54 protein-coding genes and 1 tRNA gene (1 of these 55 cut by a window edge) are annotated in these 55,648 nt (G+C 68.9%); 27 read left to right on the top strand and 28 right to left on the bottom strand.

Annotated features, from left to right (window positions below):
- The 4 genes from ACFU7D_RS01170 to ACFU7D_RS01155 all read right to left on the bottom strand — a co-directional run.
- A protein-coding gene (locus ACFU7D_RS01170; RefSeq protein WP_378862190.1) for a putative immunity protein crosses the window boundary here: on the bottom strand, positions 1-287 show its 5' portion. Its footprint begins 253 nt before the window's first position; 287 of the gene's 540 nt are visible here — the first part of the coding sequence; its start codon is at positions 285-287; the stop codon falls past the left edge of the window.
- 10 nt (positions 288-297) lie between these two features.
- Entirely contained in the window at positions 298-1,272 is a 975-nt protein-coding gene (locus ACFU7D_RS01165; RefSeq protein ID WP_378726458.1) for a ribose-phosphate diphosphokinase, read from the bottom strand.
- A gap of 74 nt (positions 1,273-1,346) precedes the next feature.
- Entirely contained in the window at positions 1,347-2,813 is a 1,467-nt protein-coding gene (gene glmU / locus ACFU7D_RS01160) for a bifunctional UDP-N-acetylglucosamine diphosphorylase/glucosamine-1-phosphate N-acetyltransferase GlmU (protein WP_378862185.1), read from the bottom strand.
- A 43-nt stretch (positions 2,814-2,856) separates the two neighbouring features.
- A complete protein-coding gene (locus ACFU7D_RS01155) occupies positions 2,857-3,615 on the bottom strand; it encodes an SDR family oxidoreductase (protein WP_378862182.1) in 759 nt (252 codons plus the stop codon).
- A 102-nt stretch (positions 3,616-3,717) separates the two neighbouring features.
- Between ACFU7D_RS01155 and ACFU7D_RS01150 the strand changes: the two genes are divergently transcribed.
- Positions 3,718-4,560: a helix-turn-helix transcriptional regulator gene (locus ACFU7D_RS01150; protein WP_378726452.1), complete on the top strand. Its 843-nt coding sequence runs from the start codon at positions 3,718-3,720 to the stop codon at positions 4,558-4,560.
- Here ACFU7D_RS01150 and ACFU7D_RS01145 read toward each other — a convergent pair.
- Positions 4,547-6,682, bottom strand: coding sequence for a SpoIIE family protein phosphatase (locus tag ACFU7D_RS01145; protein ID WP_378862178.1), 2,136 nt, complete (start codon positions 6,680-6,682; stop codon positions 4,547-4,549). The two genes, ACFU7D_RS01150 and ACFU7D_RS01145, sit on opposite strands and share 14 nt — an antisense overlap.
- 177 nt (positions 6,683-6,859) lie before the next feature.
- Between ACFU7D_RS01145 and ACFU7D_RS01140 the strand changes: the two genes are divergently transcribed.
- Together ACFU7D_RS01140 and ACFU7D_RS01135 are read left to right on the top strand one after the other, a co-directional pair.
- Positions 6,860-11,641 (top strand): HAMP domain-containing protein, encoded by a 4,782-nt coding sequence (locus ACFU7D_RS01140; protein WP_378862175.1) that lies wholly within the window; start codon positions 6,860-6,862, stop codon positions 11,639-11,641.
- Positions 11,638-12,276 carry a two-component system response regulator gene (locus ACFU7D_RS01135; protein ID WP_378726446.1) on the top strand — a complete coding sequence of 213 codons (639 nt, stop codon included), beginning with the start codon at positions 11,638-11,640 and terminating at the stop codon, positions 12,274-12,276. The genes ACFU7D_RS01140 and ACFU7D_RS01135 overlap by 4 nt, the downstream gene beginning before the upstream one ends.
- Positions 12,277-12,281: 5 nt before the next feature.
- Here ACFU7D_RS01135 and ACFU7D_RS01130 read toward each other — a convergent pair whose 3' ends face one another.
- The 4 genes from ACFU7D_RS01130 to ACFU7D_RS01115 form a co-directional block, all read right to left on the bottom strand.
- Positions 12,282-12,518 (bottom strand): DUF6752 domain-containing protein, encoded by a 237-nt coding sequence (locus ACFU7D_RS01130; protein ID WP_378726444.1) that lies wholly within the window; start codon positions 12,516-12,518, stop codon positions 12,282-12,284.
- 1 nt (position 12,519) lies between these two features.
- A complete protein-coding gene (locus tag ACFU7D_RS01125; protein WP_378862172.1) occupies positions 12,520-14,133 on the bottom strand; it encodes a class I SAM-dependent methyltransferase in 1,614 nt (537 codons plus the stop codon).
- On the bottom strand, positions 14,130-14,561 hold the full coding sequence (locus ACFU7D_RS01120) for an adenylyltransferase/cytidyltransferase family protein (RefSeq protein ID WP_091052540.1): 432 nt from the start codon (positions 14,559-14,561) through the stop codon (positions 14,130-14,132). The genes ACFU7D_RS01125 and ACFU7D_RS01120 overlap by 4 nt, the downstream gene beginning before the upstream one ends.
- Before the next feature lie 199 nt (positions 14,562-14,760).
- The gene (locus ACFU7D_RS01115; RefSeq protein ID WP_378862169.1) at positions 14,761-15,360 is read right to left on the bottom strand and encodes a hypothetical protein; all 600 of its coding nucleotides are present in this window, start codon (positions 15,358-15,360) and stop codon (positions 14,761-14,763) included.
- 108 nt (positions 15,361-15,468) lie between these two features.
- Between ACFU7D_RS01115 and ACFU7D_RS01110 the strand changes: the two genes are divergently transcribed.
- Entirely contained in the window at positions 15,469-16,251 is a 783-nt protein-coding gene (locus ACFU7D_RS01110) for an alpha/beta fold hydrolase (RefSeq protein WP_378862167.1), read from the top strand.
- Between the two features lie 27 nt (positions 16,252-16,278).
- On the opposite strand, the gene ACFU7D_RS01105 is transcribed toward ACFU7D_RS01110, so the two are convergent.
- Positions 16,279-16,566, bottom strand: a complete 288-nt coding sequence (locus ACFU7D_RS01105) for a DUF1330 domain-containing protein (RefSeq protein ID WP_378862164.1) — start codon at positions 16,564-16,566, stop codon at positions 16,279-16,281.
- A 403-nt stretch (positions 16,567-16,969) separates the two neighbouring features.
- Between ACFU7D_RS01105 and ACFU7D_RS01100 the strand changes: the two genes are divergently transcribed.
- Positions 16,970-17,968 (top strand): hypothetical protein, encoded by a 999-nt coding sequence (locus tag ACFU7D_RS01100; RefSeq protein WP_378862161.1) that lies wholly within the window; start codon positions 16,970-16,972, stop codon positions 17,966-17,968.
- A 238-nt stretch (positions 17,969-18,206) separates the two neighbouring features.
- Positions 18,207-18,494: a hypothetical protein gene (locus ACFU7D_RS01095; RefSeq protein WP_378862158.1), complete on the top strand. Its 288-nt coding sequence runs from the start codon at positions 18,207-18,209 to the stop codon at positions 18,492-18,494.
- A 148-nt stretch (positions 18,495-18,642) separates the two neighbouring features.
- Here the strand turns inward: ACFU7D_RS01095 and ACFU7D_RS01090 are convergent.
- Positions 18,643-18,721 (bottom strand) — tRNA-Gln (locus tag ACFU7D_RS01090).
- 181 nt (positions 18,722-18,902) lie between these two features.
- Here ACFU7D_RS01090 and ACFU7D_RS01085 point away from each other — a divergent pair.
- The 3 genes from ACFU7D_RS01085 (at position 18,903) to ACFU7D_RS01075 (ending at position 20,591) form a co-directional block, all read left to right on the top strand.
- A complete protein-coding gene (locus ACFU7D_RS01085) occupies positions 18,903-19,490 on the top strand; it encodes a GNAT family N-acetyltransferase (RefSeq protein ID WP_378726427.1) in 588 nt (195 codons plus the stop codon).
- Positions 19,491-19,661: 171 nt separating this feature from the next.
- Positions 19,662-19,925, top strand: coding sequence for a GlsB/YeaQ/YmgE family stress response membrane protein (locus ACFU7D_RS01080; protein ID WP_378726426.1), 264 nt, complete (start codon positions 19,662-19,664; stop codon positions 19,923-19,925).
- A 105-nt stretch (positions 19,926-20,030) separates the two neighbouring features.
- On the top strand, positions 20,031-20,591 hold the full coding sequence (locus ACFU7D_RS01075; RefSeq protein ID WP_378726424.1) for a DUF1269 domain-containing protein: 561 nt from the start codon (positions 20,031-20,033) through the stop codon (positions 20,589-20,591).
- Between the two features lie 13 nt (positions 20,592-20,604).
- On the opposite strand, the gene ACFU7D_RS01070 is transcribed toward ACFU7D_RS01075, so the two are convergent.
- Positions 20,605-21,735, bottom strand: a complete 1,131-nt coding sequence (locus tag ACFU7D_RS01070) for an aminopeptidase P family protein (protein WP_378862155.1) — start codon at positions 21,733-21,735, stop codon at positions 20,605-20,607.
- A 178-nt stretch (positions 21,736-21,913) separates the two neighbouring features.
- Between ACFU7D_RS01070 and ACFU7D_RS01065 the strand changes: the two genes are divergently transcribed.
- Genes ACFU7D_RS01065 through ACFU7D_RS01055 form a run of 3 tightly spaced genes read left to right on the top strand, consistent with a single transcriptional unit; the run spans position 21,914 to position 25,155 of the window.
- A complete protein-coding gene (locus ACFU7D_RS01065; RefSeq protein ID WP_378862152.1) occupies positions 21,914-23,362 on the top strand; it encodes an APC family permease in 1,449 nt (482 codons plus the stop codon).
- Complete coding sequence (locus tag ACFU7D_RS01060) at positions 23,359-23,805, top strand: hypothetical protein (protein WP_378726418.1); 447 nt, start codon at positions 23,359-23,361, stop codon at positions 23,803-23,805. The genes ACFU7D_RS01065 and ACFU7D_RS01060 overlap by 4 nt, the downstream gene beginning before the upstream one ends.
- Positions 23,806-23,808: 3 nt before the next feature.
- The gene (locus tag ACFU7D_RS01055) at positions 23,809-25,155 is read left to right on the top strand and encodes a dipeptidase (RefSeq protein ID WP_378862149.1); all 1,347 of its coding nucleotides are present in this window, start codon (positions 23,809-23,811) and stop codon (positions 25,153-25,155) included.
- 4 nt (positions 25,156-25,159) lie between these two features.
- On the opposite strand, the gene ACFU7D_RS01050 is transcribed toward ACFU7D_RS01055, so the two are convergent.
- Genes ACFU7D_RS01050 through ACFU7D_RS01040 form a run of 3 tightly spaced genes read right to left on the bottom strand, consistent with a single transcriptional unit; the run spans position 25,160 to position 27,074 of the window.
- Positions 25,160-25,966, bottom strand: a complete 807-nt coding sequence (locus tag ACFU7D_RS01050; protein WP_378862146.1) for an ABC transporter permease — start codon at positions 25,964-25,966, stop codon at positions 25,160-25,162.
- Positions 25,954-26,712 carry an ABC transporter ATP-binding protein gene (locus ACFU7D_RS01045; RefSeq protein ID WP_378862143.1) on the bottom strand — a complete coding sequence of 253 codons (759 nt, stop codon included), beginning with the start codon at positions 26,710-26,712 and terminating at the stop codon, positions 25,954-25,956. Before ACFU7D_RS01045 ends, ACFU7D_RS01050 begins: the two co-directional genes overlap by 13 nt.
- Positions 26,709-27,074 (bottom strand): hypothetical protein, encoded by a 366-nt coding sequence (locus ACFU7D_RS01040; protein WP_378862139.1) that lies wholly within the window; start codon positions 27,072-27,074, stop codon positions 26,709-26,711. Before ACFU7D_RS01040 ends, ACFU7D_RS01045 begins: the two co-directional genes overlap by 4 nt.
- A gap of 50 nt (positions 27,075-27,124) precedes the next feature.
- On the opposite strand from ACFU7D_RS01040, the gene ACFU7D_RS01035 reads away from it, so the two are divergent.
- The 3 genes from ACFU7D_RS01035 to ACFU7D_RS01025 are packed head-to-tail and all read left to right on the top strand — an operon-like array spanning position 27,125 to position 29,362.
- Complete coding sequence (locus tag ACFU7D_RS01035; protein ID WP_378726408.1) at positions 27,125-27,658, top strand: helix-turn-helix domain-containing protein; 534 nt, start codon at positions 27,125-27,127, stop codon at positions 27,656-27,658.
- Between the two features lie 50 nt (positions 27,659-27,708).
- Positions 27,709-28,818 (top strand): ATP-dependent DNA ligase, encoded by a 1,110-nt coding sequence (locus ACFU7D_RS01030; protein WP_378862136.1) that lies wholly within the window; start codon positions 27,709-27,711, stop codon positions 28,816-28,818.
- Between the two features lie 19 nt (positions 28,819-28,837).
- A complete protein-coding gene (locus ACFU7D_RS01025; RefSeq protein ID WP_378726404.1) occupies positions 28,838-29,362 on the top strand; it encodes a hypothetical protein in 525 nt (174 codons plus the stop codon).
- A gap of 208 nt (positions 29,363-29,570) precedes the next feature.
- On the opposite strand, the gene ACFU7D_RS01020 is transcribed toward ACFU7D_RS01025, so the two are convergent.
- The 4 genes from ACFU7D_RS01020 to ACFU7D_RS01005 form a co-directional block, all read right to left on the bottom strand.
- On the bottom strand, positions 29,571-31,199 hold the full coding sequence (locus ACFU7D_RS01020; RefSeq protein ID WP_378862133.1) for a CotH kinase family protein: 1,629 nt from the start codon (positions 31,197-31,199) through the stop codon (positions 29,571-29,573).
- Positions 31,199-31,876: a DUF4956 domain-containing protein gene (locus tag ACFU7D_RS01015; protein WP_355224179.1), complete on the bottom strand. Its 678-nt coding sequence runs from the start codon at positions 31,874-31,876 to the stop codon at positions 31,199-31,201. The genes ACFU7D_RS01020 and ACFU7D_RS01015 overlap by 1 nt, the downstream gene beginning before the upstream one ends.
- 43 nt (positions 31,877-31,919) lie before the next feature.
- Positions 31,920-32,816 (bottom strand): polyphosphate polymerase domain-containing protein, encoded by an 897-nt coding sequence (locus ACFU7D_RS01010; RefSeq protein ID WP_378862130.1) that lies wholly within the window; start codon positions 32,814-32,816, stop codon positions 31,920-31,922.
- A 104-nt stretch (positions 32,817-32,920) separates the two neighbouring features.
- Positions 32,921-34,000: a DNA polymerase domain-containing protein gene (locus ACFU7D_RS01005; protein ID WP_378862127.1), complete on the bottom strand. Its 1,080-nt coding sequence runs from the start codon at positions 33,998-34,000 to the stop codon at positions 32,921-32,923.
- 142 nt (positions 34,001-34,142) lie between these two features.
- Between ACFU7D_RS01005 and ACFU7D_RS01000 the strand changes: the two genes are divergently transcribed.
- The 3 genes from ACFU7D_RS01000 (at position 34,143) to ACFU7D_RS00990 (ending at position 37,777) form a co-directional block, all read left to right on the top strand.
- A complete protein-coding gene (locus tag ACFU7D_RS01000; RefSeq protein WP_378862124.1) occupies positions 34,143-35,414 on the top strand; it encodes a hypothetical protein in 1,272 nt (423 codons plus the stop codon).
- Between the two features lie 124 nt (positions 35,415-35,538).
- Positions 35,539-36,441, top strand: coding sequence for a DUF4349 domain-containing protein (locus ACFU7D_RS00995; RefSeq protein ID WP_378862121.1), 903 nt, complete (start codon positions 35,539-35,541; stop codon positions 36,439-36,441).
- Positions 36,442-36,481: 40 nt separating this feature from the next.
- Positions 36,482-37,777, top strand: coding sequence for a GNAT family N-acetyltransferase (locus ACFU7D_RS00990; RefSeq protein WP_378862118.1), 1,296 nt, complete (start codon positions 36,482-36,484; stop codon positions 37,775-37,777).
- Positions 37,778-37,798: 21 nt separating this feature from the next.
- On the opposite strand, the gene ACFU7D_RS00985 is transcribed toward ACFU7D_RS00990, so the two are convergent.
- Positions 37,799-38,239, bottom strand: coding sequence for a cysteine dioxygenase (locus ACFU7D_RS00985; RefSeq protein ID WP_378726392.1), 441 nt, complete (start codon positions 38,237-38,239; stop codon positions 37,799-37,801).
- A 98-nt stretch (positions 38,240-38,337) separates the two neighbouring features.
- On the opposite strand from ACFU7D_RS00985, the gene msrB reads away from it, so the two are divergent.
- Positions 38,338-38,742 (top strand): peptide-methionine (R)-S-oxide reductase MsrB, encoded by a 405-nt coding sequence (msrB, locus tag ACFU7D_RS00980; protein WP_378726390.1) that lies wholly within the window; start codon positions 38,338-38,340, stop codon positions 38,740-38,742.
- A 3-nt stretch (positions 38,743-38,745) separates the two neighbouring features.
- On the opposite strand, the gene ACFU7D_RS00975 is transcribed toward msrB, so the two are convergent.
- Positions 38,746-39,372 (bottom strand): nitroreductase family protein, encoded by a 627-nt coding sequence (locus tag ACFU7D_RS00975; RefSeq protein WP_378862115.1) that lies wholly within the window; start codon positions 39,370-39,372, stop codon positions 38,746-38,748.
- 78 nt (positions 39,373-39,450) lie between these two features.
- Here ACFU7D_RS00975 and ACFU7D_RS00970 point away from each other — a divergent pair, with 78 nt between their 5' ends.
- The gene (locus ACFU7D_RS00970) at positions 39,451-40,161 is read left to right on the top strand and encodes an HAD family hydrolase (protein ID WP_378862112.1); all 711 of its coding nucleotides are present in this window, start codon (positions 39,451-39,453) and stop codon (positions 40,159-40,161) included.
- Between the two features lie 17 nt (positions 40,162-40,178).
- A complete protein-coding gene (locus ACFU7D_RS00965; protein ID WP_378862110.1) occupies positions 40,179-41,069 on the top strand; it encodes an aminotransferase class IV in 891 nt (296 codons plus the stop codon).
- Positions 41,070-41,218: 149 nt separating this feature from the next.
- On the opposite strand, the gene ACFU7D_RS00960 is transcribed toward ACFU7D_RS00965, so the two are convergent.
- A complete protein-coding gene (locus tag ACFU7D_RS00960; RefSeq protein WP_378862107.1) occupies positions 41,219-41,983 on the bottom strand; it encodes an LLM class F420-dependent oxidoreductase in 765 nt (254 codons plus the stop codon).
- A gap of 103 nt (positions 41,984-42,086) precedes the next feature.
- Here ACFU7D_RS00960 and ACFU7D_RS00955 point away from each other — a divergent pair, with 103 nt between their 5' ends.
- Positions 42,087-43,367 carry a uracil-xanthine permease family protein gene (locus ACFU7D_RS00955; protein WP_378726381.1) on the top strand — a complete coding sequence of 427 codons (1,281 nt, stop codon included), beginning with the start codon at positions 42,087-42,089 and terminating at the stop codon, positions 43,365-43,367.
- On the opposite strand, the gene ACFU7D_RS00950 is transcribed toward ACFU7D_RS00955, so the two are convergent.
- The 5 genes from ACFU7D_RS00950 to hemQ form a co-directional block, all read right to left on the bottom strand.
- Complete coding sequence (locus tag ACFU7D_RS00950) at positions 43,368-43,961, bottom strand: hypothetical protein (RefSeq protein ID WP_378862104.1); 594 nt, start codon at positions 43,959-43,961, stop codon at positions 43,368-43,370. It lies immediately after the preceding gene.
- A gap of 3 nt (positions 43,962-43,964) precedes the next feature.
- Positions 43,965-44,906: a pentapeptide repeat-containing protein gene (locus ACFU7D_RS00945; RefSeq protein WP_378862101.1), complete on the bottom strand. Its 942-nt coding sequence runs from the start codon at positions 44,904-44,906 to the stop codon at positions 43,965-43,967.
- 104 nt (positions 44,907-45,010) lie between these two features.
- Positions 45,011-48,691: an RHS repeat-associated core domain-containing protein gene (locus ACFU7D_RS00940; protein ID WP_378862098.1), complete on the bottom strand. Its 3,681-nt coding sequence runs from the start codon at positions 48,689-48,691 to the stop codon at positions 45,011-45,013.
- 11 nt (positions 48,692-48,702) lie between these two features.
- The gene (locus ACFU7D_RS00935; RefSeq protein WP_378862095.1) at positions 48,703-49,410 is read right to left on the bottom strand and encodes a hypothetical protein; all 708 of its coding nucleotides are present in this window, start codon (positions 49,408-49,410) and stop codon (positions 48,703-48,705) included.
- Between the two features lie 145 nt (positions 49,411-49,555).
- Positions 49,556-50,275, bottom strand: coding sequence for a hydrogen peroxide-dependent heme synthase (gene hemQ / locus ACFU7D_RS00930; protein ID WP_091052485.1), 720 nt, complete (start codon positions 50,273-50,275; stop codon positions 49,556-49,558).
- A 58-nt stretch (positions 50,276-50,333) separates the two neighbouring features.
- Here hemQ and ACFU7D_RS00925 point away from each other — a divergent pair, with 58 nt between their 5' ends.
- From ACFU7D_RS00925 to ACFU7D_RS00905, 5 genes are all read left to right on the top strand, one after another.
- Positions 50,334-51,254, top strand: a complete 921-nt coding sequence (locus ACFU7D_RS00925) for an alpha/beta hydrolase (protein ID WP_378862092.1) — start codon at positions 50,334-50,336, stop codon at positions 51,252-51,254.
- 198 nt (positions 51,255-51,452) lie between these two features.
- Positions 51,453-51,749 (top strand): flagellar protein FlgN, encoded by a 297-nt coding sequence (locus tag ACFU7D_RS00920; RefSeq protein ID WP_378862089.1) that lies wholly within the window; start codon positions 51,453-51,455, stop codon positions 51,747-51,749.
- 16 nt (positions 51,750-51,765) lie between these two features.
- Positions 51,766-52,974: a hypothetical protein gene (locus tag ACFU7D_RS00915; RefSeq protein WP_378862086.1), complete on the top strand. Its 1,209-nt coding sequence runs from the start codon at positions 51,766-51,768 to the stop codon at positions 52,972-52,974.
- A complete protein-coding gene (locus ACFU7D_RS00910) occupies positions 52,974-53,615 on the top strand; it encodes a hypothetical protein (RefSeq protein WP_378726363.1) in 642 nt (213 codons plus the stop codon). The genes ACFU7D_RS00915 and ACFU7D_RS00910 overlap by 1 nt, the downstream gene beginning before the upstream one ends.
- Positions 53,608-54,243 carry a protein TPRXL gene (locus ACFU7D_RS00905; protein ID WP_378726361.1) on the top strand — a complete coding sequence of 212 codons (636 nt, stop codon included), beginning with the start codon at positions 53,608-53,610 and terminating at the stop codon, positions 54,241-54,243. Before ACFU7D_RS00910 ends, ACFU7D_RS00905 begins: the two co-directional genes overlap by 8 nt.
- A 3-nt stretch (positions 54,244-54,246) precedes the next feature.
- Here ACFU7D_RS00905 and hemG read toward each other — a convergent pair whose 3' ends face one another.
- Positions 54,247-55,563, bottom strand: coding sequence for a protoporphyrinogen oxidase (hemG, locus tag ACFU7D_RS00900; RefSeq protein WP_378862083.1), 1,317 nt, complete (start codon positions 55,561-55,563; stop codon positions 54,247-54,249).
- Positions 55,564-55,648: the final 85 nt, after the last annotated feature.

The following is a 55,648-nucleotide window of genomic DNA, read 5'->3' as shown; positions in this document are numbered from 1 at the left end:
TGGAGATAGGCGGCTGCAGCGGCGTCGCCGGCGCTCCGGGCAGCCAGCCGAGCCGCCTCGGACGGCGCCTCGGCGGCGGCCCGATGGGCGTCCAAGGAGGTGACGCGCTGCAGCTTCGTACGCCTCGCACCACCGACGAACTCCCAGGCCGCGTCGATCGCGAGCCGTGGGCGCGGGTCACCGGGGACGGCCGTCTCGAACAACGGCAGGACCTCGGCAGCGGTCTCCGCGACGTAGCGGGCGACGACGCGCAGCTCGTCGGTCGTCAGCTCGAAGTCGCCCGGCACGGGGAGAGGCTCAGGCGTGACCGTCGAACATCGAGGTCACCGAGCCGTCCTCGAAGACCTCACGGATCGCGCGGGCGAGCATGGGGGCGATGGAGAGCGTGGTGAGCTTGTCGAACTGCTTCTCCTCCGGCACCGGGAGGGTGTTCGTGATGACGACCTCGGTGGCGGTGGAGTTCTTCAGCCGGTCGACGGCGGGGTCGGAGAGGATCGCGTGGGTGGCACAGATAATCACGCCGGCGGCGCCGTCGGCCATGAGCGCGTCGGCGGCCTTCACGATCGTGCCACCGGTGTCGATCATGTCGTCGGTGAGGATGCAGATGCGGTCCTTGACCTCGCCCACGACGCGGTTGGCGACGGTCTCGTTGGGCCGGTTGATGTCGCGGGTCTTGTGGATGAACGCCAGCGGCGCCCCACCGAGCCGCGCAGCCCAGCGCTCGGCGACCTTGATCCGGCCGGCGTCGGGAGAGACGACGGCGAGCGGCTGGTTGCCGTACTTGTCCTTGATGTAGTCGGTCAGCAGCGGCAGCGCCATCAGGTGGTCGACGGGACCGTCGAAGTAGCCCTGGAGCTGGTCGGCGTGGAGGTCGACGGAGATGATCCGGTCGGCGCCCGCGGTCTTGAACATGTCGGCGACCAGGCGGGCCGAGATCGGCTCGCGACCGCGGTGCTTCTTGTCCTGGCGGGAGTAGCCCCAGAACGGCATCACGACCGTGATCCGCTTGGCCGAGGCGCGCTTCAGCGCGTCGACCATGATCAGGTGCTCCATGAGCCACTGGTTGATCGGCGCGGTGTGCGACTGGATCACGAACGCGTCCGAGCCGCGCACCGACTCCTCGTAGCGTACGTAGATCTCGGAGTTGGCGAAGTCGTAGGCCGCGGTCGGCGTCAGCTTCGTGCCGAGCAGGTCGGCGACCTCCTCGGCGAGGACCGGGTGAGCCCGGCCGCTGAAGAGCATCATCTGCTTCTCGGTGGTGCGCTTGGTCATGTGCTGGCTCCTACCCCCGGGGTCACTGCACTTGGATTCTCCATCAACTTCGCTGCCGGACCCAACCCCGGGGGTCACTCGCCGGTCGCCGGGGGTTCACCGAGGATGGGTACGCCCGACTCGAGTGCCTCCTCGGCCGCGGCGGCCTGCGGTGTGCCTGCCCGCTTCGCCAGTGCCCACCCCTCGATGATCCGCTGCTGACCTGCGGAGACGGCCAGCGCACCGGGCGGAACGTCCTCCCGGATGAGGGCCTCGCCACCGGTCGTCGCACCGTCTCCGACGACCACCGGGGCGACAAAGGTCACACCCGATCCCGACTTCACGTGCCGCCCGATCCGGGTCTTGTGCTTGTTGACCCCGTCGTAGTTGGCGAAGATCGTGCCGGCCCCGATGTTGGTGCCCTCGCCGATCGTCGCGTCGCCGACGTAGGACAGGTGCGGCACCTTGGCGCCCGGTCCGATGGTCGAGTTCTTGACCTCGACGAAGCCGCCGATCTTGCCCTCCTCGCCGAGCACCGTGCCCGGGCGCAGGTAGGAGAACGGCCCCACGTTGGCACCGGGTCCGACGACCGCGAGCTCTGCCTGCGTACGCACCACCCGGGCGCCGTGGCCGACCTCGGTGTCCTTCAGCGTGCAGTCGGGGCCGACCACCGCGTCCTCGTCGATTCGGGTGGCACCGATCAGCTGGGTGCCAGGCAGGATGGTGACGTCGGGCGCGAGCTCGACGTCAGCGTCGATCCAGGTCGTGGCCGGGTCCATCACGGTCACCCCGTCCTTCATCCACCGGGTCACGATCCGCTCATTGAGGATCTTCCCGAGCGCCGCGAGCTGGGCCCGGTCGTTGGCGCCCTCGGCCTCGCTGACGTCGTCGAGGACGAACGCGTCCACCCCGAGCCCGTCGGCGACCGCCAGCGCGATCGCGTCGGTGAGGTAGAACTCCTTCTTGGCGTTGTCGTTGCCGATCCGCGGAAGCACCCCGGCCAGGAACGCCCCGTCGAAGGCGATGATCCCCGAGTTGATCTCGGTGATCGCCCGCTCCTCGTCGGTCGCGTCCTTCTCCTCGACGATCCCGCTGACCCCGGCGCTGGGCCCACCACTGGCACGCAGGATCCGGCCGTAGCCGAACGGCTCGGCCACGATCCCGCTCAGGATCGTCGCGGCCCGCCCGGCGCTCTCGTGGTCGGACACCAGCGCGCGCAGCGACTCACCGCGCAGCAGGGGCGTGTCGCCGTACGTCACCACGACGGTCCCGCCGGAGACCGCGCCCGCCTCGACCGCCACCCGCACCGCGTGGGCGGTGCCGAGCTGCTCGGTCTGGACCGCGATCACGGCCTCGGGGAGGATCTCGGCGATGTGCGGCTCGACCAGCTCTCGCTGGTGGCCCACGACCGCGACGACACGGGACGCGCCGGCCTCCGAGACCGCGGCCAGGACATGGCCCACGAGACTCCGGCCCGCGATCTGGTGGAGCATCTTGGGAGTCTTGGACTTCATCCGGGTGCCGCCGCCGGCGGCCAGCACGATCACGGTGAGCTCGCTCATGTTGCCTCAGTCTAGGACCCCCGGATCGAGCGAGGACCCGGGGTCAGCGGACCCGTTCCTCGGCCGCGTTGAGGAGCCCGATGATCTGGTCGTAGTCGCCGCGCACCTCGGCGTAGCGCAGCAGCTTGACCTGCTCCACGAGCACCTCATGCGCTTCGGGAGACGCCTCCAACAGGGCCATCACCTCGTCGATGTAGGTCTCCAGCGGCATCGCGTGCTCGGAGCTCTCGTGGCCCGGCATCAGGGCGGTCCGGACGGCCGGCGGCACGAGCTCGGTGACCTGGATCCCGATCGGCTCCAGCTGCATCCGGATCGACTCGGAGAACTGGTGGATCGCCGCCTTGGTGGCGTTGTAGGTGGGCGTGAACCGCAGCGGCGTGTGGGCCAGACCCGAGGAGACGGTGAGGATCGTGGCGCCGGGACGCTCCCGCAGATGCGGCACCAGCGCGTCGATGAGCCGGATCGGACCGAGCAGGTTGGTCACCACGGTCGCCTCGGCATCGGCGAGGAAGCCCGGCGTGGTCCAGTCCTCGGGGCGCATGATCCCGGCCATCGCGACGAGCACGTTCAGCTCCGGGAAGCGGGTGACCACGTCGGCGGTCGCCTCGGCGATCGAGGCGGCGTCGGCGGTGTCGATGCGGACGGTCTCGAAGCCGTGCACCTGCGCCAGCTCGGAGAGCAGCGACGTACGCCTGCCACCGATGATGACCGTGTTGCCGCGCTCCTTCAGGCGCAGCGCGAGAGCGAGACCGATCCCGGAGGTCGCTCCGGGGACGAAGATGGTGTTTCCGGTGATGTTCATGCCTCCACCCTGCGGCGGCGTCCGCGCCGGCGGGAGAGACCTGGTGATCGTGGGAGCGGCGGTCCCTGGATACGCACCGACCGGAGCCGCATGATGGTCGACATGGACCGCGCCTCCCTCGCCGACTTCCTCCGACGCCGCCGTGAGGCGCTCCGCCCCCAGGACGTCGGCCTGGTCGCCGGGCCCCGTCGGCGCACGCCGGGACTGCGCCGCGAGGAGGTGGCCGCGCTGACCGGGATGTCGACCGACTACTACGTACGCCTCGAGCAGCAGCGCGGGCCGCAGCCCTCCGACCAGATGCTCTCCGCGCTCGCCCGGGCGCTACGCCTGACCATCGACGAGCGCGACCACCTCTACCGGCTGGCCGGACACAACGCCCCGCGGCGTACGTTCGAGGACGGCCATGTCGCGCCGGCGTTGCTGCGCGTGCTCGACCGGCTCGAGGACACTCCGGCGATGATCATGTCCGCACTCGGCGAGACGCTGGTCGCCAACCGGCTCGCGACCACGATCTTCGGGGACCGGGCGGCGCTGACCGGCTGGGACCGCTGCGAGGCCTACCGCTGGTTCACCGACCCCTCGACGCGCGACGTCTACCCGCCGGACTACCACGTCACGCACGGCCGTGGCCTGGTGGCGAGCCTGCGGATGGCCTACGGAGCACTCGGCGAGAGCTCCCGCGCCGGCGAACTCGTACGCCTCCTGCTCCCCAGGTCCGAAGAGTTCCGCGAGCTGTGGGAGCGGCACGAGGTCACCCACCGGTTCGAGGACCACAAGACGCTGCTGCACCCGCAGGTCGGGCGCATCGACGTCGACTGCCAGGTGCTGTCCGCCCAGGACCAGGGCCAGGCCCTGCTGGTGCTGACGCCGGTGCCCGGGAGCGAGGCGGAGCAGAAGATCCGGCTGCTCGCGGTGCTCGGCCACGAGGAGTTCAGCGCGACCTAGGAGACTGCGCCCGTGCCAGGTCGAGGACGAGAACAGCCATGTCGTCGGACGGCGGCGAGGAGGAGAAGTCGCTGACCGCCCGCAGCAGCCGGTCGGCGACGGCCTGCGCTCCCACGTCGATCCCCGTGGCGAGAACGGCCTCGACCCCTGCCTCCTCGAACATCGTGTCCCCGGAACGCCGCTCGAGGACTCCGTCGGTGACGACGACGAGCCGGTCGCCGCGCGCCACCGTCACCTCCTCCTCGATGTAGTCGACCGAGTCGAGCACCCCGAGGAGCGCCTGCGGCCGGCCGACCCGGCGGGCCGGGACACCGGGCTCGGTCCGAGTCACCAGGAACGGCGGCGGATGGCCGGCGCAGACGAGCCGCATCCGGAAGCGGGACGCGGCGGTGACCTCGAGCGTGCCGCACACGAGCGTGATGAACCGGCCCCGCAGGCCCTCGTCGCTGATCGCGGCGTTGAGCCGCTCCAGGGTCGGCGCGATCGGGATGCCGGCTCGCATCAGCGCCCGCACCGTGTGGCGCGACATCCCGGCGATGGCGGCCGCCTCCGGCCCGACACCGCACACGTCGCCCACCATGAAGCCCCAGCGCCCCGCACCGAGCGCGAAGATGTCGTAGAAGTCGCCGCCGGCGTCGTTGAACTCCCCCGTCGGCTCGTAGCCCACCCCGATGTCGACGCCGGGGATCTCCGGCAGCACCGCCGGCAGCAGGCTGCGCTGCAGCGACTGGCCGATCTCCTGCAGCTCGGTGTGGGCGCGGGCGTTGTCGATGGCCAGGGCCGCCCGGCGAGACACCGCCTCCGCCACCATCAGGCGCTCGCGACGCAACGGCTCACCGGCCGGCCGCCCCAGGGTGAGCCAGCCGATGATCCGGTTGCGTGCCTCCAGCGGAAGGATCGCGACCTCACCCTCGACGTCGGGAGCGGCCGGCGCCTCCGGACCGTCCGGCTCCGCGTCCTCCAACGCGTCCCGCACCGCATCGAGCTGGTGCTCGTCGGCATGCCACGCGAACTGGAGCCGCGGATGGTCACGGGCATCGTTGAGGTAGATGCCGCACCACGTCGCCAGCCGCGGAACCACGATCTGCCCGGTCATCGCCGTCGTCGTCTCCAGATCCAGCGACGCGGCCAGCATCACGCTGGCCTCGCTCTGGAACGCCAGCCACGCGCGCCGCTCGCTGTCCGCGGCCCGGGTCGAGGCGCGGTCGACGCTGGGCGCGGCCCAGTCCGCGACCCGCTGCAGCTGCGCACCGTCCTCCGTGGTGAAGCTGCCCGGCTCGGCCCGGGCGACCGCCAGCATCCCGATCACCCGGCCGTCGAAGGCCACCGGCGCGGTCACCAGCGAGCCCAGCTCGAGGCTCCGGAGCAGCTCGACCGGGGTCGCGCGCAGGTCGGCGATCGACAGCGGCCGGAACGACGCCTTGAGGCTCGGCGCACCGGCCTCGCCGCGGCGTACGCTCCGCCCCTGGATCGCGGCCGCCGCCCCGCTCGTGGCAGCCACCACGAACCGGTCCTCCATCTCGTCCTCGAGCAGGAGGTACGCGGCATCGGCACCGAACAGGTCCCGGGTCTGCTCCACCACCAGCTCGAGCATGTCCGCGAGCGGCAGCTGGTTGAGCGTCAGCCCGGCGAGTCCCAGCGGATCCTGGCCGGCGGAGGCGGGCTCCCGGCGGCGTACGTCCCGGTCCTCCGGCCCGTCACCGGCGGGCGCCTCGGCGCCGAGGGTCTCCTCCACCAGCGCGAACGCGGCCCAGACCCGCTTGTGGTCCTTGCGGTACTCCACACCCCAGGACGTGGCCAGCGCCGAGGTGATGAGCAGCCCGCGGCCGTGCTCGCCGGTGCCGGGGTGGGCGTTGACACCGAGCGGGAGCACCCGGGTCGGGTGCTGGTCGACGACGTCGATCCGGAGCCGGTCCACCTCGCGTACGACCACGACGGTCATTGGCGTGCCGGCGTGGGTGACGGCGTTGGTGACCAGCTCGCTGGTCAGCAGGATGGCGTCGTCGACGAGGTCCTCGAGGCCCCATTCGGCCAGCACCTTGCGCGCGAAACGGCGCGCTTCGGAGACCGACGTAGGTGCCGGTTCGAAGGTGCGCGAGAGCGTCTTGACTCCGGTGCTCATGGCCACCGACGATTCTGCACCCGTTTGCCGCCGGAAACGCACTGATCAGGCGAAGGAAAATCCCAGGTAGGTCAAGGAATGACCAGAATCGGTGGGGAACGATCATTTTGTCAGCCCCAGGGAGCCGATGGGTGCGACACTTCAGAAGACGCGCGACTCCGCGCGATAGGAGGCGAAATGCCGTCAGCGTCGGGCACATCGGCCGATATGCCGGCCGACTCCGCACGTCCTGAGCAGGTGGCGGTCGATCCGATCGCGTTGCGCCGGCTCAAGGACGCGATGACCGCGATGCGCGACGGGATCTTCAGCGGCAGACTCGAGCCTGTCGACGGGCCGCTGGGTGACCTCGCCTCCGTCCACAACGAGATCGCCGAGCGGCTGAGCCACCTGACCGACGAGCTCGCGCGCGTGCGTCGTGAGGCCGGCCGCGACGGCCACCACGACGAGCGGCTCCGGCCGAGCATCGGCGGCGGCACCTGGGCCGGTGCCGTCGAGGACGCCAACAACCTGGTCGCCGACCTGGCCCGCCCGACCGCCGAGGTCGCCCGGGTCGTCGCCGCGGTCTCCGCCGGTGACCTGACCCAGACGATGGCCGTACGCCATGGCAGCCGCGCCCTCAAGGGCGACCCGCTGCTGGTCGCCAAGAGCGTGAACGGCCTGGTCACCCAGCTCGCCACGATCACCGAGGAGATCGCCCGGGTCACCCGCGAGGTCGGCACCGAGGGCAAGCTCGGCGGCCGTGCCCGCGTGCGCAACGCGTCGGGCACCTGGCGCGACCTCGTCGACGCGGTCAACACCATGTCGTCGAAGCTGACCGCCCAGGTCCGCGACATCGCCGAGGTGACCACGGCGGTCGCCAACGGCGACCTGTCCCGCACGGTCACGATCGAGGTCTCCGGCGAGATGGCGCAGCTCAAGGACACCGTCGACCGGATGGTCAGCCAGCTGTCCTCGTTCGCCGCAGAGGTCACCCGTGTCGCCCGCGAGGTCGGCACCGAGGGCCGCCTCGGCGGCCAGGCAGACGTCCGCGGCGTATCCGGCACCTGGCGTGACCTGACCGACTCGGTCAACACGATGGCCTCCAACCTGACCTCTCAGGTGCGCGGGATCTCCTCGGTCGCCAAGGCCGTCGCCCTCGGCGACCTGTCGCAGCAGATCACGGTCACCGCGCGCGGCGAGGTCGCCGAGCTGGCCGAGACGCTCAACTCGATGACGGCCACCCTGCAGACCTTCGCCGACGAGGTCACCCGTGTCGCCCGCGAGGTCGGCACCGAGGGCATCCTCGGAGGTCAGGCCGAGGTTCCCGGCGTGGCCGGCCGGTGGAAGGACCTCACCGACTCGGTGAACTCGATGGCCTCCAACCTGACCAACCAGGTCCGCGACATCGCCCAGGTCACCACCGCGGTGGCCGGCGGCGACCTCTCCCAGAAGATCACCGTCGACGTACGTGGCGAGCTCGCCGAGCTCAAGACCACCGTCAACACCATGGTCGACCAGCTCTCCGCCTTCGCCGACGAGGTCACCCGCGTCGCCCGCGAGGTCGGCACCGACGGCAAGCTGGGCGGCCAGGCCGAGGTGCCGGGCGTCGGCGGCCGGTGGAAGGACCTCACCGACTCCGTCAACTCCATGGCGACCAACCTGACCAACCAGGTCCGGAACATCGCCCAGGTCACCACCGCCGTCGCAGGCGGCGACCTCTCCCAGAAGATCACCGTCGACGTACGCGGCGAGCTCGCCGAGCTCAAGACCACCGTCAACACCATGGTCGACCAGCTCTCCTCCTTCGCCGACGAGGTCACCCGCGTCGCCCGCGAGGTCGGTGGCGAGGGTCAGCTCGGCGGCCAGGCTGCGGTGCCCGGCGTCTCCGGAACCTGGCGTGACCTGACCGACTCGGTGAACTTCATGGCCGGCACGCTGACCGCCCAGGTCCGCAACATCGCCCAGGTCACCACCGCGGTGGCCCGCGGCGACCTGAGCCGGCAGATCACCGTCGACGCCCGCGGCGAGATCCTCGAGCTCAAGTCGACCATCAACACCATGGTCGACCAGCTCTCCTCCTTCGCCGCCGAGGTCACCCGCGTCGCCCGCGAGGTCGGCACCGAGGGCCGCCTCGGCGGCCAGGCCGACGTGCACGACGTCTCGGGCACCTGGAAGGACCTGACCGACTCGGTCAACTCGATGGCCTCCAACCTGACCTCCCAGGTCCGCAACATCGCCCAGGTCACCACCGCGGTCGCCCGCGGCGACCTCACCCAGAAGATCACCGTCGACGCCCGCGGCGAGATCCTCGAGCTCAAGTCGACCATCAACACCATGGTCGACCAGCTCGGGTCGTTCGCCGACGAGGTCACCCGTGTCGCCCGCGAGGTCGGCACCGAGGGCAAGCTCGGTGGCCAGGCCGAGGTCGCCGACGTCTCCGGCACCTGGCGCGGGCTGACGGAGAACGTCAACCAGCTCGCCCTCACGCTGACCACCCAGCTCCGCGCGATCGCCGAGGTCTCCGCCGCGGTGACCCAGGGCGACCTGAGCCGGCAGATCACCGTCGGCGCCGCCGGCGAGGTGGCCGACCTGAAGGACAACCTCAACGAGATGATCGACTCGCTCCGCGAGACGACCAGGGCCAACGAGGACCAGGACTGGCTCAAGACCAACCTGGCCCGGTTCACCGGCCACATGCAGGGCGGGCGCGACCTGCTCGAGGTCGCCCGGCTGATCGTCTCCGAGCTCACCCCGCTGGTCGGCGCGCAGCAGGGCTCGATCTTCCTCACCGACCAGACCTCCGAGTACGGCGGCCCCAAGGTCCTGCGCCGCATCGCCTCCTACGGCTACCAGCCCGGCCCCGACGTCCCCGACGTCTTCGCCGTCGGCGAGGGCCTGGTCGGGCAGGCCGCCTACGACCGGCAGCCGATCATCGTCCGCGACGTGCCTGCCGACTTCCTGCGGATCTCCTCCGGCCACGGGTCGGCCGCCCCGACCTCGATCGTGGTGCTCCCGGTGGTCTTCGAGGAGAAGGTGATCGGCGTCGTCGAGCTCGCCTCGTTCCGGCCGTTCAGCACCGTCCACATGCAGTTCCTCGAGCAGCTCGCCGAGTCGATCGGGGTCTCGCTCAACGCGATCATGGCCAGCTCGCGCACCGAGGAGCTGCTGGTCGAGTCGCAGCGGCTCGCCGCCGAGCTGCAGGACAAGCAGGACGAGGGCGAGCGTCAGCAGGTGGAGCTGCAGCAGTCCAACGCCGCCCTCGAGGAGAAGGCGCGCCAGCTGGCCGACCAGAACCAGGCGATCGAGATCAAGAACCTCGAGATCGAGGACGCCCGGCGTGGCCTGGAGGAGCGCGCCGAGCAGCTCGCCCTCTCGTCCCGCTACAAGTCCGAGTTCCTGGCCAACATGTCGCACGAGCTGCGTACGCCGCTCAACTCGCTGCTCATCCTGGCCCGGCTGCTCTCCGACAACGTCGACGGCAACCTCAACTCCCGCCAGGTCGAATACTCCCGCACCATCCACGGTGCCGGCACCGACCTGCTCCAGCTGATCAACGACATCCTCGACCTGTCCAAGGTCGAGGCGGGGAAGATGGACGTCCATGTCACCGACGTCGCGGTGACCTCGGTGGTCGAGTACGTCGAGGCGACCTTCCGACCGCTGACCGCGGAGAAGGACCTCGACTTCATCGTCAGCGTCGACCCCGACGTGCCCCGCGTGCTCCGCTCGGACCAGCACCGTCTGCAGCAGGTGCTGCGCAACCTGCTCTCCAACGCGGTGAAGTTCACCGACGGCGGCGGTGTCCGGCTGCTGATCCGCAACGCCTCCGGCGAACGCTTCTCGACATCGCGCCTGCAGCAGGCCGACTCGGTGCTGGCGTTCTCGGTGGTCGACACCGGCATCGGCATCCCCCCGGAGAAGCTGAGAGTCATCTTCGAGGCGTTCCAGCAGGCCGACGGCACGATCAGCCGCAAGTTCGGCGGCACCGGCCTCGGCCTGTCGATCAGCCGCGAGGTCGCCCACCTGATCGGCGGCGAGATCCAGGTCAAGAGCGAGCCCGGCCACGGCAGCTCCTTCACCCTGTACGTCCCCAGGATCAGCTTCGAGACGGTCGACGCCCAGCCCGCCACCCCTGCTGTCGACGAGCAGAGTGCGACCGACAGGAGAGCCGACCAGGTCCTGCTGGTCCTCAGCGGCGGCAGCGACGAGTCCGGCCCCGGCACCAGCGCCGTCGTGGAGGCCCTGTTCGGCTCGGTCGACGAGGTCGAGACGGTCTTCGGCACATCGCCCGAGGAGGCTCAGGCGGTCCTGGCCGACCGCGACGTCGACTGTGTGGTCCTGGACCTTCCGCCGGCGGAAGGAGGCTTCGACGTACTCCGCTGGATGCGCACCCACAAGCGCACCAAGAACATCCCCGTCGTGCTGAGCAGGGTCGGCGAGGTGACCAAGGCCGAGCAGAGCCGGCTGGACAGGTACACCCAGGCGATGACCCTCAGGACACCGGCCACCACCGAGGAGGCGATCGACGACGTGAGCGTGCTGCTGGGCAGACCTGGGCCCCAGCCCTCCAGATCGTACGTCCCCGAGCCGGCCGACCCGAACGGCCAGTTCGTGGGTCGAAGGATCCTGATCGTCGACGACGACGTACGCAACGTCTTCGCGCTCACCAGCGCGCTCGAGCAGCACGGCATCGACGTCATCTACGCGGAGTCCGGGGAGGCCGGGATCGAGGCGCTCCAGCGGGAGCCGGGTGTCGACCTCGTGCTGATGGACATCATGATGCCGGGCATGGACGGCCTGACCGCGATGCGCCTGATCCGGGACATCCCGCAGTTCAAGAGCCTGCCGATGATCGCGCTGACCGCGAAGGCGATGACCGGTGACCGCGAGGACAGCCTCGCCGCCGGGGCCTCGGAGTACATCACCAAACCGGTCGACGTCGCCGACCTGCTCTCGCTGTTCCGGTTGTGGCTCTCATGAGTGATCGCCATCTGGAGGGGACGGCCAAGATCCTGCTCGTCGACGACCGTGCCGCCAATCTGGTCGCGCTTGAGGCCATCCTCGGCTCGCTCAACCAGACCCTCGTACGCGCGGGATCCGGCGAGGACGCGCTGCGCGCCCTGCTCCACGACGACTTCGCGCTGATCCTGCTCGACGCCCAGATGCCCGGGATGGACGGCTTCGAGACGGCCTCGCGGATCAAGGCGCGGGAGCGCACCAAGGACGTCCCGATCATCTTCCTGACCGCGAACGACTTCGACACCCATCTGGCCTATCGCGGCTACTCGACCGGTGCCGCCGACTTCCTCGCCAAGCCGTTCGACCCGTGGCTGCTGCGCGCGAAGGTGCAGGTCTTCGTCGACCTGTGGCACGCCAGCCGCAAGCTCAGCACCCAGGCGGACCTGCTGCGCCGGTCCCTGGACGAGCGCCGCGCAACGGTGCCCGGCCGGGTCGATGTCGACGTCGTCGCCGACCTCCGCTCCCGCCTCTCCGGCGTCGAGGAGGCTGTGGCCGACCTGGACGTCGGTGCCGACATGGGCCCCGGTGGCGATGCCCGCCGTCGGCTCAGCCAGCGGATCGATGACCTCAGGCAGGCCCTCGAAGCGCTGGGCTGATCAGATCAGATCTTCGCGCGGTACGCCGCGAGGACCTTCTCCGCCTTCTCCTTGTCGGCGTCCTGCAGCGGGATGAGCAGCTCGGCGACCACGTCGGTCAGCTCGGCGACGCGCCGGTTCAGCTGGCGCTGCTCCTGCACCTCGGCCTCGAGAGCCTCGATGCGGCGCACCAGCGAGGCACGCGTACGGGCCGCGTCACGGGCGCCGCGAGCGATGTTCTTGATGCCGGAATCGTCGGACATGTCAGTTTCCTTCTGCAGACTGCTGTGCCAGATTTTGGGGAGAAGGCCAGGACGCGCGCAGCCGCGCGACCCGCGGCAGCGGATCGTCGAGCATGTCCCGGCCGTCGACGATCTCGAGGTGCTCGACCACACCGCCGGCCGCCTCGATCTCGGCCTGGACGAGCGCGGGGTCCACGCGGCGTACGAGGCCTTCGGGCTTCGGCTCGGGCAGGTTCTCACCGGTCGCCGCGAACTCGAGGTAGAGCTTGCCGCCACCGGGCCGCAGCGCCATCTTCGACAGGGTCCAGAGCTGGTGCCGGGCCGCCTTGTCGAGGCAGCCGACCAGGTCGCGGGCGTAGAGATGGTGCGGATCGCGGGCCAGCCGCGCGCCCAGCGTCAGCGTCGAACGGAGCTCGCCGAGGATGAGCTGGTCGGAGACCAGCGGAAGCTTGTGGCGCTCGGCCCGGCGGCGTACGGCGGCCACCGCGGCCCGGGAGAAGTCCACCGAGTGCACCTGGTGTCCCTTGCGGGCGAAGAAGCGACCGTCGCGCCCGACCGCGCCGGAGCCGAGGTCGACCACCTTGGCGCCCTCGGGAAGCTGCTTGGCGACCTGCGTCGCGAAGTAGGACTGCTTGCTCTCCAGCTCGCTGCCGTGGGTGTTGTGGAACTCGGTCCAGAACCCCATGTCGGTGCGGAAACCGCGCAGCCAGCCGTCCAGACGGCGTACGCCCGCGGGCGGGTCCGCGTACTTGAACGACGGGTCCGGCGTGCGCCACTTCGGGCCGTAGATGAAGGCCAGCATCTCCTCGGGCTCGGCGGGAGCCGGGAAGTCATAGCCGTGCAGGTTGATCGTCGAGACCGGCACGATCGCCTCGCGGCGCAGCCGGCCGGAGCGGTTGCCGAGCTGGTAGAAGACCGGCTCGCCGTCCTTGTCGGGCACGTAGAACGCCACGAAGATGTCGATGTGCACCTTGCGGCCGTCCGAGACCTCGAGCAGCACCTTGATGTCGCCGCCGGACATCCGCAGGATGCTCCAGCCGCGCTCGCGCATCGTGCGCTCGATGGCGTACGACTCGGAGATGATCTCGGCGGGGAAGGTGTGCTTGGAGAGGTAGCAGACGTCGGTGTCGGAGTCGTGGCCGAGCATCCGGCCCTCGCGGATCGCGCCGAGGAGCGCGCCGTAGTTGAGGTAGGCCTCGACGCCGACCACGTCGCGGAGGTCGGCGAGGACGCGCTGGGTGCCGTCGAGGATCTCCGCGCGGATGCTTTCGTCGGTGGCCTCGAAGGAGCGGGTCAGGTGGCCGACCTTGTCGACGCTGAGCGGGTTGCCGCTGCCGTCGACGATCGAGATGTTGCCCTCACCGGACCCGAGAACGACCTTGTCCTCGAAGAGCACCTCGCCGTCGTAGTCGGCGATGGTGACCGTCGCGGAGCCGTCCAGGAAGCGGGTGAGCACGGTCGGCCACGGCACCATGGTGCCTGAGTCGACCCGGTGGCCGTCGCGGTCGGGGGTGAGGGACCAGACGTACTGGCCGTCGACGGAGAGGATCAGGACCGGCGTCGAGGAGTCCCGGACAAGGACCCCATCGTCGGAGATCTCGAACTGTCCGCCAGGTGTGGGGGCACTGCCGGTCACGAGACCTGGGCATCCTCTCGCGCGATGGCTTTCCGCAGGGCGGTGCTGCTGGTCTGGAGCGTGTAGGGGAAGTAGACGACCTCGACACCGACCGACGCCATCTTCTTCTCGAGCGCGTCGCCCTTCTCGGTGCCCTTCCAGTCATCGCCCTTGAAGAGGTGGGTGAACCCGACCTCGCGCCAGGAGTCGACCTTGTCGGTGGTGCGCTCGGCGTAGACCGCGTCCACGATCCCGATCGCCTCGACGATCTCCAGCCTCTCGACGAGCGGGACGGTCGGGATGATCCCCTTGGTCGTCTCGCAGACCTCGTCGGAGACCACACCCGCGATCAACGTGTCGCAGCGCTCTCGCGCCTGGCGCAGCATGTTGAGGTGACCGATGTGGAAGAGATCGAACACGCCAGGTACGTAACCGATGATCGGCTCCATGCCCACGCTTCCTCCAAGTGTTTGTCGATTAGTTTGGGCGACTTTACACCCTGCTCCCCCACGACCTTGATACAGGCCAGTATCCATACCACCCTGCGCGTCCCCGCAATCACCAACGCGACACGCGGACGTACGCAGGAAGCCCGGCGACCTTACACGAAGATGAACGGCGCGTGGCCATCAATGACGACGGCCGGGGTCAGCCGGGCGGCATGACCCCGAGAAGGACGAGCAGTCCGGGAAGGCCCAGGAACAGTATTCCGAGGAGTACCGGGCCACCGAGCACGCCCAGGATGACCGTGACCTTCGAGACGGCGTACCTCCGCAGGTAGGACACGGCGAGCACCCCGAATCCCGCCGCCGAGACGACCGATCCGAGGAGGTACGCCACCGACCGTGGGCCGAGGTCGGCCGGGTCGCCGCTCGCTCCCAGCAGGATCGCACCGGCCTCGACCGTGCTGCCGACCGCGTCGAGCGCGAGCGTCGCGAAGGCACCCCAGAGAAGCACCGACATGACCCATGGCGTCACGAACCGGACCGGGCGTGCGGCCACCGACAGCAGTGCGACCGCGGCACCCAGCACCTTCAGGCTCGTGACTGTCCAGTTCATCACCGAGAGCCCGGCGGCGTACTCGGCATAGCGGCCCTCGGCGAAGCGATCGGTGGCCTCGAAGAACACGTTCGCCCCGGCGAATGCCAGGCAGCCCAACGCCATCAGCACCGCGACGGCGACGACGGTCGGGCCGGCGGCCCGCGCCGGGGGCGCCACCGGCCCCTTCTGGCTCGCGAGGATCGACATGCTCCCGACGCTACGAACATCGGCGCGGCGAGCGCATCAGGGGATCCCCCGCCCGGACCCGGGTTCGGGCAGGGCGTACGACGTCGTCGAGCGCGCTAACGTCGGATCATGGATGTCGTCGAGATCGACGGGTTGCGCCTCGCCTTCCGGCGGGCCGGAAACGGTCCGGCGGTCGTGTTCGTCCACGGCGGCGCCGAGGACGGCCGGGCCTGGACACCCCAGCTCGACGCCCTCGCCGACGAGTTCACCGTCATCGCCTGGGACGAGCCGGGCGCCGGCGGCTCGTCCGACGTCCCGGCGGACTTCGCACTGAGCGACTACGGCGACTCCCTGGCCGGGCTCATCCGCGCCCTGGACGTCGCCCCATGCACCCTCGTCGGGATCTCCTGGGGAGTGACCGTCATCCTCGAGCTCTACCGACGCCACCCTGCGGTGGCGCGAAGCCTGGTTCTCGCCGACGGCTACGCCGGCTGGCGCGGCTCCCTCGGCCCCGACGAGGCCGACGCCCGCCTCGCCGGCCTGCGCGACCAGCCAGCGGACAGCTTCGACCCAACCCTCCCAGGACTCTTCGCCGGCCCTCCCCCGCCGGCGTTCGTACCGTTGCTGGAGGCGATGTCCGCCGACGTACGCCGCCACAGCATGCTCACCGCCCTCACCGCGATGGCTCACGCCGACCTGACCGACGTCCTCGCCACGATCCAGGTGCCCACCCAGCTCGTCTGGGGCGCCCTCGACGCCCGCTCACCACTGTCCGTCGCCCACGAGTTCGAGCGCCGGATTCCCGGCGCGGACCTCGCCGTCATCCCCGACTGCGGCCACGTCAGCAGCCTCGAGGCCCCGGAGGCGTTCAACGACATCCTCCGCGGCTTCCTCCGCCGCCACGCCGCGTGAACCGTGCCGTGGGGCTCTCGGCGTGGGCTACACCCCGGGAACGATGCGGATCTCCCGCTCGACGCCGTCGCCGAGCGCCGCGAGGGCCTCTTGGTACGCGGGGCTGTCGTGCGCGGCGGTCGCGGCCTCGACGGAGTCGAACTCGATGATGACCACGCGCTGTTCGATGCCGGCCTCATAGACCTTCGCCGGGAGATCGCGCGCGATGATCCTGCCTCCCGCCGCCTTCAACGCAGGTCCAGCAAGTGCCGAGTAGGCGGCCATCTTCTGCTCGTCGCGGATCTCCTGATAGACGCTCACCCAGTACGCGGTCATGGCCGGTACTCTGCCATGCTGCGGCGGACCAGCCGCGGCCGCTTCTGCTCCCCGGGTAGGAGTCGAACCTACGTCGCTAGTCCTGATTCAAAGGCACGCTCTCACCTGCCTCCGAGCGGGAACGAGTGCCACTGAGTAGCGGCGACTGCGTCTAGGTCGGTGTGCCGCTTGTGTGCCGTCCAGGTTGGCGACTCCTAGATCACCAGCGTGGTGATTCGAACCCCTGGCCTTCTCGGGCCGTATGGACGTTCCGAACGACCTACCCCCCGAGCGAGTAGCCCAGTTCGCCGCGTGCCGGACGCACTCTCATGCCGATGAGCGGATCCTTTCCTTCCGAGCCCGTGCAGGCAGTCGACCCATCTGCCGAGGTGTCTTCTGCGAGCGGCGTGGGTACCTCGGCAGAATGACGCCACTTCAAGTCGGCCTCGTAGCCGACCCCGCCAAGCCCACTCAGATCGCGCGCGCGTTCGGCGACCGCTATCGGCCGAACCGCGAGGATCGGCGCGACTGGGACATCGAGGTAGTCAGTGAGCCGTTCACGGTCGCTTGCGAGGACGTGGAGGCCGCGCTGTCACGGCTGACGGATCGGGCTCAGGAACGTCACTGGGACGTGGTCGTCGGGCTCACCGAGCTCCCCCTTCGCGGCGGCGACGGCCGATACCTGCTGGTCGACACCGACCCGCAGCAACGGACGGCGGTGCTGTCGCTGCCCGCGCTCGGCGGCCTTCGCATGCACAAGCGCAGTAGACACGCACTGCGCGACGTCGTCAGCGGGATGGCCGACCCCACCTCCGAGAACGGGCACCGAGTGCCGCTGCCTCGGCGCAGTGGCCGCTGGCGGCTGCTCCTGGGCATGGTTCTCGCCAACCGGCCGTGGCTGCTTGTGCCCGGGCTCAAGACAGCGCTGGTCGCGGCACTCACGACAGGGGCCATCGCCACCATCAACTCCACCGTGTGGCTGTTGGCCGGGTCGCTGTCCTGGTGGCGCCTCGTCATCGCATCGATCGCCTCGATCGCCCTCGTCGTCGGTTGGCTCGTCCTCGACGGTGGACTGTGGGACAGGCCGGACGACAACTCCGCTCAAGCCCGGGAGAGGTCGCGTCTCTACAACACCTCGACGCTGGTGACCCTGACCGCCGGGGTGATCATCTGCTATATCGCGCTCTACGTCCTGAACCTGGTGTGGGCGCTGTTCGTCCTCGACCCCGCCATCATGGGCGGCTACCTCCGCATGTCGCTTGGCTACGGGGACCTGTTCGTCCTGAGTTGGTTCGTCGCGTCGGCGGCCACTGTCGGCGGCGCGCTGGGCAGCGGGCTGGAGTCGGACGAAGCGATCCGCGCGGCCGCCTACTCCAAGCGAGAAGAGGACCGTCGCAACCGGCTCGCCCGCGAGTGGAACTAGCCGGACGGCCGCGCCCGCGGCGTTTTTCGATGCCCGTGTACGCGACTTAGGCGGTTACCTGCCAACAGGAGACAGTACGTAAAGGGAGCCGAAGAGCGGATGCGGGCACTGTTCGCCGGCGTCGCCAAGTGGCTTGTCCTCGGACGCACGCCCCCGCCCGGAGTCGGCGTCCCCAAATTTGGGTACCCCCAGTCGGACCGCGACGGGCTCAATCAACCGCCCTTCTACGTTCGCGGGCGTGGAGCCGAACATGGGCAACCCGGCAGGGCGCCTTCGGCGCTGGCTGGACGCGCTCGATGACGTGCGCTCGCGTGGTGACAAGGGGATTATGGAGGCCGCCGCTCCGCTGGTCGGCGCTGATCCCAACACGATGGCCGGACGGACTGCGGTGATGCGCCTCGGAGTTACCCTCGCCGATCTTTGCGCTGAAACCCGCCTCGAGGTGCACGCTCTCCCGTCCACAGTCTCTGCGGAACTACTTCTCTCCGACTTCGATCAAATCGAGCGCGCCGTGGATTACTTCTGACCTTGGACCGCTCGGCTTCACCGGTTGGTGTCGACCAGGGCGAGCAACCGGGACCGAATCTGATCCGTCGTGTGCCATCCTCGTGTGCCATCCGGAACGAGAAGGCCCGCCTGGCTCTGCAAAGGCGCAGTTCAGAGCGGGATTTCTGCTCCCCGGGTAGGAGTCGAACCTACGTCGCTAGTCCTGATTCAAAGTCAGGCGGGCCCTGCCGGCAGACCAACCGGGGAACGTACGCCGAAACGCACGGGACAACTGTAGACGGCAAAGGCTGTGCACACCGCACTGACTCAGCATGATCCATCGCCGGGCTGGGCGGAGCGCGCTATCGTCGAGTCCACCGTCCGTGTCGCACCCCGTCTCCTCGACGCGATGTCGGCGGGCGCGGCACACCGTTTCGAGGAGCTCACGTTGGCTGATGACGTCACGATCGATGGATCGACCATTCGTACGGCGCGGGTGCGGCTTCGGCCTTGGCGCGAGGACGACGCTCCCGCGGCACTCGAGATCTACGGCAGCGCCGAGGTCTCCCGGTGGCTGGCGCCGGCCATGGAACAGGTCGCCGACGTCGACACCATGCGGGCGACGATCAGCAACTGGCTCGCCGCGCCTCCCGGACCCGCCGGCCGCGCGACCGGCCGATGGGTGGTCGAGGAGATCGAGACCAGCCGTATCGCAGGCTCAGCACAGATCCTTCCGCTCCCTCCGGAAGGCGAAGACCTGGAGGTGGGCTACCAGCTCGCCCCCTGGGCGTGGGGCCAGGGACTGGGCTCGGAAGCCGGGCACGCTCTCGCCCACTACGCGTTCGCCAACGGCGAGGAGGAGATCTTCGCCGTCGTACGACCCCGGAACGAGCACGGCATCCACGCCGCACGCCGCATCGGCATGGACTGGGTCGGGGAGACGGAGAAGTACTACGACCTGAGGCTTCAGGTCTACCGCCTCCGCAACAGCGACCTGGACGTGTCCCTGCTCACCCCGAGTCCCGTCGAACGCTGACACGAACGCGGTCGGAGGAGGCGTCACCTGGCTCCAGACCCGCAGCGCCTGAGCGCCGGAATCGGCACGACCAGATGGTTTGGCCCCGTCGACGTCCATATCAAGGCGACATTGTCGAGCAGTGTTGTTCAACACCGGAATGAGAGCACCTGGATGCGATAAGTTGCCGACATGCTCATCATCGCGATCATCCTGTTCGGCATCGTGGCAGGCGGCGTGGCACAACTCGTTCTCGGTCGTTCGATGAAGGAGATCGATTGGACCACTGCGGCGGTGACGGGCCTCTTGGGCTCCTTCATCGGCGGTCTGGGGCTCAGCCTCGCGACCGGCAACGGCCTCGATCTCCACCCGACCGGGTTGATCGGGTCGATCCTCGGAGCCCTGCTCCTCACGTGGGCGTGGGGGTTCTGGCGCCGATCGCGTCAGGGCCAGTGATCATCGGGGCCTCTTAGCGGCACGCCCACCCCACCCGCTACGGGTGATGCCGCCGGGCCACGGACCGTTCGAGAGTGGAACCCCAACCACCAAGGAGCGGATGTCATGGCAGACGAGAACACCCCCGACGTCGAGGTGAGCGCGGCCTCCGTGTCCGACGGCGCCTACACCCTCATCATCGCGGACTTCAGCGACACCGACATGGCGTGGGAGGCGTACGAGGCACTCAAGTCGGCCGAGGACGGCCGCACCGTCGAGATCGAGGGCGTCATCGTGGTCAACCGCTCGGCCGAGGGCCGGCTGGAGATCCAGAAGGCGACCGACCACAGCACGAAGTCGGGACTCAAGTGGGGCGTCGTCGGCGGCATCGCGCTCGGCGTGGTCTTCCCACCGTCGATCCTCGGCAGTGCCGCAGTCGCAGGCGGCGCCGGGGCGCTCGTCGGCAAGCTGCGACAGCGCCACCACAACAAGGAGCTCGCGGAGCGGCTCGAGAATGCGATCACACCAGGACACTCCGGCCTGCTCGCCCTGGTCTCGGACCCCGGCGAGATCAAGATCCGCAAGGCCCTCGAGCGGGCAGAGACCATCGTTCAGTCCACCGTCGAGAAGGTCGAGGCGGAAGACATCAAGGCCGCAGCCAAGGAAGTGCAGGGCGGCCACGCCTGACGATCCTGAGGTCTCAGCCGACGACCTTCAGGTCTCGCTCCGTGCGGTTCAGGCGCCTGCCGCCCGACTCGGTGACCGTGACGATGTCCTCGATTCGGACACCGAACTCTCCGGGGAGGTAGATCCCGGGCTCGACGGAGAAACACATCCCGGGCACCAGCGGCTGCTCCTCGCCCTCGATCATGTACGGCGGTTCGTGCGTCGTGGTGCCGATGCCGTGCCCGGTGCGGTGGATGAACCGCTCGCCGTACCCCGCCTCCGTGATCACCTTGCGAGCGGCCCGGTCGATCTCCTGGCAGGCAACGCCCGGGCGTACTGCTTCGACTCCTGCCTGCTGCGCCGCGCGGACGACCTCGTGGACCTCGCGGATCAGCGCGGAAGGCTCCCCCACGCACACCGTGCGGCTGGTGTCCGAGCCGTAGCCGTACATCAGCCCACCGAAGTCGAGGACGACCGCATCGCCGACCTCGATGGTGCGGTCGCCGGCTTCGTGATGAGGGTTGGCGCCGTTCGGGCCTGAGCCGACCACCGTGAAGTCGACCTGCTCGTGCCCGGACTCCCGCAGCAGGCGGGCCAGGTCGGCGGCAACGTCCGTCTCCTTCCGGCCGGCGAACCGGACTCCGAGGATCTGCTCGTAGACCGCGTCCGCGGCGGCCCCGGCGGCTGCCAGCCGGGCCAGCTCCTTGGAGTCCTTCACCGCTCGCAGCATGGGGAGGGCCTGCGTCAGCGACCGATAGGAGGACTCTGGCAACGCGTCCTGCAGTCCGAGCAGGTGCATCGCCCATGCGGAGTCGGCGATTCCCATCGTGGCGCGAGTGGGGATCAAGGTGCTGGCGCGTACGAACGGATCCTCGCCGTCCGTCCAGTCGACGGTCGAGAGGCCCGGTGCCCCCACGGCACGCTCGACGTCCGGCCGCTCCAGGGTCGGCACCAGCAGCGTCGGCTGCCGGCCGGGCGCGAGGACGAGCACCGTCAACCTCTCGGTGATGGCCGTGGGCTGGTAGCCGGTGAGCCACACAAGGTCAGGACCGGGCGTCACCAGAAGCCCGTCCAGCCCCGCTTCGGTCGCGTCGGCCACCGCGCGGCTCATCCGAGCCGTGTAGTCCTCGGTCGTGATCGGCACTGGTGACTGTGTCGTGGTCATCGTGTCCTCCTGGTGAGGACGATAACCACAGATGGTCAGCCACGAATCATCCTTTTGGGATGAGCCACACGCGCGAATGTCGTTCCTAATCTGAGCCATCAGCTGCCGTCGCTTTTTCGCAAGGAGTGATGAGGATGACCAGATCTTGCAGGATCCCCGCGCCGGTGCGGTGGTCACCATGAGCGCAGGGGACGCAGCAGCGGACCTGGCAACGCGAGCCAAGATCCCGCCCACCGCCTGGATCTCGTGGGTGGCGCTGGCGATGATGACCACCAGCTCGGTCGCCAGCCTGCGGGCGGCGCCGACGATGGCGGTCTACGGCCTGGCCTGCGTCTTCCTGTACCTGCTCCCGGCCATCGTGTTCCTGCTGCCGACCTCGCTGGTCTCCGCGGAGCTCGCGTCGGGCTGGGAAGGCGGCATCTACAAGTGGGTCTCGGAGGGGATCTCCAAGCCGATGGGCTTCCTGGCCGTGTGGTGCCAGTTCGCGATGACGATCTTCTACTACCCGAGCCTGCTGGGGTTCGTGGCGAGCACCCTGGCGTACGTCTTCAATCCGGAGCTGGCCAGCAGTGGGGTGTGGACCGCGTGCGTGATCATCGTCGTGTACTGGTCGGGTGTCTGGATCTCCTCACGCGGCACCAAGGGAGTCGCGGGCCTCGCCAGCGGCGGCCTGATCATCGGAACCCTGATCCCGGGCGTCGTACTGGTCCTTCTCGGCGTCGTCTTCCTCGGGCAGGGCAACGAGTCCGCAGCTCCAATGACCGCCGAGAACATCTTCCCGGTGTGGGCCGGGCTCTCGAGCCTCGTGCTCATCGTCAACAACTTCCTCTCCTACTCGGGCATGGAGATGAACGCGGTTCACGTGTCCTCGCTGAAGGACCCGGGCAAGGAGTTCCCGAAGTCGATGTTCCTGGCCATGGGCCTGGTCCTGGCGATCTTCATCCTCCCGGCGCTGGCGATCAGCTGGATCGTGCCCGCTGAGGAGCTCTCCCTCACCGCTGGTGTGATGCAGGCCTTCGACGCGGTCTTCGCGAACTTCGGCTGGCAGTGGCTGACCCCGATCGTGGGCATCATGCTGGTCACCGCATCCCTCGGCGGCATGCTGACCTGGTTGGCCGGGCCGTCGAAGGGCCTGCTGCTGATCTCTCGCCAGGAGGGCTACCTTCCGCCCTTCCTGCAGCAGCTCAACAAGAACGGTGTCCAGCAGAACATCCTGGTCGTCCAGGGGTTGATCACCACCGTGATCGGCCTGGCGTACGCGTTGCTCCCAAATGTGTCGAGCGCCTACTGGATCTTCTCCGTCATCACCACCCAGGTCTACCTGATCATGTACCTGCTGATGTTCGTGGCCGCGATCCAGCTACGCCGTAAGCATCCCGACCACCCGCGCGGCTACCGCGCGCCCATGCTCGTCGGGATGTGCGGCGTCGGCTTCGCGGCCTCCCTCGCCGCCCTCCTGGTCGGCTTCATCCCGCCCTCGCAGTTCTCGTCCGGCAGCTCGGGTGTCTACTTCGCGATCGTCGGCGGCGGCGCACTCGGGCTCGGGCTCCTCGTGCCGTTCTTGTTCTACCGCTTCCGCAAGCCGTCGTGGAAGCAGCCTGAGCCGCAGGAGGTGACCCCGTCATGAGCACCCCGACGGAGACGCAGAGCAAGCGCGAACGCAACTGGATCTACATCACCGCCCTGGTCCTCCTCGGCGTCCTCGTCGTCGCCGGGCTGATCGCCTTCAGCTCGGCCCGGGAGACCCGGGAAGCCGAGGAGAAGGCCGATGAGCTGATCGCGGCCCTCGAGGACGCCGGCGCTTACACCCCTGACAAGGACCGGATCGTGCGGGTCCTGGGCGCGGACGGTGGGGCGACCTGCGAGAACCCGAACGACGCGCTGAATCGCGCCATCCTGCTGTCGCAGCTCGCGAACGGCGCTACCGGTCCCGGGGCGCGCCCGGTGGTCGCCGACAGCCGGGTCTTCCAGGGCCAGAAGCTGATCATCGAGATCTACTGCCCCGACGAGCTGGACGACTTCAACGAGTTCGTCGACGACCTCGAGACCGATGACGTGGCAGGCGAGTGAGACATGGATCTGAGGAGCCGCATCACGGAACTCATGCCCCAGGCTCGGGCGGAGCTTGCCGAGCTGGTCGCCATCAAGTCGGTCGCCGACCCGCGCCAGTTCCCGCCCGAGGAGTGCCACCGTGCCGCGCAGTGGGTGCTCGACCACTTCGCGGCTCTCGGGTTCGACGATGCCCGGCTGGCGGAGACCCCGGACGGCAGCAACGCCGTCGTCGGCTCTCGACCGTGCGCCCGGCCCGACGCGCCCACGGTGCTGCTCTACGCCCACTACGACGTGCAACCACCGCTCGATGACGCCGCCTGGCAGACACCGCCGTTCGAGCTGGTCGCGAAGGACCGGCGCTGGTACGGCCGCGGCACGGCGGACTGCAAGGGCAACATCCTCATGCACCTCCTGGCGCTGCGCGCCTTGGGGCAGGACGTACCGGTGAACCTCAAGCTGGTCGTGGAGGGGTCCGAGGAGCAGGGCACCGGGGGCCTGGAGGCGTTCGTGGTCGACAACGCGGACCTGCTCCGCGCCGACACGATCCTGGTCTGCGACACCGGAAACGCGGCCGTCGGCCAACCGGCGGCAACGGTCAGCCTGCGTGGCATGGTCAACGTGGTCGTCACTGTCGAAGCCCTGGCCTCGGAGGTGCACTCCGGCATGTTCGGCGGTGCCGCCCCGGACGCCCTCGCGGCCCTGATCGCGATGCTGGCCGGCCTGCGGGACTCAGCCGGCAACACCACGATCGAGGGGCTGGACAACACCCGACACTGGGAGGGAGAGCCGTACCCGCGCGAGCAGTTCCGCAGCGACGCCGGACTGCTCGACGGGGTCCATCTGCTCGGCGACGGCTCGGTGTCGGACATGTTGTGGGCCCGGCCGTCGGTCACGGTGCTCGGCATCGACTGCCCACCCGTGGTCGGCTCGGCGGCGGCGATCGTGCCCAGGGCCGCGGCGCGGCTGAACCTCCGCATCCCACCCGGGCTCGCGCCGGACGTGGCGCAGAAGGCGCTCGAAGCGCACCTCCACCGGACCGCACCCTGGGGTGTCCACGTCACGATCGAGGTGGAAGCCACCGGCTCGCCGTTCCGGGCCACGATCGACGGACCGGCCTACCGGGCGATGGGCGCGGCGATGCTGGAGGCCTACGAGAAGCCGATGGCAACCCTCGGGCAGGGCGGCTCGATACCGCTGTGCAACGTCTTCACCGACACCTACCCCGACGCCGAGATCATCCTGATGGGCGTGGAGGAGCCGCAGGCGCTGATCCACGCGCCGAACGAGAGCGTGGACCCGGGTGAGATCTCGACCATGGCACTGACCGAGGCGCTCTTCCTGCAGCGCTACGCCGCCGCGACGACCTGACCGGCTAGACCACGTCGCGACGCAGGGAGACGACGGCGGCTAGCGCGGATGCGGCCAGGACGTAGAAGAGGAGGACGAGGGCTCCGAGGAGCGGGGTCTGGACCACGGGGCCACTGAGCCCCGTCTCGGCCGCGATCATCTCGAGCAGGGCCGTCGAGCCGGTGAGCGACGCGGTGGCCCCGCCGGGCAGGAACGGATAGGCGATGTTGATGCCTGGAAGGATCATCACCAGGTTGTCGACGAGGTAGAAGTAGCCGAGCGTGATGCCGATCGCGAGGAGCTGGTGGCGCGCGACGGCGCCGATGGCGACGCCGAGCAGCATGTAGATGGCCGCGGCGAGGCCGTAGCGCACCGTGGTGCCCACGACGGCGGCCAGGCCGAGCCCCGGTTCGATCCCGTTGACGAGGGTGCCGGCATAGATGCCGATGACGGCGGCGAGCGCCAGGACCAGGCCGTACGCCACGCCGAGCGCTCCGTAGACGATCAGCTTCGCGGTCAGCACCTGACCGCGCCGTGGGACCGCGAGGAACGTGGTGGCGACGGTGCGGTGCCGGTATTCGCCGGTGATCGCCACGGTGCCAATCAGCGCAGGAGCGAAGAGGGTGACCCCGAGCAGGCTCAGGACCGCCGAGACGCCCTCGACCGTGTCCAGGCCAGGCATCGGCGGGGTCGCGTTCTCCGGGCCGGTGAGACCGACGATCCCGGTGAGCAGCCCTCCGCACGCTGCTGCGGTGAGCAGCGCCCACAGGGGCAACCGGGTCCCGGTCAGGCGCACGGCCTCTCCGCGGACCGCGTCGTTCAGCCGGCGCATGCCATCTCCTTCTCGATCATGTTCAGGTAGGCCTCCTCCAGGGAGGCGTGCTCGGCGGTGAAGTCGGACAGGGAGCCCGTCCACAGGGAACGTCCTCCGGCGATAAGCACCAGGTCGTCGATCACCTGCTGCAGCTCGGTGAGCATGTGGCTGGAGACCAGCACCGTCCCGCCGGCATCGGCGAAGGCACGCAGCAGGCCGCGCAGCCAGACGATGCCCGAGGGGTCCAGACCCTCGGTCGGCTCGTCGAGGATCAGCCCGGAGGGCCGCCCCAGCAGCGCGGTCGCGAGGGCGAGCCGCTGCTTCATCCCGGTCGAGAACCCTCGGATCCGTCGCCCCGACACGTCGTGCAGACCGGTCTCGTCGAGCACCTGATCGACCCACTCGCGGGGTGCGCCGATCAGCGCGGCCTGGGTCTGCAGGTGGCCGCGCGGAGTCATCCCCGGGTGGGCGCCGGCCAGATCGCCGACGACCCCCAGGATCTGCGACGGACGGCTCAGCGATGCGTACGGGACCTCATCGATCGTCGCGGTGCCCTGGTCCGCGCGAACGAGGCCGGTGAGGATGCGCAGCGTGGTGCTCTTGCCGGCACCATTGGGGCCGATGAAGCCCGTCACCCTTCCCGGCAGGGCGAGGAGATCGACCGCGGTCAGCGCCGGCACCGGCCCGAAGGACTTGGCCAGGGCCTCGGCCCGCAGGATCGGGCCGTCGAGCGTCTCGCGCCAAGCCGAGATCGCCGCGTTCACAAGCGCGCCCGGGCGTCGAGCCGAGCGACCAGCTCGGCGGCGTCCGGGGTGCTGACCAGCAGCTCGTCGAAGCCGGCGCCGGCCTCCCGGTCGTGAAGCCGAATCCTCAGCAGCGGCAGTCCGCGCGTCATCGAGACCAGCCGCCGGGTGCCGTCGGGGTGGCGGAAGGTGCCCAGCTTGCGGAAGCCGGAGATCACCAGCCCGGAGCGCCAGCCCAGGATCTCCGAGCTCCAGCCCGGCAGCATCTCGACCGAGTCGATCGCTGTGATGGCGACGGAGTGGGCCGCGCGGCCCGCCATCAGGCGCTCCCAGCCGGGAAAGGTGAGCGTCAGCACGTGGTCCTCGACACGGAGGGTCGTCATCTCGTCTCCTAGAATATGCTCAGATCAGGAACATTCTCAGAATGAGAATAATGGAGGTCCTCATGCCGCCGCAAGGCAATATCGCCGCCGTCGTCGCGCACCCCGTCCGCCTGCGGATCCTGCAGGCGGTGGGTGGTCGCGACCTGACCACAGCTCAGCTGCGGGAGTTGATGACCGACGTGCCCCAGGCGACGCTGTACCGACACATCGCCGCGCTCGTCGACGCCGGCGTTCTCGCCGTGGCATCGGAGCGGCGGGTGCGAGGCACCGTCGAGCGCACCTACACGCTCGGCGAGCAGATGGCCCACGTCGAGCAGTCCGAGCTCGCGACGCTCTCTGACGACCAGCTCCGGGCTGGGTTCCTCGCCTTCGTCGGGGAGCTGCTGCGTACGTTCGAGGGCTCGCTGATCCTCGGCGAGGTGACTCGCAGCCACCTCGGATTCGGCACGGGCGCGATGTACGTCGACGCGGACGACCTCGCTCGGATCCAGCAGGGTTTCAACGAGCTGCTCGCGCCGTACCTCGAGGAGACGGCCGGAAAGCAGCGGGTGATGCTGTCGACCGTGCTGCTGCCCGCGGAGTAGGTCTCGACAAGCTCGACCTCCGGGAGCGCCGCATCGCTTACGGTGAGCAGGTGGACCTTCCTGTGATGCCGCCGATCCTGCCGATGCTGGCGAAGCCCGTGAAGAACGTGCCGACCGACGGCGGGTACGCGTTCGAGCCGAAGTGGGACGGGTTCCGGTGCATCGTGTTCAAGGACGGGGACGAGGTGGAGCTGGCCTCGCGGAACACCAAGCCGTTGACGCGCTACTTCCCCGAGGTTGTCGAGGCACTACGGAAGGCGCTGCCGGAGAAGATCGTGCTCGACGGGGAGATCTTCGTCGCGATCGGGGACCGGCTGGAGTTCGAGGTGCTGCAGCAGCGGATCCACCCGGCGGCGTCGCGGATCAGCCTGCTGGCGGAGGAGACGCCCGCTGCGTACGCGGCCTTCGATCTGCTCGCGCTGGGCGAGAGGTCGTTCCTCGACGAACCGCTGACGGAGCGGCGGGCGGCGCTGGAGGGCGCCTTCGCCTCGGTGACCTCGGACAACGTCCATCTGTGCACGACGACGACCGACCCGGAGGTCGCCCAGGACTGGTTCACCCGGTTCGAGGGCGCCGGGCTGGACGGGGTGATGGCCAAGCCGCTGGACGCGCCGTACGTCCCCGACAAGCGGACGATGCTGAAGATCAAGCACTCGCGTACGGCTGACGTGGTCCTGGCCGGCTACCGCGAGCACAAGACCTCCACACCGGAGAACCCGCTGCTCGGGAGCCTGCTGCTCGGCCTGTACGCCCCCGGCGAGGACGGTCAGCCGGAGCTCCAGCACATCGGGGTCTCGGCGTCCTTCACCGCCGCGCGACGCGCCGAGCTGTGGCAAGAGCTCCAGGAGCTGGTCGTCCCCATCGAGGAGCACCCGTGGGGACGATGGCAGGAGTTCCTCACCGCCAACCCCGACCGGGTTCCCGGCACCCAGAGCCGCTGGTCCCAGGGGAAGGACCTGTCCTTCACCCCGCTGCGGCCGGAGCGGGTGCTCGAGGTGGGCTACGACCACATGGAGGGACGCCGGTTCCGGCACACCGCCCAGTTCAAGCGCTGGCGACCCGACCGCGACCCGGAGTCGTGCGGCTACGAGCAGCTCGAGGAACCTGTGGCCTACGAGCTGTCCGAAGTGCTCGGGGGTCCTGCTCAAAAGCTCAGATAAATCCGGCTAGGGTCGACTCATGAGCTACGACGTCGTACTCCTGGTCGAGCAGGCAATCACCCTCGACGACGCAACCCGGGTCCACTCCCTCCACGAGGGGGTCGAGGACCCGGTCTACCACGTGCTGCTTCCCTTGGAGGACGCCGCAGCACGGATCGAGTCGGCGATGGGCACGCTCAGCGCGGCCGAATACCTCGGCTCGGCGATGATGATGAACGAGATCGACCTCGACGCGGTGCGCGAGGAGGCCAAGGACGAGGCCGAGAAGGCGCTCGAGCAGACCCTGAAGGTCCTGAAGTCCTCCGGCGCCGCCGCCCACGGCGAGCTCGTCCAGGACCCGGTCAAGGCGCTGCGCGCCAAGGTCGAGGCCGTCGACGGCCGGGAGGCGATCATCATGACCCGCCCGCACGTGGTCGCCGAGTTCTTCCACGTCGACTGGACCCACCAGGCCCGACGCCATCTCCACGTGCCTGTCCTGCACCTGATCGAGCACGAGAACTTCGACGAGCAGGCCGGCGAAGGCGAAGGAATCACCGGAATGTAGGACGTTTCGTCCCTATGACCACTGAACGCACCGCGTGTGACGGGTAACACATCAAAGGTTACCGCTCTGTTACCGGCTTCACGTGGCAGTTGTGGCTCGCATTCCCCTAGTATCTTGGGGTTCGCTGTTCCGGGGGGATCCAGCGACGAAGAAGTGCCTGCTCGTGCGATCGGGGGATCCGCGCTGAGTGGGCACTTCTGCTATCCGCTCACTCCTTCCGTGCCTTCTTCAAGGTGCTGGTGCGCTGGTCGACCCAGTCCGACATCGAGTCGATCGCCGTCTCGAGGTCCGCGGCACTCAGTGCGTCGCTGGTCGGCACCGACTCGGCAAGCCCCGCGACCGTTTCGGCAGCTGTGCCGTCGGCGTACACCCTGTCGAACAGCTTCCAGTACGCCTCGGTGTAGACGGCCTTCAGCTCCTCGGACGCCAGGAACCGCTCCTTGAGCGCGTTCCCGCCCCGCATGCCGCCGGCTCCGCCGGCTCCGCCGGTTCCGCGGTTCCCACCGCCGAACATGCCGCCGAACATGCCGTTCTCGTCGTCGGGACCGAGGGTGGCGTTCCCCTGCATGGCGAGGTTGAGATCCCAGGAGATCACCGAGAGCTTCTCGGACTCCAGGTCGTACCAGAGGTAGTAATTCTGACCCGGGCCGCTCATGTCGTCGCTGTTCGTGATCAGGTTCTGCATCGCCAGATAGTCCGCCAGCGAGTCCACGTCGACCCACTCGTCCAGGTCGGCGGCGAACTCCTCGTCGTCGGCCTCGTCCATCCACTTCAGGAAGTCGATGATCGGCTGCAGGGTCCCCTCGTCACTGGAGTTGATCTGCTTGAACTGATCGCTGTAGGACGACTGGTCGTCGTCGACGTAGGCGAGCTGCGAGGACGCGTCGGCCTTGTAGAGGTAACCCGGGGAGTCGAACAGGTTGTTCGCCATGTTCTCGTCGGGGTGGGCGAGCAGCAGACGGGTCGTCGTGTCGCTGCCGTTGACCGAGTAGACGGCATAGCCGTAGTCCTGGGTCGGGAGACCCGCCTCCTTGGTCAGGGAGAGGGCCATGGCCTCGTTGATGACCGGGCTGCCGGGACGTACGGAGATCTCGGTCATGCCCTGGTACGCACGGCCCTCGACGTTCTCGTCGAAGCTGAGCAGCAGCGGGAGGGATGTCGGGTCGTCGGCCGACGCCTGGGACATCGCGGCCATCCCGCCGCCGCCCACGCCGCCGCCCATCCCGCCTTCGGGCATCTCCATCCCATCGGGGGGCTCCATGCCCTCGGGCATCTGCATCCCTTCCGGCATCTCCATGCCTTCCGGCATCTCCATGCCTTCGGGCATCTCCATGCCTTCGGGGAGCTCCATTCCCTCGGGGGGCTGCATGCCGCCCCGGCCGGGACCTCCCTCGCCACCGCCGCCGGCTCCCCCGGTGCCGCGCAGCCCCATCAGGGTCGAGTTTCCCTTGAGTCGCACTGCGACGTCGTTGATGACGGTGCCATCGATGGTCACCGTGGCGGTGACCCACTTCTTCTCGCCGTCCTTCTGGTAGCTCTCGACCATGTCGTCGTACTCGACATCGGTGATGTCGATCGAGAGCTCGTGGTCGACGGAGGTGTCGAAGAGGTCGACGGAGCCGGCGATGTCCTCGGTGATCTCGGCCGCTGCGATCTCGACGTCGCCGGTGATGTAGGGCTTGATGCCCACATCATGGAGCGTGACCAGCAGCGCGAGGGAGAAGGCGCCCAGGAGCGCGACGAGCTTCCAGTGCTGGCGCCAGGACCGGGGCAGCCGGTGCCGGAGGCGCTTGCGCGGGACGGTCGAGTCGGGCTCGGCGTCGATGGATCCAGGCATCACAGGTCGGTCTGGTCGTAGCCCGTCAGCACGGTGACGCGCTGGCCGCTGTTGACCGCGGAGAGTGCCTGCAGCAGCTCACGCGAGCTGCTGCCCTTCTTCAGCTGCGCGGTGTAGTAGAGCTCGATCAGCGCCCCGGAGCGTACGGACTCGGTCGAGACCAGCTCGAAGTCGGAGCAGTGCTGGATCATCAGGTCCTCGACGACCGAGGTGTACTCCGGCTCGGGTGGCACCTGGACCTTGACCACCTGACGCTGCACGTCGAGCTTGAACCAGTTGAACTTGTTCATCAGGACGAGCACGAGGCAGATCATCACCGTGGCCGCGATCGCGAGCAGGTAGAACCGGGTGCCGGTCGTCATCCCGATCGCCATCACCAAGAAGATGAAGCCGACGTCGCGGGTCTCCTTCACGGCGTTGCGGAACCGGATCACCGACAGCGCACCCACCAGCGCGAACGCCCGGGCGATGTTGGAGCCGACGACGAGCATGATGAGCGAGACGACCATGCCCGCGAGCACCAGCGTCTGGACGTACGACTGGCTGTAGGAGACGTTCTTGTGGGTGGCCCGGTAGACGTAGCCGATGATCGCCGACAGCACGAACGACAGCGTCAGCGACGCCACGATGTCGAAGACGGTGAACGTAGAGCTGAGATCTTGGAAATCGAGATTCATGGGAGCTTCCTGTGCAGAGATCCGTCGAGGGATCGGTGAGAGATCAGGGAGTGGTGATGAGGTCGGGGTTCGGGGCGAGGACGTTCTCGGTCGCGCCGTAGCGTGAGCTCGGGGCGAGCGAGAAGGCCTCGACGGACTGGCAGTACTTCGAGATCCGGACCACCGACATGTCGAGCCGTGCGGTCAGGTCGGTCGCCCAGTAGGGCACCCGTTCGTTGGCCTTGAGCTCGACGATCGCCAGCTTCGGCGGGATCAGGAACCGGTTCTCCGCGGCGGAGGCGAAGTGGAAGTCGCGGTCGCGGCCGTGCACGCGGTGGTCGATGGTGACGCGCAGGCCGAGGTCTGCCTCGCGGCCCACGAAGGCCTCGCGCTGGTAGCCGGTGGTGACGATCGGCCGCAGGTCGAGGTTGCCGACCAGCGAGGTGACCTCGTTGACGAAGCCTCGCGAGGTGCCCCCGACATCGAGATCGAGCTCCTCACGCTCGTCGAGCCACCGGCGGGCCTGCTCGTAGGGCAGCGAGAGGCGGCGCTTCTGGGTCACCCGGTTGACCCGCTGCTTGATCTCGACGTGGACCGGGGTCTCCTCGGCGCAGCTCGCCGGCTGGCCGTAGAGCCGCATCCGGAGCTTGCGGCGGAACCGGAGCCCCTCGATCTTCTCCCAGTAGAACCGCAGGTCCTCGGTGTCGTAGTAGACCGACGTCACCGGGTAGCCGCCCAGTGGTGAGTACGGGTCGGCCTCCATCCGGGCCTCGAGCTCCTCGCGAAGCTGGGCGACCTTCAGCTCGTCGATCAGATACTTGATCTCGTAGCGGTTGAAGGAGTGCAGCCTGCTCGCGGTCTCCTGGTAGCCGGTCGGCTGCGTCGGAGCATCCTCGGCCGCGGTCTTGCGATGATCGGTCTTGTCATGGTCGACGCGTAGGCGTCGGTTCAACCAACCCATTCAGTTTTCCTCCCGGGACAGTCACTGATGCGACTTCGGGAGTTCACCGATCGTTCATATCTCCGGCCTGTGCCGAACCTGTGGTGAGCCTGTCAAAGCGGCTCTCACTCGATTCTGTTGCCGTCCTGGTCCCAGTGGGAGGCGACCTTCTTGCTCGGCTGTACCCGAGGCGGCTCCCCCGGCATCTTCGGGTAGTCGGGCGGGAAGTTGAGCTCGCCTCCGGGCAGCTTCTCCCACAGCTCGAGCAGGGGCGTGAGGTCGTACGCCTTCTCGTCGATCTGCGCCCAGCGGTCGCCGTCGGCGAGGAGGTCGGGGACGGTGAAGAGGTTGAGCTCGCGCGGGTCCTTGAGATCGGCCAGCTCGTCCCAGGTGAGCGGCGTGGAGACCGGGGCGCCAGGCTTGGGGCGCAGCGAGTAGGCGCTCGCGATCGTGCGATCTCGGTTGTTCTGGTTGAAGTCGACGAAGATGCGCTCCCCGCGCTCCTCCTTCCACCACGCGGTGGTCACTCCCCCGTCGCGACGCTCGAGCTCACGGCCGAAGCCGATCGCGGCGTGACGCAGCTCCTCGAAGGTCCACTCCGGCCGGATGCGTACGAAGATGTGTACGCCGCGGTTGCCGCTGGTCTTCGCGAAACCGCGCAGGCCGAGCTCCTCGAGCGCTTCACGGGCGACACCGGCGACCCGCACGACGTCGGTGAAGTCGGTGCCGGGCTGGGGGTCGAGGTCGATGCGCAGCTCGTCGGGGTGGTCCACGTCCGCACGGCGGACGGGCCAGGGGTGGAAGGTGAGCGTGCCCATCTGGGCGCACCAGACCGGGATCGCCGGCTCGGTGGGGCAGATCTCTCGCGCCTTACGCCCGCTCGGGAAGGTGATCTCGACCTCCTCGAGGTAGTCGGGGGCACCCTTGGGCGTGCGCTTCTGGTAGAAGCCGTCACCCTCCTTGTCGGTGGGCCCGGTGGCCAGCTTCATGCCCTCGCGCCAGCCGTCGGGCCAGCGCTCGAGGGCAGTCGGGCGATCCCGCAGCGCCCGCATCAGCGGGTCGCCGACCGTCGCGAAGAACTCCGCGACCATCAGCTTGGTGACCTCGGGGGTGCGGTCGGTCGCCTCGTAGATCACCCGGTCGGGGCTGGAGATCCGCACCTCGCGCTCGCCCGCCTGCACGTGTGCCGCCGGTGTCTTCGCCATGGCGCCAACCTAGCCCGCTCCAAGCCCCTCCCCCAGCGAAATCGCCCGGACGACATCCCCAACTCACTGGCCAGCACGTCTCGAGACCGGCATGATCCGCTCCAACGTACGGCGACCGACACGATCTCGGAGGATCCCCCACATGTCGACTCGAACCACGGCACTGACCGCCGCCACGGCGGCCCTGGCCGCCGCCATCACCCTCGGCCTCACCGGCGCGCCCGCGACCGCGACCGCGAACACCGACCCGGAGTGCGGGACCCTCGCCTCGCCCGACACCCGGGTGGAGCACACCCGGCTCACCGACCCGGCGGTGACCGACATCCTGGCCCGCTCCGGGTTCGACGACGTCGCCGGCGTGGTGAGGACGGCCGTCTGCGACGCGAGCAGCAGCAGGGCCGCCACCGTCGCGGCCCGGATCGCCGGCCGGGCTCTGTGGCAGCGCGCGGTCGACCGGGTGCAGGGGCGTGGCGACGCCGGTGGCGACCTGCCGCGCAGCGACGACCGGCCGCTCTACTGGGCCCGCCTCGCGGGCGAGCTGGAGATCGCGCGCGTCGCGCCTGCGTACCGGTCCTGGTCCGAGGACGCCCGGGCGAAGGTGCTGGCCGCCTTCGACCGGAGCTCGCGCGGGATCGAGTCGACCACCTTCAGGCGCGGCGAGTCCGGCCGGTCGCGACAGGTGCTGGCCTCCGGCTTCGACCCGTTCACCCTCGACCGCAACATCCGCCAGTCGAACCCGTCCGGGGCCACCGCGCTGGCGATGGACGGGCGCGTCGTACAGACGGCGAAGGGGCCCGTCGAGATCCAGACCGTGGTGTTCCCGGTGCTGTGGGAGCCGTTCGCGGAGGGGATCGTCGAGCGCTCCTTCCTGCCGCACCTGGTTCCCGGAAGGCGCGACGTGGACACCGCGATCACCATCAGCCAGGGCCGCGCGGGCCGGTTCGACCTGGAGGTCTGGAACGGCGCCCATCGCGGCACCTTCCCCGACAACGACCGGGTCAGCGTCAACGAGACCGTCCCGATCCCCGAGGACGTTCCTCACGCCGACCCGCAGCCGCAGTGGACCCGGACCACGCTGCCGGTGGAGGCGATGAAGGCAGCCGCGCCGGCCACCTTCCCGGTGAACATCAACCGCGTCGTCACCGAGATCCCGGCAGGATCGACCGAGCCGGTCACCCGGGAGGACCCGACGCCGGGCTCCACGGCGGTAGCCGGCGGCGGCGGTGACTACCTGTCCAACGAGTCGGCTTACCGCACCACCGCCCTCCGCGACGCGCTCGGGACCGACACCAAGCAGGGTCACATCCACGTGCCTGTCCTCGACGGGGATGCCACCGGCGAGCCGCTGGCCGACATGCGGGCAGACATCGTGGCCCAGACTCTCGGTCTCGTGGCGGCTGCGGCGACCAGCTGATCCGGAGACGGCCCGAAGGAGATGGCCCGAAGTAACTAGCCGTCGCCCGCACTGTTTTCATGCCCCCGGGCGTACTAGGGGCATGAAAACAGCAAAGGTCAGGCCTATCTCGGGTGCGGCCCTTGTGATCAGCATCGTCAGCATCTTCGCCCTCGGCGCATGCGGCGGGTCGGACGGATCGGGCGGGTCCTCCGCCGATTCCGGCTCGGTCGAGTCGCTGGCCGATTCATCAGCCGGGAAGGCGGCGGCTCCGGAGATGGCCGCGGAGGACGCAGACGCGGCGGCCCCGAAGCAGGCCGTCACGAAGGCGTCGATCATCTCCACCGGCTCGGTCGCGCTCAGCGCGAAGGACGTCGGAAAGACGCGTACGCAGGTGCAGTCGATCTCCGACAGGTATGCCGGCCAGGTCACCGAGCAGGAGACCAGCGACAGCGACGACGACGGCCCCGGCTACGCCCGGATGGTCCTCCGAATCCCGTCGAAGTCGTTCGACGACGCGATGGCCGACCTCGAGGACACCGCGACTCTGGTCGACTCCAGCACCACGACCACCGACGTCACCACCGAGGTCGTCGACACCGAGGTGCGGGTGAAGAACGCCCGGACGAGCATCGAGCGGATCCGTACGCTCCTCTCCCGCGCGGAGGCGATCGGGGATGTCATCGCGATCGAGTCCGAGCTCGCCCGCCGCGAGGCCGACCTCAACTCGCTGCTCGCCCAGCAGGCGGCCCTCGAGAACCAGACCTCGTTGTCGACCATCACGGTCAACATCGACCGTTCCGGCCCCGGCGGATCCTCCGACGACGACCCCGGCTTCCTGGCCGGACTGAGCGCCGGCTGGGACGCGCTGGGCGACTCGGCTCGTGTCCTCGCGGTCGCCCTCGGCGCCATCATCCCGTGGACGCCGGTCATCCTGCTCCTCCTCGCGCCCCTCTGGCTCCTCTCCCGGCGCCGGCGGCAGACGGCCGGACCCATGGCCGGGCCAATGACTGGGCCGGTGCCGGCCACCGGCCCGGCGGAGGAATAACCGGTCGAGATCGGGGTGCTCGGCGGCGTACGTTCTGACCATGAGCGCGCTCGAGCACCCCGGCCTCGTCTTCCGCAGCCTCGACCCGTTGGACGGGGACGAGGCCATGTTGAAGGGATGGTACGAAGCGACCCGGCGTGGCTTCCACCAGTCCCGAGGCAACGACGACGGGGTCCAGGTCTGGCGCGACCACATCCGCAACGACTCGGTGAACGTGCTGGGGGCGTGGACGGAGAGCTCGGAGTTCTCCTCGGCCACGATCCCGGTCGCGACGTTCTCGTCCTGGACCTCGCCGATCAACGTCGGCGGCGGCACCAGCCTGCCGGCGCTACTGATCAGCGACGTGACCGTCTCCCCGACCCACCGGCGCCAGGGGCTGCTGCGCAGGCTGATGACGGTCTCGCTGGCCGACGCGGTCGCCGCGGGCGTGCCGCTGGCGGCGCTGACCGTCTCCGAGGGGTCGATCTACGGCCGCTTCGGCTTCGGCACGGCCACCCATCTGCGCCAGGTCGAGGTGGATGTGACCGCGAAGTTCCGCTACCGCCCCGAGGTTCCCACCGACGACGGTTGGGTGACGCTGGTCGAGCCGGCCGACGCCTGGAAGACGGTCGCCGAGATCTACGGCACCTTCCAGGAGCGCACCCGTGGATCGGTCACCCGGCCGCAGTTCTACGAGCCGTGGCTCTCCAGCGGCTACGACTTCGACGGCGACTCGAAGGGCGAGTCCAAGCAGAGGGCGGTGTTGCACCTGGACGCCTCCGGCACTCCCGACGGCTATGCGATCTACAAGACCGCCGACGAGCGCAACGACCTCGGGCTGCGGATGGCGCGGGTGGTCGACCTGGTCGCGCTGACCCCGGCGGCCTATCTGCGGCTGTGGCGGTTCCTCGCCGACATCGACCTCGTCGAACGGGTCGCGTGGCGCAAGGCACCGGTGCACGACCCGCTCTACTGGGCGCTCGCCGAGCCGTTCGCGGTCAAGAGCGCCGAGCTCGACGACATGCTGTGGATGCGCGTGCTCGATGTGCCGGCCGCCCTGCAGGCACGACCCTGGTACGCCACCGGAGAGGTCGTCCTCGGCGTCGACGACCCGCTCGGACACGCCGCGGGTGCCTGGCGGGTCGCGGTGCGGGACGGCATCGCGGAGGTCACCCCGACCGATGCCGCGCCGACCGTGGCGCTGGCCGCCGACACCCTCGGCGCCCTGTACCTCGGCGGTGTCGACGTACGCACCCTGGCCGCTGCCGGCCGGATCACGGGCTCGCCCGAGGCGATCGAGACCTGGGCGGCGATGGCCGACGGCGGCCCACTGCCCTACTGCATCACCGGCTTCTGAGCCCGCCCCGCCGCTGAGCCCTCAGGCGCGTCCGGGCTCGGCGCCGATCAGGCTGATCCGGTCGCCGCGAAAGTGGTAGTGGTGCATCGCGTCCAACCTCGGTGCGTACGCGTGCAGGCTGATCGCCGGGCGCGAGCCGACGTTGCGTACGTCATGGACATGGCCGGCGTCGTGCGCCCGGGCGTCGCCGGGGCCGACGTCGGCGATCTGCAGGCCGCCGAGCCAGTTGTGCTCGACCAGGCTGCCGGTGAGCACGGTGAAGGCTGTGGTCGCGGTGCCGTGGTCGTGGAAGCCGGTGCTGGCGCCCGGCGACCAGGCGATCAGCCAGACCTCGACCTTGTCGTCGCGGTGGAGCAGGTGGAACTCGCGCCCGGTCTCGGGCACCTGCACGCTCGCGAGCAGGTCGTCGTCGGCGTAGGTGCGGATGGCGTCCAGCAGGGGCTGCATGGCAAGGGTGGTCAAGGTGGCCTCCTCCAGAAGCTTCGTGGGTTTAAGTATAGTAGATGACTCGACTTTGACCAATGGGGTTGTGCTCCCACCCCAGACGTACCATTTGAGCCATGGGTTACAACGTGGAGAAGTCCGACGAGGAGTGGCGCGCAGAGCTGTCGCCCGAGGAGTACGCGGTGCTGCGTCAGGCGGGCACCGAGCGGGCGTTCACGGGTGAATACACCGACACCGAGACCAAGGGCGTCTACTCGTGCAAGGCCTGCAAGGCCAAGCTGTTCGAGTCCGACACCAAGTTCCACTCCGGCTGCGGCTGGCCGTCGTTCTACCAGCCGATCTCGGAGACGATCGAGTACATCGAGGACAAGTCGCACGGGATGGACCGGGTGGAGGTCCGCTGCGCGAACTGCGGCTCCCACCTCGGCCACGTCTTCCCCGACGGCTACGGCACCCCGACCGGCGACCGGTTCTGCATCAACTCGATCTCGATCTCGCTCGAGGCTGCAGACCAAGCCTGAGACTCACCATCCGTTGACATGGATGATCGGGTCGAGGTCGCGCCGCGGCCCCGGCTTGAAGTCGGTTCCCACGGTGTAGGCGACCGGCAGGAGCACACCCTGGTGCACGTTCTCGGGCAGGCCCAAGACGTCGGCGACCTCACGCTCGTAGCCGAGGTGGAGGGTCGTCCAGGTCGTGCCGAGCCCCCTGGCTCGCAGCGCGAGGGCCAGGCTCCATGCGGCCGGGAGCAGTGAGCCCCACAGACCGGCCTGGTTGCCCTCCGGGAGGCCGGGTACGTCACGCTCGATCGCGGCGATGACCTGCACAGGCACGCGCCCCATCACCTCGCGCAGGTGCACGGAGCTGGAGCTCAGCCGGGCGCCGGCAGCGTCGGCGGGCTCCTCCCGCCCGGCGTACGCCTCGGTGTGCGAGCGTGCGTAGAGGTCGCCGACCTGCTGCTTGAGCGCGGGGTCGGTGACCACGATCCAGTGCCAACGCTGGTTGTTGCTGCCCGAGGGCGCCTGGACGGCGATCTCGATCGCCTCCCGGACGACGTCGAGCGGCACGTCGCGGTCGAGGTCGAGGCGCTTGCGTACGGCTCGGGTGGTGGTGAGCAGTTGGTCGGGGTCGAGCGGCAGGAGTTCGGTCATGCTGGATGGACACCGGCGGCACGGTCGATATTCCGCGGCTCGCCGGACAGGGTCGCCGAACCTGGATAGCGTGGCGCCGTGACTGTGCGGATCGCGATGTGGTCGGGACCGAGAAACCTCTCCACGGCGTTGATGCGCTCGTTCGAGAACCGGCCCGACTGCACGGTCATCGACGAGCCGCTGTACGCCGCCTACCTCTCGGCCACGGGCCTGGACCATCCGGGGCGTGAGGACGTGCTCGCCTCTCAGCCGAACGACTGGCGGGTGGTGGCTCGTGAGATCACGTCCGGGCCGATCGAATCGCCGGTGCAGTACCAGAAGCACATGACCCATCACCTGCTTCCGGAGATGGACCACGGCGCCTTCGCCGGGCTCTCGCACGCGTTTCTGGTCCGGGACCCGGAGCGGGTGCTGACCTCGTACGCCAAGGTCCGGGAGGAGCCGACGCTCGAGGACCTCGGGCTGCCGCAGCAGGTGGCGCTCTTCGAGGAGTTCGGCGGGCCGGTGGTCGATGCCGCCTCGATCCTGGCCTCACCGCGGGCGGCTCTCGTCGGGCTGTGCGAGGCGCTGGGGATCGGCTTCGACGAGGCGATGCTGTCGTGGCCGGCCGGGCGCCGGGACTCCGACGGCGTCTGGGCCCCGCACTGGTACTCCGGGGTGTGGGCCTCCACCGGGTTCGCCGCCTCCTCCCCCGGCGCCGCCGACCCGCTGCCCGCGCGCCTGGCGCCGCTGCTGGAGCGATGCCTGCCCTACTACGATCGTCTCGCCCCCTATGTCATGGCTCCTTGAGTCGAGATTGGTGACTGATGCTGCAGACGTACGACCCCCGCAACGACGACCTCCAGGTCTGGATCAACGGCGAGCTGACGCACCGCCTGGAGGCGCGGATCTCACCGTTCGACTCGCTCGCCCAGGGTGGCGACGGGGTCTGGGAGGGCCTGCGGCTCACCCAGGGACGCATCTTCAAGCTCTCCGAGCACCTGCTTCGGCTGCGGCGCTCGGCGCGGGCCCTGGCCTTCTCCGACATCCCGTCCGACGAGTTCATGACCCAGGCGATCCGCGAGTGCGTGGCCGCGAACGGGATGCGCGACGACGTCCACATCCGGCTCACGCTCTCGCGCGGGGTGAAGGTCACCTCCGGCATGGACCCGCGGCTCAACCAGTCGGGTCCGACCCTGATCGTGCTGGCCGAGTTCAAGTCGCCGGTCTACGACGACTCCGGGATCACGCTGATCACCGCGACCCAGCGCCGCCCGCGCGCCGACATGCTCGACCCGAAGATCCACCACAACAACCTGATCCCCTCGATCCTGGCCAAGGTCGAGGCCAACAACGCAGGCGCCGACGACGCGCTGATGCTCGACGATCTGGGCTTCGTCGCGGAGACCAACGCCACCCACTTCTTCCACGTACGCGACGGGGTGCTGCGCACCTCGACGACCCGCGCGTGCCCCGAGGGGATCACCCGCGCCACCGTCCTCGACCTCGCCGCCGACCTGGGCCTGCCGGTGGACGTCGGTGACTTCTCGCTCACCGACGCCCACACGGCCGACGAGGCCTTCGTCACCGGCACCATGGGCGGGCTCACCCCGGTGGTCTCCCTCGACGGCCGGCCGATCGAGCGCGGGCCGATGACGCAGCAGCTCACCAAGGCGTACGCGGACCTGCAGGCGACTGCGGGCACTGTCGTCTGCTGACCGAGGTAACTCGGTCAGCGTGCTGGGATGCCGACCGAGGTAACTCGGTGAAGCCGCACTGTCTTCGTGGAACTCCACGAAGGAAGCGACAGCAGACCGAGTTACCTCGGTGAACATTCACCGACCGACCGAGTTACCTCGGTGAACGGTCAAGCGCCGACCGAGTCCCGCCAGGCGACGAGCTCCTCGAGGAACGAGAGGTCGTAGTCGGGGCCGTTGACGCCGTGGGTGAACAGCGTGGCTCCGGCGTCGGCGAACGCCTTGGCCGACTCGAGGTCGCCGACCTCGACCGAGATCTCGATCTCGGAGACGTCGCGGCCGACGCCTCGGCAGTGCTCGGCGAGGATGCCGCGCTTGCGCTCGAGGGTGGGGACGTCGGAGAAGGAGTGCCAGATGTCGGCGTGCTTCGCGACGTACTTCAGGGTCTTCTTCTCCCCGCCGCCACCGATCATGACCGGGATCTTCCGGACGGGTGCGGGGTTGAGCTCGGACCAGCGCTTCTCGATGCGCGGCAGCGCCTCGCCGAGGGCGTCGAGGCGCGACCCGGCGGTGCCGAAGTCGTAGCCGTACTCGGTGTAGTCCCTCTCGAACCAGCCCGACCCGATCCCGAACACCAGCCGGCCACCGGAGATGTGGTCGACGGTGCGGGCCATGTCGGCGAGCAGCTCGGGGTTGCGGTAGGAGTTGCAGGTCACCAGGCAGCCGATCTCGGCACGCGTGGTCTGCTCGGCCCAGGCCGCGAGCATGGTCCAGGCCTCGAAGTGCTTGCCGTCGGGCTCGCCGTAGAGCGGGTAGAAGTGGTCCCAGTTGAAGAGGATGTCGACGCCGATCTCCTCCGCGCGGCGGGCGGCATCGCGGATCTGGGCATAGTCGGCGTGCTGGGGCTGGATCTGGACTCCGATGCGGATCGTCATGTGAACAACCCTACGGAGCGTCCGGCTTCCGTCCTCGCGCGAATCGGCCCTATCGTTCGGCAGGCGGCGAAGCGCGCCGTACGAGAGCTGAAGAGGGTGCGAGATGCGACTCGGTTGGGATCTGCACGATGACGGCAAGAACGTACGCGAGGGGGCGATCGTCAAGCCCGGGGAGCGGTTGAGCTGGCCCCGGACGATCGGCTTCGGCGGCCAGCACGTGGTCGCGATGTTCGGCGCCACGTTCCTGGTGCCCCTGCTGACCGGCTTCCCGCCGACCACGACCCTGTTCTTCTCCGGTCTCGGCACGCTGCTGTTCCTGCTGATCACGCGCAACCGGCTGCCCAGCTACCTCGGCTCCTCGTTCGCCTTCATCGCGCCGATCGGCGCGGCGATGGGTGGCGGCGGGATGGGCGCCGCCCTCTTCGGCATCCTGGTCACCGGTGCGCTGCTGGCGCTGGTCGGCGTGATCGTGATGGTCACCGGCACCGGCTGGATCGAGGCGCTGATGCCGCCGGTGGTGACCGGTGCGATCGTCGCGCTGATCGGTCTCAACCTGGCCTCCGCCGCGACCAACAACGTCGTCGGTGGTGACCCGGCCAAGCCCGACAACGGCTCGGTGGTGGTCGCCGCGATCACCCTGGCGACCGTGCTGGTCGTCGCGGTCGCCTTCCGGGGCCTGATCGCCCGGCTCTCCATCCTGGTCGGCGTCGTCGTGGGCTACGTCGCCGCGCTGATCATGGGCCAGATCGACACCTCGGCGTTCCAGGAGGCCGCCTGGTTCGGGCTCCCCGACTTCTCCACGCCGACAGTGTCCTGGTCGGTGGTGCCCATGTTCCTGCCGGTCGTGCTCGTCCTCGTCGCCGAGAACGTCGGCCACGTACGCAGCGTCGCCCACCTCGCGGGCGACGACTCCATCAACCGCGAGACCGGCCGGGCCCTGTTCGCCGACGGCCTCGCCACCACCATCGCCGGTGGCTTCGGCGGCTCGGCGACGACGACGTACGGCGAGAACATCGGCGTCATGACCGCGACCCGGGTCTTCTCGACCGCTGCGTACTGGGTCGCCGGCGTGGTGGCGATCCTGCTGTCGCTGTCTCCGAAGTTCGGGGCGCTCCTGAACACGGTCCCTGCCGGCGTGCTCGGCGGGATCACCGTCGCGCTCTACGGCCTGATCGGCCTGATCGGCATCCGGATCTGGATGGACAACCGGGTCGACTTCGCCGACCCGGTCAACCAGTTCACCGCCGCCGTCGCCCTGATCATCGGCATCGGCAACCTCACCCTGACCTTCGGCGACCTCACCTTCACCGGCATCGCACTGGGCACCATCGCCGCGGTCGTGATCTACCACGGGATGAGCGCGCTCGCACGGCTGCGGCGCTAGTCAGAGCTTCTGAGGCAACCCATCGCGCATGCGGTGTCCGAGCTCGTTGGACACCGCGTGCGCGAAGCCCTCGGCAAGCGGGGGCCAGTTCCAGAACGTGATGCCGACGTGCCCCACGGCCATCGCACCGTAGCCCCAGCGCCAATCGTTGAGGTGAGCGCTGCTACCGCACTCGCGGCACCTCACCTCCGCCGACCCGCCCTCGACCCAACGGCCGGCTGCAGCCACGAGCTCGCCGATCTGGGGGTCATCGCCCCATTGGTCGAAAGTCTCGAAGGTGAGCTCACCGAACGTGTGGTCGCACGCCGGACATTCGGCCGGACCCACCTCGCCCTGCCCTGGATAGAACAACCTCCGCCCGACCTGGATCTCGACGCCGTCCATGTGATCGGGGTTGGGGTCGACCTCGCTCTCGTCAAGCGCGGCCAGGAAGTTCGGCCCCGGTCGATGGCCAGGACTGCTGATCGCGCAGAGCGTCTCCTCCGGGACGATCACACCCCACTCGACCAGCCAACGCCGTAGCCTGTCCGCGACCTCCGCCGCCTGCACCTCAGTCGCCTCGACATCCACGATCCACTGGAAGTAGTCACCCACGCGTCACCTCTGGCGCTGCCCCTCGCCGAAGAGTGCGGCCTCCATGTCGATGGCGTACGCCGGTTGCTCCCACTCGGCAAGGTTGACGACGACGAACGGCGTCCCCTCGGGTAGCAGCACATTCACTTCGTCCATCAGCCGACGGATCCCCTTCGCGGCGGCACTGTTGCCGCGGCCGTCTTGGGCCTCCAGCCACCCGGCTGCCTTCTCGACCACGTCCGCCGGATCCAAGATCACCCGAACCTTCGGATCCTCTGGCCACGACACGCCCTCCATTGTGCACGTGCGGAAGCCGGTGAACATCAGCCTGCTCTGCGACAGGTCCAACTGCCGCATCACGACCGACTCCTGCTCGGGGAACGGCAGGTCACGCGCCAGACCCGAGCGCTTGCCGTCGAAGATCACCTCGCTCAGGTCGGTGGCGAAGGTCGTGTCGCTGATCGAGCAACGACAAAACTCGGTGCCCTTCATCTTGGTGTCGGTGAAGGTGCACCTGGTGATAGTGACCCCGGACCACATCCGACGACCGAGCTTGGCCTTGCTGAAGTCGACGTCGATCCACGTCGGCCACGAGTCAGCCGTCGCTCCGCCCACGGTGGCCTGTTGCAGATCAGCACCGACGAGGCTCGTCCGACTGCACTCGACACCCAACAGGCGGGAGTTCTTCAGGCTCGCCTGATCGAGGATGCAGTCCTCGACCACGACGTCGAAGAACCACAGCCCCGAGAGATCTGCGTACGTCAGGTCGAGACCGCTCCAACGCACGCTCCGCAGCTCGCGCACGTCACCCGCAGGAAACGTCGGCAGACCACGTAGATCGACGCGACCTTCGATCGTCCCGATGCCTTCCGGCAACGGCGCGGCAGTGTCCGACAGCCAGCGCGCAGCGGCCGCAGCCAGTCCTGGCTGGTCCCTCCAACGCTGCGTGACGTCCTTCTTGCTCACGTTGAACTCGCTCCTAATCGTGTGTGTTGGAGACGCGCCACTACCTTAGTGACATCGCCGAGTGGGCCGCCTGCCAACCGACGACGATCTCCGCGCGCACCACACTAGTTCGTGAAGATTCCGTGGCCCTGTCCCCAGTCGGCGTTGTAGTCGCGCTCGTGGGCTTTCATCTCTCCTCGCGTCGTGATGTCCCACCAAGCGTCGGCGCCGTCGTCGATCGAGTAGAAGTCTGGGCCGTACTTGAACCGTGGAGTGATGCCCACGTTGATGTTGGGGTCGGCCTCGACCTGCTGTTTCACCCAGTTGTCGATCCGCTCGCCGCGGAAGATGGCCTCGAAGAACTCCTTGCCTTCCTGGTCGGCCAGGTGTCGCTGCGCCGGCGTGAGAGCGATCTCCCCCGCATCGAACTTTCTGACCGCTTCATCGACATACGCCTGGAGCCGGTTCTTGATGTCGTCGCGGCACGGCGAGAGGCCGAGCGGATCGCTCCACGTCGTCGGGTTGTGGACGTAGGTGTTCGGGTTGAGCGCCGGCGCGAGCCCCAGCGGATCCTGGCTGAGATAGCGCGCGGTCGCCGGGTCGTAATAGCGCTGGTGGTTGTAGAAGAGACCTGACTCGTCGTCGGCGTACTGGCCGGCGAAGCGGAGTGGGGTGGCAGACGACTCGGCAGACGCACCCCAGACCGTCCTACGGGCGTGCCAGGCGAGGTCGCCATCGGGCGTCACCAGCTCCGCGGGCGCTCCGGCGAGATCGGTGACAATCGAGTAGAAGCGGGCGTCGACTTCGTCCTGGGTGAGCTCGACCTGAGCGAGGGGCTGGTAGCGCTGATGCACCCAGGAGAGGGTGTCGCCGCTTTCAGCGGTCTGCTCGATGAGGATGGGGCCGTCCCATGCGAACAGAGTCTCCTCGACGACCTCGGCAGAGTCGGCGTGGCGTCGCTTGGCGACGCGGCGGCCGAGGGCGTCGTAGAGGTAGGTCCAGCGGGTTCCGTCAGGGGTACGTACGGCGGTGAGGCGGTCGTTGGCGTCCCACTCGTAGAGCCAGGTGTCGGGTTTCTCCGACAGCCTGGTGCGGGAGTGGCGGACGAGACGACCTTGGGCGTCGTAGGCGTAGCGGCTGCGGCCGGAACGAGTGAGCAGGGTGCCTTCGTAGTCGCGGCGCTCAGCGTCGCCGCCGGCGGTCGCGGCGCGGGTGATGTTGCCGAGGGGGTCGTAGGAGTAGGCCTCTGAGGTGGAGCCGTCGAGCTCGACCGAGGTGATCCGGTCGGCGATGTCGAGCTCGAAGCGGCGGGCGCCGGTGAGGCGGTCCTCGACTCCGATCAGCCGGCCGGCGGACTCGTAGGCGTAGGTGCGTTCCTGGAGCACATCGCCCGGCATCGACACCGCACCGGCGCTGCGCTCGAGGCGCTGGGTCAGCGGCTGACCGAGGAGGTCCCAGGTCTGCTCGAGGACGACGTCGCCGGTGGTGCGTCGGGTCTCGCGGCCAGCCTCGTCGCGCTCGAAGGCGATCTCCTGGCCGGCGACGGTCATCCGTTCCGGGGTGATCCCCGCACCGTAGGACCACTCGGTCTCGACGCCCGCGGGTGTCGTACGCCGCTTCGGACGGCCCAGCGCGTCATACGTCTTGGCGACTCTGCGTCCGTTGACCGACTCGGCGAGCACGCGACCGAGCTGGTCGCGCTCGACGGCCAGGTCGACGCCGGGAGAGGTCGCTCGCAGGAGGCGGCCGAGCGGGTCGTAGGCCAGCGTCGTTGTCTGGTCGCCGGCTGGCCCCTCGGATCGTTCGGAGACGACGTTGCCGAGGGTGTCGTAGTCGTAGACCAGGCGCTGACCTGCACCGTTGGTCTGCTCGACCATCTGGCCGGCCGTGTCGTAGGCATAGGCCAGGGTGCGGCCGTTGTAATCGGTCTCGGTCGCGAGACGGCCGGCCTCGTCGTAGTCGTAGCGCCAGACCGCGCCCTGCGGGCTGGTCACGCTGGTCAGACGCAGCTCGGGGTCGTAGGCGTAGCGCGTGATCGAGCCGTCGGGAGCGATGACCTCGGCGGGGAGGTCAAAGTGAGTGAACCGGGTGTGGGTCACTCGGCCGGCGGGGTCGATGTAGGAGACCGGGTTGCCCTCGGCGTCGTACCTCCAGGACTCCGAGGTGCCGTCGGGAAGCAGCCGCGATGCGAGCTGACCGTCGACGGTCCAGGAGTAGACGGTTCGCGCACCCAGGGCATCCGTGCTCGCAGCGACCCGGCCGAAGTAGTCGCGCTCGAACTCCGCCCGGCGACCGTCCGGCTCAACGATCCGCAGCGGCAGACCGGCGGCATCGGTCTCGACGGCCCGGACCCGGCCGAGCGCGTCGGTGACCGACGCCAGATGACCGTCGGGTCCGTAGCCGAACTCGGTGGTCGCGCCGGTGGCATCGGTCGCCGACGTGCGACGCCCGGCCTCGTCGTAACCCAGGGCCGTCACCGAGCCGTCCGGGAGAACCTGACGCGCCAGGCGCGGCCCGGCGACGGTGTCTACCCACTCCAGCGCGATCTGGCTGCCGTCGGGGCGGGTGACATCAACCAAGTTCCCGGCAGCGTCGTAGACGTAGTCGGTGCGACGGCCGAGCGGGTCGGTGCGCGCGAGGAGCTGGTTCTGTTCGCTCCACTCCGAGCGGGTCGCGCCGCCGAGCGCGTCGATCGAGGCGACGACCTGGTAGCGGGAGTTGATCTTGAAGACCGTGGCGAGGTCGCGGGAGTCGGTGACGCGGGTCTCACGCAGTCCGCTGGCGTTGGGTTCGCCGTAGTGGAAGGTGTTGCGCATGACGCCGTCCGAGCCGCCCTGGCTGACGCAGCGGCCACGATCGTCGTACGCATAGTCGTAGTTGGTGCCGTTGCGGTCGATCCAGCGGGTGATCCGGTGCTGGTCGTAGGTGAACTGCAGCTCTTGGCCAGAGCCGTTGACGACGCCGGCCAGGTCACCGCGGCTGTCGTAGCGGTAGCTCATCACCTCGGCGGAATCAGCGCCGTCAGGACGGGTCACCGACAACCCGGTGACCCGGTTCCCGGTGGTGGCCACCCCCACGCGGTATCCGGCGCTATGGGTCACCTCCGCGGGCGTGCCCTGGTCGTCACGGGTGAACCGGATCCAGTCACCCGAGGTGTTCGTGATCGAGGTCAGCCAGGCAGTCCCGCCGACGGGGGCGTCGAAATGACGGGTCTCCCCAGTCGCTGTGTCCAGCAGGCGGTAGCCGCCGTCGTCGCCGGCCCGCAGCCGGAGCGGCCCGCCAGCGACCGGCCGGGCGTCCTCGCCGGCGGTGAGGTTCTTGAAGACATGCGCTCGGGTGTCGGCCGCCACCACGACAGCTGAACGTCGTCCGACCAGATCGGTGTGGACTTCGATCCGCTCGTCGAACGTCGAGGACCACGAGAGGCCGAACCAATGACCATAGGTCCAGTCGCTCGAGTGCTTACGGCTCAGGACCAGCGGGAGATCGCCCGGAAGCGTCAGGTCGGTCTGCTGTAGGAAGACCGCACCGGTGGCCACGTCGACCGGGTCACCACAACCCTGCTGGTCGCGGCTCCCGTCCCTGTCCGTGCCGCCCCTGTCCGAGGGCAGACTGTCGGTCCGGCCGGGCCTGTCGGACCCCGACCTCGCCATGTCGCTGTCCAGGTCCTTGCGCGCGTCCGCATGCTTCCGGACCCCATCAGCAACGTCGTCGGCGTTCTTCTTCAGCGACCGACCGACATCACCCATCGCCTTGGTCGCCGCCTCACGAAGCTCCTCGACGACATCATCCATCTTTCTGGCCATCGAAATCTCTCCTAGGACTGGAAGAAGGGCAGGGCCGACACCTCGGCAGCGAACGTGGAGCACAACTCGTACTGGTCGGCGCCACAGTCGTTGAGCGCGGAGGCGATCTGATCCATCACGTCATAGCTGAGCTTGGTCGCGGCGGTCGCGTCACCGTCGGTCACCAACGGCGCCTCCGCGATCGCAATCGCGAGCTCGGCGATCGTGCCGGTCAGCGGATCGATCACCATCGTGGCGAGCTGACCGATCAGCTCCTCCATCGCGATGTCGGTGGCGATGTCGAGCGCCTTCTTCCGCACTGCGATGAGCGCAGCGTTGCCGGCCACGCTGATTCCCGCGGTCACCACCGCAGTCGCAGCGGCCGCCGCGATCTGGGCGGCCGTGATCGTCAGCTCTGCGATCACCTTCACCTTCAGGGCGACGATCGCGTCGGCAGCGACATCGATCCCGGATGCGACTCCGGGGAGCGTGTCGAGCACCGCATCCATGTTGGACGAACGATTCTCCGTCCACGCCCTGATCAGCGCATTCGTCGACTGTGCCTTGGCACCGTCGCCGAGCTCGTTGACGCGGACCTCCAGCTCATCGAGAGTGCCCCGCAGATCGGTCTCCAGGCCACGCAGGAGCTGCGCGGCATCGCGGACCGCATCCTCGTCGACGTTCGGCCACTCGTACCCGAGCAGGTCGAGTACGAAATCCAGCTCTCCCGGGATCGTCATCCCCACACTTCTGCCCTCCGCAGTCACATGGATCTCATGACCGTGTCGGGTCGACGTACGAACCCGAGCACGAACCATCGCGACGGAGAACGCTAGTGGAGGACGCGGACAGCCGCCCAGTGAATTTCCGGACGCGTCCGGGGAATCAGGGGAGGCGGTCCAGGAGGTCGCCGATCTCGACGCGGGCGCCGGTGTAGAACGGCACCTCCTCGCGTACGTGACGACGGGTCTCGGAGCCGCGGAGGTGGCGCATCAGGTCGACGATGCGGGAGAGGTCGTCGGCCTCGAAGGCCAGCATCCACTCGTAGTCACCGAGAGCGAAGGACGGGACGGTGTTGGCCCGCACGTCGGGGTAGTCGCGCGCCATCTGACCGTGCTCGGCGAGGAGGCGGCGGCGCTCCTTGTCATCGAGGAGATACCACTCGTAGGAGCGGATGAACGGGTAGACCGCGACGTAGTCGTGGGTGCGCTCGTCGGCGAGGAACGCCGGCAGGTGGCTCCGGTTGAACTCGGCGGGGCGGTGCAGCGCCATCTGCGACCAGACCGGGACGAGCCGGCCGCCGAAGGCGGTGCGGCGCAGGCGGTGATAGGCCGACTGGAGCTTGTCGGAGGAGTCCGCGTGCAGCCAGAACATCACGTCGGCGTCGGCGCGCAGGCCGGCCACGTCGTAGGTGCCACGCACCACGATGTCCTCGCCGGCGAAGGCGGCGAAGAGCTCCTCGACCTCGACCGCCTCGGCCTTGCGGTCGGCGTCACCGAGGGTCTCCTCGAGGGAGAAGACCGACCACATCGTGTAGCGGAGGGTCGCGTTGAGCTCGTTGATCTTGGCTGCGTTGGACTTGATGTCGGCCTGGGGGTCGGTCATGCCCCCATTTTGCGCTACCGCCGGTCACCGTGCCCTTTCGGGCTCTATCGTGAGCGCCATGCTGCCGCTGCGTACCCGCATCTTCGCCTTCCTCCAGGAGCGCCTGGTCAAGACACCGCTGAACGCCGAGGAGATGATCGCCCTGCGCGCCCAGCGCGAGGGGCTCCGCACCGGGCCGGTCAGCTCGTTCCTCTTCGGCCGTCCTGCGGACGTCGAGATCAAGGAGAGGTACGTCGATGGCCGCCGTTTCGCGATCTACACGCCTCATGGCGTCGGCGAGGCCGCGCCGGTCGTCATCAACTACCACGGCGGCGGCTGGTGTCTGGGGACCCCGGAGCAGAGCGCGTGGGTCTCCTCGCACGTGGCCGCGGAGACCGGGTCGATCGTGGTCGCACCGTCCTACCGGCTGGCGCCGGAGCACCCGTTCCCGGCTGCCGTCGAGGACGCCTGGGCCGCCTTGGAATGGGTCTCGAAGAACGCCGCCGACCTGGGCGGGGACCCGTCTCGGATCGCGGTGATGGGCGACAGCGCCGGCGGCAACCTGGCAGCGGTGGTGTCCTTGATGGCCCGCGATGCGGGCGGACCGACGGTGCGGGCTCAGGTGCTGATCTACCCGGCGGTGGAGATGTACGAGAAGTTCCCCTCCGAGGCGGCCAACGCCAACGGGCCGGTGCTCACCTCGACGCAGATGAGCACCTTCGGCCACCTCTACATGGGCGAGCGCTACGGGGACGAGTCCTGGCAGGCCTCACCCCTGCGTGCCGCTTCTCACGCCGACCTGCCGCCGGCCCACATCATCACCGCGCTGCACGATCCGATCCGCGACCACGGCACCCGGTACGCCGAGGCCCTCCGTGCCGCCGGGACGCCGGTCTCGCTCGTGGACTACGACACCGCGTTCCACGGGTTCATGTCGCTCCCCGGAGTCGCTCCGGTCGCACCGGAGGCTCTCGCCGGGATCATCGCCTTCCTCCGCTGAAGCATCAGCAGTTTTCTACGTTCGCTTAGGAGTTTGTTAACCCTCCGCGCCCAGCCGTGTTGTAACGTTCCACTCGGGTGTTCGTCGCCAGGTTGTCTCGGGTCGTACGCCACCTCGGTCCCCCCATTCGCCTGCGACTGAGAGCGCTTTCGCGCCTCTCCTCGGCGAGCCCTGCGCACCTCGGAAAGGCGTAGCGACATGCCAGACGTCTCCATCAAGATCGACACCCTTGATCAGACGGTCAAGAAGCTGGATTCGATCATCGACGAGTTCGAGCACGCGGTCGGGAACTCCGACGCGCTCGAAGGCGCCATCGGGAACCCGTTCCGCCGAGGCGAGCTGCGCGGGCAGACCGACGACTTCGAACAGCGCTGGGACATGAAGCGCAAGGATCTCAAGGACGAGCTCTCCGACGTGCGCGACCACATCAAAGGGGTCGTCGAGGGATTCCAGGACTGGGACAGCGAGACGGCTCTCCTGTTCCAGCAGAAATAGACGGACGGAGTGAGTCATGGATCAGTCACCCAAGGGCCGGGAGATCCAGCCCCTCACCGGCGACTCGGCAGTGATCGTCGCTCGCGGGAACAAGATCGAAGAGCTCGGGATCCAGATGTCCGACGCGGCAACCGTCCTCGAGCAGGTCGCGACCGGCGAGCTGGCCGACGGCCAGATGCAGGGGAAGGCCGTCGCCGAGCTCCAGGACAAGATCGGGTCCTCCTACGAGACGTTGCGGGAGGCCAGCGAGCTCTACACGCCGGTGGGGCCGCTGATCGCCGCGTACGGCACGAGCCTCGGGGAACAGCAAGCCAAGATGGGACCGTTGGTCGAGTCCTGCGTCGACAAGTGGACCACCTATGAGGGGCTTCCGGGAGACCGCGAAGCGGACGATGACGAGGGACAGGCCAAGAAGGCCGCGTACGACGAATGGCAGGACGACGCGGAGACCTGGGATGCCGAGTACGACACCTGGGAAGACGCCTACGACCTCGCGGTCAACGGCATCGGCAACGAGATGGCCGGCAGCATCAAGGACGGCTTCTGGGAGATCTTCGGCTTCCTGATCAACATCCTCGAGGCCATCGCGATGGTCTTCATGATCGCCGGGCTCTTCCTCGGTGGCATCGTCGCCGTCATCGGATTCGCCCTCGGCGCCTTGGTGCTGATCGGCAAGATCGTCCAGGCGTCGGCCGGCAAATGCGAGGTGACAGACGTGCTCTTGGCGGTTCTCGCGGTGCTCCCCTTCGGAAAGCTCGGCCAGATCGGCAAGGCCTGGGGCCAGTTGGGGAAGGGTGCCGCCTCCGGCGGGAAGACCGCCGGCGCGGCCGGACGAGGCTTCGGAAACTTTGCTCTGAAACGAGCGGCGCCGCTGAACCCACCTCCCGTGAACGTCACGTTCGGCGCCAAGTTCAAGACCGCACTCTCCATCTCCACCGGCTTCAGGGAGGTCCCCCGGACCAGGGCCGCTTGGATGGCCAACCCGTTCAAGCCCCCCAAGGACATTCCCGTGGGCATCATGAGCGGTTCCGACATCGCTACCGGGATGGCCATCTACGGGGGGATACGCACAGGGACCTGGGGCCAGAAGATCGGGGCCGGCTTCGACGGGCTCAGCGGCCTGGGGAAGTGGGCAGGCGAGTGGTACGGCACCACCTCGACGAGCCAGGGGCTGGACGAGCGCCGCACCCATGACCAGCAGAGCAGACAGCCCTCGGAGGCATGATGCCGGAGACATGGCAAGCTGAGATCGCCCAGCCGTCGGAGCGATGGATCTGGGTCCCGAACGCGGGCGTGCTCGACGATGCGGGTGCGAAGAGGTGGGTCGAGGACGTGCTCGCCACGCTCCGCGACACCTGGGACGGCGAGTGGACCGACGAGGTCGACCCCGACGCGCGTGCCCTGCTCGCGCACCACCTCGCCGGCGACCTCCACCCCGGGACGCTGGCCTCGATGCTCCACTGGCCGCTGCCCGCGCCCGTCGTCAGCCGGGTGCGGGTCGTACTCGGGGGCGGCGAGCCGACCTCGCCCGAGGAGTGGCGGCAGCAGGGCTTCGACGTCGATGAGTACGCCGGGGCCGCTCTCGGTCCCGGACTGAGATGTCTCGCGTCCAGGACCGGAGAGGTCGACGGTGAGACCGTCGAGTTCCTCACCGGCATCTTCGTCTTCTCGACGCAGGAGATCAGCGTGATGGTCGTGGTCGAGGCAGGCGCACCCGAGATCTTCGGTCTCACCATCGCGGACATGCCGCTCTTCCTCGCCGAGCTCGAGATCGAACGCCCCGATGGCACCCCGTTCTCGGCAGAGCCGATCCCCGGCATGCCGAGCGACCCGTTCGACGTATGGGAGGACTCGTCCTTTGTCTGAGGCAGCACCCGCCCCGCAGTCCTCGCTACGCGAGCTGCTCGGCGGCACCAAGGAGCCGGAGTTCGAGCTGAAGCTCCTCCCCGGGTGGGAACGACACTCCCCGGGCGAGGCAGACCGGGCCGCGATGGACGCGGCACTGAAGAAGCGCTTCATGAGCATCAACCGGCCCGAGCTGCACGCCTCCATGCGTGCGCAGCTCGATCAGGCATACGCGCTCATGAAGCAGCAGCAGGTCAAGGCCTACTTCGCCGCCACCGCCGAGACCGACAGCCTCGCCCTCATTCCCGGCGCGATCGTCGCGACGACGTTCCACGCCGGCAACGGCGGGACCCTCGACACCCACGTCGCCGCGATCATCCGGGACCATGGCGCCAAGCCGTTGTTCGGCGACAAGCGGTTCATCAGATACGAGCGCGAGTCGACCAAGACCGCCGAGGGCGACGAGCCCGTGGTCGCGACGACGATCGTCTACATGACCCCCGTCCCCGGCTCGAAGCGGCGTCGGGGGCTTCAGCTGACCGCGACGATCGCCCGGCCGCTGGACATGACGGCGACCGACGAGAAGTTCCTGGCATGGAAGCTGGCTCTCGACGTCTGTGTCTCGACGCTGCGGTGGATGCCGGCCTGAGGTTCAGCTGATGTCCGCGGCGGCGCGGTGGGCGGAGGCGATCGTGGCCGGGATCCCGACGCCGTCGTAGGAGGCCCCGGCGAGGGCGAGTCCGGGGACACCGCGGAGTCCCTGCCGGATCCGGGCGACCCGGTCGAGGTGGCCGACGGGGTACTGCGGGAGCGCGTCGGTCCAGCGCTGGACGTGCACGTCGGTCGGCGTCTCGGTGATCCCGGCGATCTCGGCCAGGGCAGCCAGGGAGTCGGCGACCAGACGGTCGTCGTCGTCCGAGGGCGGCTCGCCGTGGCGTCCGATGGAGGTACGCAGGTAGGTGCCGCGCTCCCCCACCCAGGCCCACTTGGCGAAGGAGAAGGTGGAGGCCTTGATCGCACACTCCTCGACCGGCGGGACGAGGAATCCGGACCTGCCGGCCAGCTCCGCGGGGAGTTCGGGGAAGGCGAAGGTCACCACTGCGACGCTCGCGGTCTCGATCCCGGACAGCTCGCGCGCGACCGACGGGGCGGTCGAGCGGAGCAGCCTGGCGGCGACCGGAGCGGGGGTCGCGACCACGACGGCGTCGGCCGCCTCGACCTCGCCGGTCTCGATCAGGCTGTGCTCGACCAAGAAGCCCTGCGGGGTGCGGGTGACCGCGTCGACCGGGGTGTCGAGCCGGATGTCCAGTCCCGCGGCGAGGGTCTCGGGCAACCGCGACATCCCGCCGTCGATCCCGGCGAAGACCGGGACGTCCGAGCTCGGCAGCGCCGCGGCGGCCTCGAGCAGCGACCCCTTCTCGGCGAGCATGAACAACTGCGGGGCCGCCGCCTTCACCGAGATCCGGCGGGCATGACCGGCGTAGACCCCCGCGAGCAGCGGGTCCGCCAGCCGATCGGCCGTCTCGTCCCCGAACCGGGACGCGATGAAGTCACCGACCGAGATGTCCTCGTCCGTCTTCGCAGGTGGGAGCGTGGGTTCGCGGCGTACGACCTCCAGGGTCTCCTCGGAGAGGAGACCGGCCGACTCGAGCGCGGCCAGGTCGAGAGGTACGCCCATGATCGAGCGCGGGATCGGCCGCAGCGCGCCACGCGACCAGATCGAGGACTTCGCGTCGGTGGGGTGCACGACGTCGAGGCCGATCTCCCTGGCCAGTGAGACGCCCTCGGGCCGACGGTTGAGCATCGCCTCGGCCCCGACGTCGACGACCTGCCCGGCCACGGACTCCCCGCGGATCTTTCCTCCGACCCGGTCGGAGGCCTCCAGCACCGTGACCCGGTGCCCCTTCAAGGACAGATCGCGGGCCGCGGTCAGCCCGGCGATCCCTGCTCCGACGACGATGACACGCACAGCAGCAGTCTCCCACCCGCCATTGCCGAGGCGTCACCCCCGTCGGCCGAGTGGGCACCGGAATGCCACCTCGGCCGACGTACGT

Source organism: Nocardioides sp. NPDC057577, from assembly GCF_042801335.1.
Taxonomy (GTDB): Bacteria; Actinomycetota; Actinomycetes; order Propionibacteriales; family Nocardioidaceae; genus Nocardioides.
Note: the sequence above shows the minus strand (reverse complement) of the source record. Positions and strands in the feature narration are given on the sequence as shown.

Bases quoted from the DNA above. Each gene is read 5' to 3' on its own strand.
- ACFU7D_RS01165 (WP_378726458.1), bottom strand. From the start codon at position 1,272: ATGACCAAGCGCACCACCGAGAAGCAGATGATGCTCTTCAGCGGCCGG.
- glmU (WP_378862185.1), bottom strand. From the start codon at position 2,813: ATGAGCGAGCTCACCGTGATCGTGCTGGCCGCCGGCGGCGGCACCCGG.
- ACFU7D_RS01155 (WP_378862182.1), bottom strand. From the start codon at position 3,615: ATGAACATCACCGGAAACACCATCTTCGTCCCCGGAGCGACCTCCGGG.
- ACFU7D_RS01150 (WP_378726452.1), top strand. From the start codon at position 3,718: ATGGACCGCGCCTCCCTCGCCGACTTCCTCCGACGCCGCCGTGAGGCG.
- ACFU7D_RS01145 (WP_378862178.1), bottom strand. From the start codon at position 6,682: ATGAGCACCGGAGTCAAGACGCTCTCGCGCACCTTCGAACCGGCACCT.
- ACFU7D_RS01140 (WP_378862175.1), top strand. From the start codon at position 6,860: ATGCCGTCAGCGTCGGGCACATCGGCCGATATGCCGGCCGACTCCGCA.
- ACFU7D_RS01135 (WP_378726446.1), top strand. From the start codon at position 11,638: ATGAGTGATCGCCATCTGGAGGGGACGGCCAAGATCCTGCTCGTCGAC.
- ACFU7D_RS01130 (WP_378726444.1), bottom strand. From the start codon at position 12,518: ATGTCCGACGATTCCGGCATCAAGAACATCGCTCGCGGCGCCCGTGAC.
- ACFU7D_RS01120 (WP_091052540.1), bottom strand. From the start codon at position 14,561: ATGGAGCCGATCATCGGTTACGTACCTGGCGTGTTCGATCTCTTCCAC.
- ACFU7D_RS01115 (WP_378862169.1), bottom strand. From the start codon at position 15,360: ATGTCGATCCTCGCGAGCCAGAAGGGGCCGGTGGCGCCCCCGGCGCGG.
- ACFU7D_RS01110 (WP_378862167.1), top strand. From the start codon at position 15,469: ATGGATGTCGTCGAGATCGACGGGTTGCGCCTCGCCTTCCGGCGGGCC.
- ACFU7D_RS01105 (WP_378862164.1), bottom strand. From the start codon at position 16,566: ATGACCGCGTACTGGGTGAGCGTCTATCAGGAGATCCGCGACGAGCAG.
- ACFU7D_RS01100 (WP_378862161.1), top strand. From the start codon at position 16,970: ATGACGCCACTTCAAGTCGGCCTCGTAGCCGACCCCGCCAAGCCCACT.
- ACFU7D_RS01080 (WP_378726426.1), top strand. From the start codon at position 19,662: ATGCTCATCATCGCGATCATCCTGTTCGGCATCGTGGCAGGCGGCGTG.
- ACFU7D_RS01075 (WP_378726424.1), top strand. From the start codon at position 20,031: ATGGCAGACGAGAACACCCCCGACGTCGAGGTGAGCGCGGCCTCCGTG.
- ACFU7D_RS01070 (WP_378862155.1), bottom strand. From the start codon at position 21,735: ATGACCACGACACAGTCACCAGTGCCGATCACGACCGAGGACTACACG.
- ACFU7D_RS01065 (WP_378862152.1), top strand. From the start codon at position 21,914: ATGAGCGCAGGGGACGCAGCAGCGGACCTGGCAACGCGAGCCAAGATC.
- ACFU7D_RS01060 (WP_378726418.1), top strand. From the start codon at position 23,359: ATGAGCACCCCGACGGAGACGCAGAGCAAGCGCGAACGCAACTGGATC.
- ACFU7D_RS01055 (WP_378862149.1), top strand. From the start codon at position 23,809: ATGGATCTGAGGAGCCGCATCACGGAACTCATGCCCCAGGCTCGGGCG.
- ACFU7D_RS01050 (WP_378862146.1), bottom strand. From the start codon at position 25,966: ATGCGCCGGCTGAACGACGCGGTCCGCGGAGAGGCCGTGCGCCTGACC.
- ACFU7D_RS01040 (WP_378862139.1), bottom strand. From the start codon at position 27,074: ATGACGACCCTCCGTGTCGAGGACCACGTGCTGACGCTCACCTTTCCC.
- ACFU7D_RS01035 (WP_378726408.1), top strand. From the start codon at position 27,125: ATGGAGGTCCTCATGCCGCCGCAAGGCAATATCGCCGCCGTCGTCGCG.
- ACFU7D_RS01025 (WP_378726404.1), top strand. From the start codon at position 28,838: ATGAGCTACGACGTCGTACTCCTGGTCGAGCAGGCAATCACCCTCGAC.
- ACFU7D_RS01020 (WP_378862133.1), bottom strand. From the start codon at position 31,199: ATGCCTGGATCCATCGACGCCGAGCCCGACTCGACCGTCCCGCGCAAG.
- ACFU7D_RS01015 (WP_355224179.1), bottom strand. From the start codon at position 31,876: ATGAATCTCGATTTCCAAGATCTCAGCTCTACGTTCACCGTCTTCGAC.
- ACFU7D_RS01010 (WP_378862130.1), bottom strand. From the start codon at position 32,816: ATGGGTTGGTTGAACCGACGCCTACGCGTCGACCATGACAAGACCGAT.
- ACFU7D_RS01005 (WP_378862127.1), bottom strand. From the start codon at position 34,000: ATGGCGAAGACACCGGCGGCACACGTGCAGGCGGGCGAGCGCGAGGTG.
- ACFU7D_RS01000 (WP_378862124.1), top strand. From the start codon at position 34,143: ATGTCGACTCGAACCACGGCACTGACCGCCGCCACGGCGGCCCTGGCC.
- ACFU7D_RS00990 (WP_378862118.1), top strand. From the start codon at position 36,482: ATGAGCGCGCTCGAGCACCCCGGCCTCGTCTTCCGCAGCCTCGACCCG.
- msrB (WP_378726390.1), top strand. From the start codon at position 38,338: ATGGGTTACAACGTGGAGAAGTCCGACGAGGAGTGGCGCGCAGAGCTG.
- ACFU7D_RS00975 (WP_378862115.1), bottom strand. From the start codon at position 39,372: ATGACCGAACTCCTGCCGCTCGACCCCGACCAACTGCTCACCACCACC.
- ACFU7D_RS00965 (WP_378862110.1), top strand. From the start codon at position 40,179: ATGCTGCAGACGTACGACCCCCGCAACGACGACCTCCAGGTCTGGATC.
- ACFU7D_RS00960 (WP_378862107.1), bottom strand. From the start codon at position 41,983: ATGACGATCCGCATCGGAGTCCAGATCCAGCCCCAGCACGCCGACTAT.
- ACFU7D_RS00955 (WP_378726381.1), top strand. From the start codon at position 42,087: ATGCGACTCGGTTGGGATCTGCACGATGACGGCAAGAACGTACGCGAG.
- ACFU7D_RS00940 (WP_378862098.1), bottom strand. From the start codon at position 48,691: ATGGCCAGAAAGATGGATGATGTCGTCGAGGAGCTTCGTGAGGCGGCG.
- ACFU7D_RS00935 (WP_378862095.1), bottom strand. From the start codon at position 49,410: ATGACGATCCCGGGAGAGCTGGATTTCGTACTCGACCTGCTCGGGTAC.
- hemQ (WP_091052485.1), bottom strand. From the start codon at position 50,275: ATGACCGACCCCCAGGCCGACATCAAGTCCAACGCAGCCAAGATCAAC.
- ACFU7D_RS00925 (WP_378862092.1), top strand. From the start codon at position 50,334: ATGCTGCCGCTGCGTACCCGCATCTTCGCCTTCCTCCAGGAGCGCCTG.
- ACFU7D_RS00920 (WP_378862089.1), top strand. From the start codon at position 51,453: ATGCCAGACGTCTCCATCAAGATCGACACCCTTGATCAGACGGTCAAG.
- ACFU7D_RS00915 (WP_378862086.1), top strand. From the start codon at position 51,766: ATGGATCAGTCACCCAAGGGCCGGGAGATCCAGCCCCTCACCGGCGAC.
- ACFU7D_RS00910 (WP_378726363.1), top strand. From the start codon at position 52,974: ATGCCGGAGACATGGCAAGCTGAGATCGCCCAGCCGTCGGAGCGATGG.